Source organism: Nonomuraea sp. NPDC026600 (assembly GCF_040638335.1).
GTDB lineage: Bacteria > Actinomycetota > Actinomycetes > Streptosporangiales > Streptosporangiaceae > Nonomuraea.
In genome coordinates, this window is the sequence record NZ_JBEZYD010000036.1 from 1 (window position 1) to 56,138 (window position 56,138).

Genomic DNA, 56,138 nt, shown 5'->3' on the forward strand with positions numbered 1-56,138 from the left:
CGGACGAGCCAACCCCGACCTTCTCCGCATCCGCGTGCTGCACGGTTACTGATCACGGAAAGTGGGCCAGACCCACACGCACTTGGCCGTTGACAACCGATGACCGGCTTGTCGACGTACGAAGCAGGGCCTTGCCTCATGATCAGTGAGACGGTGCCGTTCCGACTTGTCTCATCTAACCTGAGGCACCGCAGGTCAGGGTGCGTGCCCGCCTCATGTGAACGAGACAGGACACCTGTCTTGTGGAAGTTCGGCCGGAGTACGTGCGCCGGTACTACCAGGTCTGCCTGCCTACCGGGGCGACCGGGTGATCGATTACGGTAGGCAAGCGAGCCGTCACTTGTTCCAGGCCACCAGGAACTCCGCCAACGAGATGCGCCCGTCCACGTCCCCATCGTGCTGGTCCGAGACCGTGAAGATCGAGTCGAGCTCGGCGGCGGTGACCTCCTCGCCGTGCGCGTTCATAGCGAGTACGAACTCCTCGCGCGTGATGTATCCGTCCCCGTCGCGGTCGAACTCCTGGAACGTGGCGGTCGGGTCGTCAAGATCCGGCATAGGTGACCTCTCATCGTGCGATTCATGCGATGTACGGGCAAGCAACATCGAAGCACAAGCTTCTACCCACGGGAGGGACGACGGGTCGGAAAGCGCCGGTCGCGGCGCCGATCCCCACACCAGCAGGAAGGGAGCGCCCATGGGGTGACTGAATAGTCGCCGTCTTCGACGGTTCTAGGACGAGGATGGTTTCGTGTCGGGGGTTGCTGTCGCTGGGTCGAGCGTCCAGTAGACCTGGACAGGCCCGGCAGAACACAGGTCGCCGTGGATCGCCCTACGCCTTGTAGGCCCGAATGCCACCCTGCTAATCGGGGCTGAACGGCATGTCAGTTACTTCGCTACTGAGGGCGTAACGCATGCAGTTGGTGTGGCGATGGTTACTTCCGGTTGATGTTGTAGGTGTAGTCGAGAAGAGCACGTCATAGCAGCTGGTTTGTCCACACCTTCGCCATCGAGTTGACCTATTTGGAGTGGCCACCATACTTCTCGGCTGGTCGCATATACCCGGGAGTCAGGGGAGATAGCGTGAAGGCCAACGAGACCACGCTTCGCAAGCTCATTCAGGGAGACCAACAACTCCTGGTCCCGCTGTACCAGCGCCAATACACATGGGAACGCCAACAACTCGTCCAGCTGTGGGCCGACCTCAAGACCCAGGTCGACGTCCTGGCCGAGGGACGGCAGGACGCCCCCAGCCACTTCCTGGGGTCCGTGGTGCTGGCCCCGGGGCCAGAGCTGGCGCCGAGCCGGTCTCAATGGATCGTGGTGGACGGCCAGCAGCGGCTGACCACACTGATGCTGGCGCTCTGCGCGATTCGCGACCACCTGGTGGCCGAGGACCCGGGACACCGGGAACGGATCGACGAGTTGCATCTGATCAACAAGTTCCAGCGTGGCGAGATGCGTTACCGGCTGCTGCCCACGCAGGGGGACCGGGCGGCGTTCAAGGCCTGTGTCGACGGGGTGCCGGAAGGTAAGACCGACAGTCTGGTCGGCAACGCGTACCAGTTCTTCAAGACCATGCTGGTGGAGTTCGACGACCCGGCCGATCCGCATGACATCGACCGGGTGGAGACCGTGCTCCTGGACCGGCTCAACCTGGTGCAGATCCTGGTGGAGAAGGACGACAACGCCTTTCGCATCTTCGAGTCGATCAACAACACGGGGATGCGGCTCAGCCAGGTCGACCTGATCCGCAACTACGTGTTCATGTGCCTTCCCACGCTCGGCCAGCACGTCTACGACGACTACTGGAAGCCGACCCAGGACCTGCTCGATCCCAAGGCGCTGGAACAGCTGATGTATCTGGTGCTGGTCCTCAAGGAGGGCGATGAGGCCCAGTACAACGCCGTCTACCGGGGCCACCAGCAGCTCCTGCTGGAGCTGGCGGGCGACGAGGCGAAGGTCGAGCAGTACGTCAAGGATCTGCACCGCCGTGCCCGGCACCTGAAGCAGATCCTCAACCCGGATGGCGATTCGCTGGTCGCGGCGCGGTTGCGCTTCCTCAAGGAATGGCAGGCCTCCACCGCCTACCCGCTGGCGATGCGGCTGCTGGAGTTCCGCGAGGACGATCTCATCACCGACGAGGAGGCGGCCCAGGCGCTGTCGTACGTCGAGAGCTTTCTGGTTCGCCGCCTGATCGCCGGGGTGACGACCAGCAACCTGAACCGCATCTTCCAGCGGCTGGCCGTACAGCTGACCGCTGAGGATGAGGTGCCGCAGGCGGTGCGGGCCGCGTTGTCACCGGCCCGCCTGTACTGGCCGTCCGACGCACAACTGCGCGAGGAGATCCGCAGCCGTGCCTTCTACTGGCAGGGCCGTACGGCCCAGCAGAAGCTGGTCCTGCGCCGCCTCGAGGAATCGCTGGGGAGCAAGGAACGGGTGGACCTGGCAGACAAGCGGATCACCATCGAGCATGTCCTGCCGCAGTCCATGACCGCCGACTGGCTGAACGAGCTGTCCGGTGAGGGCGATGCCGCCGACCTGCTGCACCGGCAGCTGGTACACACCCTTGGCAACCTCACCCTCAGCGGCTACAACTCCGAGCTGAGCAACAATTCGTTCACCACCAAGCGTACGCAGCTCGGACAGAGCGGTCTGGTGATGAACCAGGAGATCGCCGCCTGTGAGCGCTGGGGCAAAGCCGAAATCCTGGCTCGCGCTGACCGGCTGGCCGAGCGGGCGATCGCCCTCTGGCCCGGCCCCGAGGAGACCAACCGGGGCAGCGCCGCTTCCCGCGACTGGACCCTGTTGCACAACGCGCTGGCAGCCCTGCCGCCCGCCACCTGGACCTCCTACTCGGATCTGGCCGAGTTGATCGGCTCGCACGCGGTGCCCGTGGGCGTGCACCTGGCCACAGTCCAGGCCCTCAACGCCCACCGGGTGCTCACCAAATCCGGGCAGGTGTCCGAAGGCTTCCGATGGATCGACGCGGACGACGAACGCGATATCCGTGATGTCCTGCGCGCCGAGGGCATCACGCTCGACGAGTCCGGCCGCGCGGTCGCCGACCAGCACGTCAGCGTGCGCGAGCTCGCCGAACTGCTCGGCCTGCCCGCCGCCCAGGATCTGGCCGAGTCAGAACTGGCGGGGGAACATGACACGGACCTTGAGATCGTCGGTGAGCATGAACAGCGCTTTGTGCGCCAGCTCAACGAGGAGAGCGGCCCGCAGGCCGCCGGTGCGGTCCATAGGGTGTTGGGGCACTGGCGAGCACGCGGCGGCGAGGTGCAGTACGGCACTGCCGCCGGCGCCTCCTGCGCTCCGGTGATTAAGATCGATGGAAAGTCGATCAACGTCATTCGCTTCTATGCCAGGACCGTCGAGATCCCCTTCGGGACGCTCAAGAAGCGGCCGCCCTTCGACGACCCGGCGTTGCGTGAGGAGCTACGGCAGCGGCTCAACGACGCGCCAGGTGTAGACATCCCTGTGGCCAAGCTGGAGCTCTACCCCTCGATCAAGAACACCCAGCTGGCCAACGTGGCGGTCTTCGATGTCATCGTCGCTGTTCTCGACTGGTTCGCAGCGAGGGTTGCTGACTGAGTTCGGCCGGCTATGTCGGGGCCGGGCGCGGCGTGGGGCTGGCCGACTTCGTGTCGACCCCCGGCGGACGAAGAGCCCCGTACGGGTGGATCGCTGGCCTACCACGTGCTCGACATCATGGAGTCGTTGCTGACCTCGGCACGCTCCGGCGCGGCGGTGAACATCGCGAGCACTTGCGAACGGCCTGCGCCGGTGGACCTGATCCGGCTCGACCACACGCTGTGATCGTTTCTCGCGGGTCGCGTTCAGGGGACGTTTCCAGCGTCGACGGTGCCTATGACGTTCTCTACGGCGATCGCCGCTCGCGCTGCTGGGCCTGGGCCTGGGCCTGGGGCTGCTTGGCCGCCGCGCCGATACGGCCGCCGTACCGCGTCGTGCCCGCCAGGTATCGCCACGCTGCGTCACTCTGGGATGAAGGAGGAGGACCATGCGCGATGATCACGACAGCATCGATCCGTCTCCCGGAGAGTCGCGCGCGATGAGGCGGCCACCGTACGGCCTGCCGCCTTGGGAGCGGCCTCGGCTCTTCGCCGCATCGGACTCCCCCAGCTCCCTCAGCTGGCGAAGGTACTCCACCCCGGTCCCACCAGGGCGATCGTCGTGGGGTACTGACAGCGCCGCGCCTTCAATGAGGGCCGCCTCGATACCGACGGCTCGCCCGAGGGTTGCTGAACGCACGGTGGTCACCTCGCCGCTCTCACCCACGCCCAGACCCAGCCCCACGTCCCGGACGCCGCCCTCGGCGACGTTCAGCTCAAGTCCCAAGGTGTCGGAGAACAAGGCGATGTCGTCGGGGAGCCTTCGTCGATCAGCGGTCCCGGCTGTGCCGCGGCAGCGGCGTGAGAGCGTCCCGGCGGCCCCGCGCAGAAAGACAACGATCCACGTTGACCGTGTTAGAGAGCCCGAGCACATCGGTCCGAGTGGCAGCAGCGAGGAGGGAGCGGCATCGCTGATCACCGGGAAGTGCGACGAGCTGTTCCCGCCTTCTCTCCCCGAGTTCCGCGTACGCAACCAGGCGTGTCATCAGATCTTTGGCTAGCCAAGCTGAGCCGACCGCGGCGAACGTGAAGCGGGCTGGGCCGGCCATGACCCAGCCGTGCTTCTCGGTTTCAGTACGTAGCCGCGAAAAGTTAGATGCGGTGTGTGGTCCAGAACGACGTCAGGTCAACCGTCGTCGCGGCCTGGGCGGCGGCCTTGAAGTCGGTCACTGTGGAGATGCCGTACCAGTGGGCGGTGGCGTAGTCGTGCAGGAGCGTCTGCATGGTCGACGTACCGATCAGGCGGCGCAGGTCGTGCAGGGCGCACTTGCCGCCCAAGACCAGCATGAGTCCCCGATCTGTATCGGGGACTCACCATGGACACTTTTGAGAAAACCCTAGAAGGCACTGAGGATCTTGTCTCGGCGACCGCGTCGGGGTGGTGGACCTCGCGGGTTCCAGGCCCTGGTTGGGGCGAGAGTCCTTGGTGGATTTCGAAACCATGAATCGTTAACTCTCAAAAGGTATTCCGACGTGGCCGATTTCAGGCCGGGAACATCCTGGACCCATCTGTCGGAGGGTGACGTTTCCTATGCGGTGAGTATGGGGGCGCGGCTCAAGGCCAGTCGAACTCTCCCCTTCGCACGCCAATCACAAAGGCGACCCAGTCCGAACGACTGAACTCAAGGACGGTTCCGTCAGGCGAGTTGGAGTCCCGGACGTAAGCAGATACTGGGCCGAACGCAACCTCCACACACTCGCCCGTCGAACTCGCGGAACTCTTACACCAGGTCAGCTCGGGCGGATCGCCAGGACCTTGAGTCATCAAGCTATCCTCCAATGTCGTACTGAGAATAGCCCGGCCAGTCAAGATCGTACAGAGCTGCTCAAATTGGTGGCAAGGTCAGCCGATGGTACTCGAGTGCGAGAGCGGGTCAGCTTCATCGCATGCCGTCAGCGACGTCGGTGATGAACGAAAGCGATTCGTCCGGGCTCAGCGCCTCCTCGAGGATGGCCTCGAAATCGGCGCGGACGTCGGAGATGCGCGAATCCTCGCCGGTGACCGTCTCATGATGATCACCGCATTCGATGTGCAGCAACTCGCCCAGCCCGCTATCGAGCTCGAGCAAGGTGAAAGCGCCGCGAAGCATACCGACGTGGGACCCCGCACTGAAAGGCACGATCCTGATATCGATGTGTTCGCTGCCCTCCGCAACACTCACCATATGACGAAGCTGTGTCGGCATAATAGTGCGATTGCGACGTACCCCGACGTGTCTGTGAACTACCGCTTCGTCGAGCACGAAAATCTCGCGCGGGGGAGTCGAGCGCTGCCTCAGCTTAACCTGGCGCATGAGGCGGAGCCTGACCAATCTATCAAGGGCGTCCGTATCATGTTCAGCGTGTGCGAGAGACTCCGCATAGGCCTGTGTCTGCAGTAGCCCGGGGACGGCCAGGGGCTGGAACTGCCTAATTACGCATGCTCCCGCTTCGAATCCTACATAGGCCAGATAGGCATTGCTCGTGTCATTCTTGAAGTCGCTCCACCACGCTTTGGCGCGCGCTCCCTGATTCAGTCTGTGGAGTTCGTCCATAAAAGCAGGGTCGGTGACGCCATAGAGACGCCCCAGCGCGTCTAGATCAACCTTTGATATTCCGGTCCGTCCGCCCTCTATCCGGATCAATTTAGACGTGTGCCATTCCAGAGCTTTGGCGACGTCGTCCTGGGTCAGACCGCGTTGCTTGCGTAGCTCCGCCAGCCTCCTCCGGAGGAGTGCTCCCTGGATAACAGGGCCGCATTGATCCACCGCACTGCACCTCACCTTCCGTAGTCGCACATGGCTTGCCTGCTTGCAGCGCGCAACGTGACGAGCCCACGCTACCCCAACCTGCTTGGGGGTCTCCTGACTGCCTGATGGCCCCAACCATCAGCGCAGACATCCGCCCACGTTCCCGGCGTGGCGGGTTGTGCACCGGTTCTTGACCCTCTGGTATGTTATGCGATGCAACGTAGCGTTTTGCTACCTTGCATGGAAGCTGAACTGACGGAGTGTGATGCTGATCACGGGGCCTGATGCGGAGAGATGACCCGTGCGTGCGACAGGAGCGCTTCGCGGGTGAGTAGCCAGAGGTCTGAGGAGGTCGCTGCGACACAGGATGCGATAGGCCACACGCTCTGGGCAGCCACAAGAAAAGTCTTGGCAGTCGGGGAGGGAAAGTGTCCAGAGCCCTGTGGCACGGGATGGCGAGTGCCGATCTAATGGGAATTGGGGAAAAGGCTGTCCTGCGCGGGCTTCTGAAAACGGCGGAGGAAGACCTCCGCTTCCCGCCGCGCAAAAACTCTTCCGACGAGGGGTGGGTCCGTGGCCGCGAAGGGAGGATGGCGTGGCGGCGCGCGACTCCTGCCTCGGGGGCCCCAGGCGCTTGCGATGAATCGTCCGACTATTACTTGGTATACCGCGAGCCCACCGAACAGGAGTATCGCGATTCAGAGGGTGGGCATATAGCCTTCTACATCATGCGCGTGCTGCACAACTCGGACTTGGAATCACTCGGCGCATAGTCAAGGCCAGTCGATGCCAAGACGCCTTGCCAGGTCTTCCGTCAGCTGATCGCCGGCTTCGACATCCTTGTCGGCCCGAGTTGGCTCCTGCTCGCCCTCCTCGGCCACCCGTTCCAGGTAGCGGGCGATCAGCTCGCCTTCCAGGCCTTTGTTGAGCAAAGGAGAGATGAGGGCCACGAACTTGCCGTGACGGGTGATGATCGCAGGCTCGCCGGAGTCGTTAATCTCCTGTATCACTTCAGCCGTTCTCTGATTGAGGTCGCGCATCTTGTAAATACGCACGTCTCCTCGACTTGCCTGTGGCTTCTCAGCGGTCATAGGACATCCCAGCAAATCTGCGTAGTACCTTTGTACTACATTTCCCCTTCCGATGCGACCCGAGACCGCAATACAGACAAGGACTTGACCATGAGCATCCCTGCCGCTGAGCCGACCCAGTCGGCGGCGAGCGACGTGTCCTACGTCGCCGACCTGCGTGTGGCCGCGCGGTGGTTGGTGGGATGCAGCGCTTCGGTGGTCGCCATATTAGTTGTCCCGATTCCGTTACAAAGCGTTTCGGATCTCACCGAAGTCGGGCCATTGGCGGTTGTCTCGGCTCTGCTCGGGTTCCTCGCCGCCCTGGCCAGCGCCGTATGGGTGCTCTACAGTGCGGCGGCGGTTCTGGCCGTGCCTCGTCGAAGCATCGGTGAGCTTGCCGAACTCGACCGTGCGGACAACAGCAATTTTCCGGATCGGCGTGTTGAGCAACCCACGTCCGCGCTCATCTCTTATCTGGTTGCCGCGCGCCGTACGGACTTACTGGGGACTACTCAGGATGCTGTTTGGCAGCTCGCCAGCGACATGGCCAGGGCCCACGATGCATCAATGCGGCCCCAAACGGGAGAAAAGATACAAATAGGCACACAAAAGTACGATCTAGGAAACCCTGTAGACAAGGCAGCGTTGGCGACTCTTGCTCTCGACCTTGAAAGACGCGCTCAGCGCGTCGTGGACGCTGCGGCTGCCTTCGAAACTCGGCAGCGCTACGAACGATTGGCAAAGGGCATGAAGTGGGTGGGCGTACCGTTCGGGGCGAGCTTTCTGCTTCTCCTGGGGCTGCAGACGCTTCCGACTGCTTCTATGGCTGTGAAGACTCCGACCAGTGTTCAGATCGTCGTACCGGCGTCTGGGGAAGATCCCTGTAGGGGCAGGGTTCTTGAGGGCGTCGCCGTGGGCGGCACAATGGACGCCCCAGTCGTAGTGCTCCCCTCGCAGCCAGGCTGTCCCGCCAGGAAAATCACTGACACGGACGAGTTCATCGTCATACCACGCACCGCCAAGTAGCTTTCACAATGACGGGCTAGGCCACGCATGCGCGGTCGCGCGTACAGCCAACGGTGATTCGCCAGCTCGTTCTACGGCCCCCCGCACCCGTGGTCGCCCGCGTGCTCGGCTACGACGGAGACCACCGCCACCACTCGACTCGCCACTGCGGCCGAAAGCCCCTGGAGCCGCTACACCCCCGGCGACCACGAACAGTGATACCCCTCAGGTGATCAGAAAGCAACACATTGGGCCCCTGCCGGTGCCGCCCCCGCGAGGTGGGACCGGTAGTTCGGGCAGGTCGTGATGTCCTCGTGCGAGCAGTTCATCCCGGCTTCGAGGAGATCGAGTGCTGAGCGCTGCGCGATCCCGCCTGGCGAAGGGCCCGACGCAGTTGATCACGGCGGCCGCGCCGTTCAGCGCGGTCGAGCGAGGCCGGATCGTCGACAGACGCCTGCCGCGCCTCAAGCCCCGGCTGGTCCTGCGCTAGTGCCAGCTCCAGCAGCTTGCCCTGGTCACGGCCGAGGAGCAGAGGTACGTATCCGCGCTCGCGCAACTCCGCGACCACGAACCGCCCGGTGTGCCCATAGGCACCGAACACCGCCACGTTCCGACCCGTACGTTCCGTGCGTGAGGCGATAGGCGTCCGGCGGTCAGGCCGTGCGTCCGCGATAGGTCACCGTCGTCTTGCCGCCCAGGCGGACCGACAGCCCGGGATGCAGGCTCACGGCGGCGCCGGGCGGGAGATTCTGGAACTCTCCGCCTTCGGTGAACCTGATCGCCGTCCCGCTCACCGAGTCCAAGTCGTAGACGTAGGCATTCCAGCCGTCCACCTGAATCGCCAGGTGCTGCTCATCGATGCCGTCCACCAGCACTTCGACCGTGGGATGCTGCGGGTCGGCGTAGTTCCTCGCCCCGCTGCCGAAGACGTAACTCCGGTCGAGGGGGAACTCGCGGCCGTCGTCGAGCACGAGGTCGCCCAGCTTGGGACGGGCTGCGGTGTGGTGGGTCGGATACGGCCCCAGCTCCGCCTGGCACACCATACAGGTGCGGCGCTCACCATTGGTGAAGTGGCCGTTCGGGCAGGTCACGCCGTAGATGAGGTACTCGTCGCCACTCTGTCCGAGTAACGGTGGAAGGGGCACCTCCGGATAGGTGGCCTCCGGCCCCAGGACGCCGATGCCGTATCCGACGGGAGCTTCGCGAGGTTCGGGGGGCGGCGGAGTGGGTTGCCCCAGTAGCGCGGCCCGCAGATCGTCGGGATGCTGGAAGCGTTCGGCCGGGTTGAGGCTTGTGGCGCGGTTGACCACGTCGAGCAGCGGCGGCTCGATGCCGGTGAAGTCGAGCCTGCCGTGGAGGATGCGTACGAGCACGTCCTGCACGTTTCCGGTGCCGGCGGGGGGACGGCCGGTGGCGGCGAAGGCCAGCACCAGCCCGAGCGCGAAGATGTCCGATCTGATGTCCTGCGGGTTCCCGCCGACCCCCTCGGGCGACATGTACGACGGTGTGCCGACCATGACCCGGGGCAGGGTCGATTCGGACTCTTGAGCGCTCTTCGCGATGCCGACATCGACGATCATCGGCCCGGCGTCGGGATTCATGATGATGTTGGCGGGCTTGAGGTCGAGCCGGAAGACGCCCTGACCGGCGATGTAGGACAGCGTCTCGGCCAGCCGAGCCCCCAACCGGGTCACTTCGTCCGGCGCCAGCGGCCCGTCCTCGTCGACCTGCTGTTGCAGTGTGGGGCCCGCCACGAGCTCCATGACCAGGGCGAGGTCCCCCTGATCGGTCACGGCGTCCAGCGTGCGCGCGATCGCGGGATGATCGAGCCGCCGGGCCACCTCTATCTCGCGCTCGAAGCGCCACCGGGTCTCGGCGTCGTGGAGCTCGGACCTGACGAGCTTGACGGCGACGAACCGGTGATCGGTACGGGACCACGCCTTGTACACCGAGCTCATCCCGCCCCGCCCGATCAGCTCGACCAGGTCGTACCGGTCGCCGATCACCCGGATCACGCCTTGAAGGGGCTCTTCGGGCGCGGCCGGAGCGGGGGACACCAGCAGTGACACGTCGAGCGAGGCCCGCTCGGCCTCGCTGTGCAGGGCCAGGCCGAGCAGCTGACGGCGTACCGGATCGGCCAGCGCGTAGCTGATGAGCCGTGAGGACGGATCGTCGCCGATCAGGGTGGACTGCGCGTTCGCCTGCCGGACGATGTCGATGATCCTCCGCTCGACCAGATGGTCCAGCAGCCGCTCCACCTCCGTATGCGCCACCTGCAGCATGGGGTCGAGGTGCCCGGCGCGCAGGATGTCCTGAACGGTGAAGGCGTCGCCGTCGGTGCGCAGCACCCAGTCGACGCTGTAGTAGCTCGCCATGCGCCAGCGATCCTTGTCGATGGGTACGGCGAGCAGCCGCTCCTGTCCGCTGGCCTGGTGGTAGTCGTGCAGGATCTCCTCCATGGCCGCGTAGAACTCCACGCGCTCGCGGTCCACGCCCTCCACCCGCAGGTACGCCCGATCGCCATCCCAGATCACCAGCTCGCTGAACTCCTGCAACAGCCGCCGCGGCACGCCACGTGCCTTGAACCTGAGGTAGCCGGTCAACCGCCGCAGTTCGTCCTCTTCCAGCGTGTCGTCCAGCAGCGTGCCGAGGAGCCGTTCGGGGGCCTCCCACATGCACGGCACGTAGATCCGCCAGGCGAAGACGCTCTCGTACACGCTGTTGCCGCGGCTGACGTCCCGTACGGCAAGGTCGTGCAGATCGGGCCCGGCCACGATGAGGAAGTGCACGCCCCGCATGGTCAGGGCGTTCTTCAGCGTGTTGAGCATCTGCTCGAAGGCGTCGAGCCCTTTCGGGGTGCCGGTCAGCTTGTCGGCCTCGTCCAGCACGATCACCAAGTGGATCCGGCGGCCCGGCCGGCGCCGCCACCACCTGCGTGCCGTCGGCATCTCAAGCAGTGACACGATCCGGCCCAGATCGTGCTCGACGTCCGTGTCGGAGTAGGTGAGAAACGATGCCTCCATGGCCATGGATCGGGTGCGCTTGCGCGACATCCCGAACCCGGGCGCGATGAACCCCACCAGCCCCGTCAGCTTCTTGGCCGCCTCGCCGAGACTCAGCGACAGCGTCGTGGTGTTCTCGGTCGCGTCGGACGATGTCTGCTTGAGCCCGTACGAGGTGCGGATGTGGGCGAGCATGAGCGCCCGTTGCACATCGGGGGCGAGCTTGTCCAGGATGCGGCGATCCGCCAGAGCCTCATAGGCCCGCCGGACGACGGCGAACAGCAATCGCTCAGGCGTGGTCGGCCGGGCAACGCTCAACACGATCGGGACGACGATCTCCCCGGGACCGCCGTTCCGCTCGATCTCGTGCAGCGCCCGCGCCACGACCGTGCTCTTGCCGACTCCGCGGAACCCCGTGACGAGGAACGTTCCGCCCCTGGACTTGCGTAACCGCTGCTTGAGCTCGGCCACGAAGGCCTCGTTGCCGAGCATCGGAACGGCGTCCTCTTCCGCGTGCAGCGGTTCGTGGACGTAGCGGAAGGTCGTGCTCAGCCGTACATCGGGCACCACTCAGGATTACCATCCGCTTCCGCCCGCCGCCAGAAGAACTCGCAGGTCCCGGTGCGGGGGTAACCGAGTTCCCTAGTGTCTGGAGAGCGGCAGCCGGACGGCACCCCTCGTCTCGGGCGGTCTTAGATCGAGTAGGCGCCGGAGGCGAGGGCGATGACGCCGACCACGGTCATCAGCAGCGCCGAGCCGGGGTGCATGGCGATTGAGATGCGGATGTCCTTCTTCTTCCAGGCGAGCCAGACGCCCGGGTAGAGGAAGACGATCTTGGACAGGACCGTCCAAGGGGCCCAGAAGTGGTACACCGAGAAGAAGAAGGTGTTGAAGAACGGGGCCCACTTGCCGAGTTGCGGGAGGCGGGGCAGCAGGAAGCCGCGGAAGTAGTACTCCTCGATCAGGGGCAGGGTGAAGCCGGTGAACGGTGCGCAGATGAGCAGCGTGGTGATCACGAGCTCGTGTGAGTAGCCCTGGAGGTAGGCGGTGCCGTCGGGGCCGGCGCCCTGGTAGTTCACCCAGGTGAAGAACCAGTCGTAGACGATGTTGTCCAGCGGGGTCAGCGAGAGCGAGACCACGGTCATCCACACGAGGCACGCGGCCCCGAGCCAGAAGACCTTGCCGCGCGAGAGCGGCTTGTCGCGGTAGTGGACGACGCCCTTCATCGTGAAGCGGCCGGTCTGCTTCTTGCCCAGCCACAGCAGGAATAGCTGGAGCGGGAAGAGCACAACCGCGAGGGCGATGGCCCAGGCCAGGAAGATCGGGAAGTTCATCGCCCGGACCAGGGGGGCGGCGATGAACGCGTACACGGCGACGATGACCGCGCCGGGCACCAGGTGCAGTGCGATGGAGAACGGGACGGAGTGACGGTCGGCGAGGAGCTTCGCGACGAAGCCTTTCGGCTGGGCGCCTTGGGTGTCGGCCGGGGGCCTTGCTGTATCCATGCCGAGAATCGTGGCCCCGCGACCAAACATGGAGCTGACATGGCCCTGATACGGCTTCGAGTCGCCGTGAAAGGCGCAGGTTACGGTGGGTGCGGACCGCGCCGGCTTGTGGTCTCCACCATGCCCGATGGTCTGCCTGCCTACCGGGGCGACCGGGTGATCGTTTACGGTAGGCAAGCGAGCCGTCACTTGTTCCAGGCCACCAGGAACTCCGCCAACGAGATGCGCCCGTCCACGTCCCCATCGTGCTGGTCCGAGACCGTGAAGATCGAGTCGAGCTCGGCGGCGGTGACCTCCTCGCCGTGCGCGTTCATAGCGAGTGCAAACTCCTCGCGTGTGATGTATCCGTCCCCGTCGCGGTCGAACTCCTGGAACGTGGCGGTCGGGTCGTCAAGATCCGGCATGGGTGACCTCTCATCGTGCGATTCATGCGATGTACGGGCAAAGCAACATCGAAGCACAAGCTTGTCCCCACGAGAGGGACGACGGGTCGGAAAGCGCCGGTCGCGGCGCCGATCCTGGATCCGCAACGGCAAGAACTTCGAGCCAACCGCCACCGCCTCATTGCGGGACCCCGCTGACTTCATCGCCCGCGCGTGTCTGGCACGCACCGATATCGAGACCCACGCGGTGCACATGTGGCACGCCGCACGCTGGCTGGCCTGGCGACGCCGCCACCAGGCACGTTCCCGCTGGTTCCACCGCCGCCTCCGCCTCAGCCGACCAAATACCCCTGGACGTTTGACGCAGCGGATCACGATGCCGGCGACCGGGGCGACGCCCGTGGGCGTGACGCACTGCCGGGGTTGAGGGGGCGGGCGTTCGCACGCAGTTAGGCATCCAGAAACACGGCCGAAAGTTAGGCGTTCCCTGGAGTTGATTATGATCTTCCGCCTTGAACAGCTCGCATTCCACGCGATCCGGGACTGCGAATATGACGAATCGGGAGCATCTAACTTCATGCGCACGCGCAGCAGTGTCGTCACCTTGGCCAGTGTGGCGCTGGCCTCCACCTGCTTCCTGATCAGCCCGTCGCCGGCGAGCGCGGCCGGCCCATGTGGAGCCGGCTACAGCCGCATCGACGTCTACGCCATCCCACAGAGCGGTCCGAAGATAGGTTCCCTCGAGCTCTACTACAACTCGGGCAACGGGAAGAACTGCGCCCTCGCCTACGGGGTCGGCTCCGACTACTACGGAAAGTCCACCTACAAGGACGTGGCCATCCGCCGTGCGGGGGGCAGCGGCGGATGGGTCTCGAACAACGGGTATTTCAAGTACTACGCGGGTCCGGTTTACATCTCAGCCAAGGACACGTGCATCGACCTTGCCGGCTACATGGGGGGAACTGAGCGCTACGTGTGGAACGTGCACTGCGGCTGATCCGCGGTCTGCTCGTCGTGATCCGTACCTCGTTCTCGACGGACACCCGGTAGTACGCCCTACTTCGGTATCTGGAAGCCGCCGATCTTCTGCTCGAGCAGTTCGGCCAGCCGTAATGGGGTCCGGTCCTCGAACATCGGACCGATGAGCTGCACTCCCACCGGCAGACCCTCGGGGGACCGGCCCGCTGGGATGGCGGTGGCGGGCAGGCCGGGCATAGTGGCCAGACCGGCCCAGACGAGCTGGTCGAAGTACGGGTACTCGACGCCGTCGATGTCGATGCGCCGTTCCAACGGATTGGGGTTGTGGTCGTGCGGGAACGCGGGCGTCGGCGTGATCGGGCACACCACGGCGTCGAACTCGGCGAACAGCTGCCGCCAGCCGTGGCGGTGGAGTTCGCGACGGTTGTTCGCCTCCATCCAGTCGCGGTGGCTGAACACCATGGCGCGCAGCCGCACGGCGTCAAGACGCTGGTCGTCCGCGCTCAGTCCGGCGGCGCGGGTCCGCAGCTGCTCGTACGATTCGATGGGAAAACGCGCAACGGAGCCCGAAATCAGCAACTGCATGTAGAGCGTCGCGGCTTCGGTCAGATCGGGCAGCAGCGGACTGTGCCGTTCGACGCGGGCGCCGCCGTCGACAAGCGCGTCGGCCACCCGGTTCACGCCCGCCCGCACGGCGGACCCGATCGGAATGAGCGGATGCTCCTCGAGCACCAGGACTCGGAAGTCGCAGAGCCGCTCGTGGCGCGCGGGCGGCAGTGTCACGTCGTACGCCATACCGTGCGTCAGCGGGTCCGGTCCGGCCATGACGTCGAGCAGGAGCGTGAGGTCGCGGGCGGTGCGCGCCATCGGACCGACGACGGCCAGATCGAGGTCGACCGGCAACGGCGGCGCCGGCGGCGCGACCATGCCGCGGGTCGCCGCCAGCCCGAGCGTCGGCTTGTGCGCGTAGACACCGCAGAAATGCGCGGGGGTGCGCAACGAACCGGCGAGGTCGGAGCCGATGGACAGCGCGCCGAACCCGGACGCCAGTGCCGCCGCTGATCCGCCCGAGGACCCACCCGGCGTGCGATCGTGATCCCACGGGTTGTTGGTGGTGCCGTAGATCTCGTTGAAGCTCTGGATATCTTGCAGCCCCACCGGCACATTGGTCTTACCGAGCACCACCGCGCCCGCAGCCTTCAGCCGCGACACCTGGACCGCGTCCTCGGCCGGCATAAAGTTCGCCTGCGGCGGCATGCCCCAGGTCGTGGGCAGCCCGGCGATGTTGTAGGACTCTTTGACCGTCACCGGAATGCCGAGCAGTGGCCGGTCCTCGCCGCGGGCGCGCGCCTGGTCGGCACCGCGCGCGGCGGCCCGCGCACGGTCGAAGTCCGGCACACAGATCGCGTTGATCGCCTTGTCGTCCCGCTCGATACGGGCGATCGCCTCGTCGGTCAGTTCCGCCGAGGTCACTTCACCGGCACGCAAGGCAGCTACGAGTTTTTCGGCCGTCTGAAAATTCCACTCCATGAATCCGGACCGTACCGGCCGCTGAAAGAGGCCATAAAATGCCGCTTCGCACAACGGGTGCTGGGTCCGATCGTCTTCCGAGTTCGGCCGGCGAGGCGTTGTCTGCCGGCTTCTCGTAGAGCATCCGGGCAATTCCTTGCAGTCGGTCGTCCCGTGGCTCCGGCAGGTGCGGTGACTGTTCGTGTGCTTCGCGGAGTTCATCGACGAGGACTCGAAGGAGGCGCGTGCGCGCGGAGCGGCTGTAGTCAGGCGCGGCGTCGTCGTAGTTGCGGGACCGGTCAGGGTGAGCAGGACCTCGCGGGCGAGGCCGGAGGCCAGGAACACGGCGGGATGGTCTGGTATGAGCCGGGCGAGGGATGGCGCGAGAATGACGATCCGCATATCGGTGTCGCCGTGGGCGCGGTGGTAGTGCGTGAACTCGGCGGGGGCCCAGGCGACCCGGTTGGCGAGAACGATCGACGTGTTATTTGCGGCTGGAGGACGATCGTGACGTCCGTCCGCTTAGCCGGGGTCGGCGCAGAGTTGGGAGGTCAAGGTGGTGCGGGCCCACTCTTCCCACGTGTCCGGTGACCAGCCGCGGTCGCGGACGAAGATCAGGTAGAGCTGCGGACTGAGCAGGCCGAACAGCAGGTCCGCCGCCATCTCGATGGAGAGGCCGGGACGGGTGTCGGGCTTGCCGGCCAGGGCTTCGGCCGCTGCGTACTGCACGGTGTAACGCGGGTCGGGGCCGTCCGGCCACTGCGCGGCGATCTCGGGGTCGGTGGCCGCGGCAGCCGCGATCAGCGGCATGATCGGGGCGACCCGGCCCAGGATCTCGCGAGTGCCGTGGACGTGCGCGCGCAATTGCCCGGCTGCGGTGGGCTCGGCGCACGCGGCGCGAAACCACTCACGATCCATGGTGGCGACCGGCTCGGTGTCCCCGGCGATGGACGTGTCGACGACATCCTTGAACAGCGTGCGCTTGTTGCGGAAGACGAAGTAGACCGTCTGGACGGCCACGCCCGCCCGGTCCGCGACCTCCTGCAGGCTCGTCGCCCCGTAACCCTGTGCGACGAACAGCTCGCGAGCCGCCTCGACGACCTTTTCACGGGTGCGGCGTGAGCGCTCGGCTCGCTTGTCTGGCCGTTTGACTTTGTCCATATTGCGAGTATATCTCTAGAGTCTGTCACTAGAGTTCAACTCTAGATTCTTGGAGGAGACGATGGACCAGCCCAACGCCACCCAGAAGCCGAAACCGGACCTGGCCTCAACGCAGCGAGACCCGGAGGAAGAGTCCGTACACCGCGCACTGGAGGGCTACTACCGCACCGGCAAGCCACCGTGGGACACCGGCGTGACGCCGCCCGAGCTGGTCGCCCTGGTAGAGGGGCACGGCGCGCTGCCGCCCGGCCGCGCCCTCGAACTCGGCTGCGGCACGGGGACCAACGCCATCCACCTCGCACGGCACGGCTGGGAGGTGGCGGCCGTCGACCTGATCGACCGCGCTGTCGACCAGGCCAGGGAGAAGGCTGCGGCGGCGGGAGTGGCAGTACGGCTGCTGCACGGAGACGCCACCCGCCTCGACGAGCTGGACGTACCGGGCCCCTTCGACCTGTTCTTCGACCTGAGCTGCTACTGCGGGGTCCCGCTGCACCGCCGCGACGCCTACGCCGCCGGGCTCACCCACCGCGCTGCTCCCGGAGCACGGTTGCTGATGTTCGGGTACGGCCCCGAGCCGCTCGGCAATCCGATCCCAGAGGTCACGTCGTGGGCGGCGGGCGTCACAGCCGACGAGCTCCGCGCCAGGTTCCCAGGCTGGGAACTACTCGACGTCACACCGGGCACCAACTCGGTGCCGACCTTCTGGTTCACGCTGCGCCGCGACGCCTGGCTTCGTAGGTGACGGTTGACGCCACCTGTAGGTCAGTTCTGACTCCACCCAGTGCCTGGGGGACCCGATTTTGTAGGTGAGAAATGACTCCACCTGGCGGGCCCGCTGCGACGGATTGAGCCCGTGCCGGGGCAGAGCCTGTTTCTGAACTCTGGGACTCGCGAGCGCATCCCGTCCGCAGATGATGCTTTGGACAAGCCATGGGACGAAATCAGCGGGGTCGGCTGAGGTGCGGGGCGCATGTGCGGCTGTCGGCGAGGTTGATCACAGCGGGCGGTGGTCCGGAGCGGCGTGGTGTGGTGGGGCGGAGCCGGTCGCGGCGCGAACAATTCACCGAAGGCGACGGCCCGGCCGCTGGGCAGTGCAGCCGGATCGCCCCTCGGGTGTCCGGGCTGTGCAGCACAATTAGTCGCATGACAAGACTTCGCATCGCGCTCGCCAACCTCGAAATTCCCGAGAATCCAGAAGACTCCGTGGTGCGAGCCGAGCGCGCGGTCAGAGCCGCTGCTGCTGCCGACGCGCATATCGTGTGCTTCCCGGAAGCGTACGTGCCGGGCTACCCATGGCCGCCGCAATCGCGTAAGGCCGTGAGCGCCAACTTCTTGGAAGCTGCGCACGAGCGCATCGCCCAGGCCGCGCGGGAGAGCCACATCTACGTGGTGCTCGGTACGGAGCGGTACGTTTCCGACAAGCCACGTCTGACCACGCTCGTACTTCGACCCGACGGCGATCGAGCGGGTTATCAGGACAAGGTGCAGCTCGACCCAGCAGAAGATTCCACATACGAGGCGGGCAGCGATCGCCGGATATTCGAAGTCGACGGCTTCCGCTTCGGCATCGTGATTTGCCACGAGGGCTTTCGCTATCCGGAGACGGTACGCTGGGCCGTTTGCAACGGCGCCCAGTTAGTGTTCCACCCGCACTATAACGAAGCAGAGCCCGGCGCGTTTCAGCCAACTGAATTCGCCGACCCGAGAAACTCCTTCCACGAGAAGGCATTTCTATGTCGCGCCGCCGAGAACAATTGCTACGTCGCCGCCGTCAACTGCGCGAGCCCGGGATCGCCCACGACATCCGCCGTAGTGCGGCCGGACGGCATGCTGCTTAGCCATCAGCCTTACGGAAGGCCCGGGCTGTTGGTCTGCGACATCGATCCCGCCGAAGCCACGCCACTGCTCGCGCAACGCCTGAAAACTTGTTCTTGAGTTGTCGAGCAGGGTTCGGTTGAGTCGTTCGACCTTGCCGTTTGACTGGGGTCAGTGCCGCACGGCCCACAGATACGGACACCTCGATGAAGGGGGCCTCCGAGGCAGCTGACCCAGCCTGACGGGGAACGATCACACACCTCATGGGAAACGACCTACAAAGCGCCGAGACGTCCCTGATCAGAGGCACTCGTGAGCACCCGGGCGTGCGCGTCAACGCCTCGCCGGCCGGGCAAAAGGACGCCGACGTGCCCGGCCCGTAGGACGGCGCCGTCTTCGTCAGCCCGCGCCGTCTTCGTCAGCCCGCGGCGACCGCGGCGGCCCGGGCGGCCTGCTGTTCGGCGCGGGCGCGGGTGGCGGCCAGCCGGTAGGAGTCGGTGCCGGTTTCGATGATGTTGCCGCCGAACGTCAATCGGTCCACTATGGCCGCGCAGAGCCTTGGATCCGTGAAGGTTTTGGTCCAGCCTCCGAAGGATTCATTGGAGGCGATCGCCACAGAATTCTTTTCCTCACGCTCCGTCAATACCTGGAACAGCAGCTCCGCCCCGCGACGATCAAGCTCCATATAGCCGAGTTCATCAATGCACAAAAGATCGACGCGGCCGTAGCGGGCGATGGTCTTGGCCAGCAGTTTCTCGTCGGCCGCCTCCACCAGCTCGTTGACGAGCTTGGTGGCCAGCACGTACTTCACCCGGTACTCGTGCATCGCCGCCTCGGTGCCCAGCGCGATAAGCAGGTGCGACTTGCCGGTTCCGCTGTCGCCGATCAGACACAGCGGCAAGCCCTTCTTGACCCAGTCGCACTTGGCGAGGGTGTGGATGGCAGCCGCGTCGATAACCGGGTTGGCGTCGAAGTCGAACTGCCGGATCGACTTCTCGCGTGGAAAACCGGCCGCCTTGATCCGGCGCTCCGAGCGGCGCCGTGCCCGGTCGTCGCATTCGGACAGCAGCAGTTCGGCCAGGAACCCGCGATACGTCATCTGGTCGCGGCCGGCGGCTTCGGCCAGCTCGGGGTACTGGGAGCGGATGGTGGGCAGCCGGAGCATCCGGCACGCCTGGTCCACGGCGGTGTCGGCGGCCTGTTCGGTCAGTCCGCGGTTGCGCTTGGAGGTCACGGTGCCTCTTCCTGGTATGCCTGGCCGTCGGCGGGACGCCGGCGGAATCGCAGCAGCTGGTCGTAGACGGCCACCGACGGCAGCGGCCTGGGATCGGGCGGCAGCGCGGCCAGGCGCCGCTCGGTCAGCGAGGTCACCGTCGCCCTGCCGTCCACCCGGCGGCGCGGGGTGTCCTGGTCGGCCTCGCCCCACTTGCGGGCCTCCAGGGCGACCGCGTCGGCGGTCAGCGCGCCGGCCCGCAGCGCGGTCGCGATCCCGGCCACCACGTGCTCGTGGACCATGTGCCGGTGCAGCAGCAGGACGGAGATGAGCGCCCGGGTGCCCTCCGCGTCGCCGTGGGCGGTGCAGGCCGCCTGCCACCAGGCGTCGTGGACCGGGGTGAACTTGCCCGCCGACCGCGCCTGGTCCAGCGCGGTCGCCCCCGGCAGCGCGCCGGGCTTGCGGACCAGCGCCTCCAGGTAGTGGTCCAGCTCCAGCCGGGAGCCGCCCTTGGCGATCAGCCGCTCGTGCCGGGCGACTTCCTTGTGCGCGTCGTAGACAACGAGCTCGGAGGCGTGCAGCACGACCCGCACCATCCGGCCGATCAACCGCACCGGCACCGAGTAGTGGTTGGTGCGCACGCTGACCTGGCTGTAGCGGTCCACCCGCAGCGAGGACACCAGCCCGGTCTCGAACTCCTCCTCCGGCAGCGCCACCAGCAGCGGGCGCTCGACGGCGAACATCTCACCGACGGTCAGCGCCCGCTGCATGATCCGGCGGGCGTCGTCCTCCGCATCCCAGCGCTCCACCATCGCGTTCAGCTCCGCCAGCGAGGCGACCTTCGGCACCGGGACCAGGTGGTTCCTGCGGAACCAGCCGATCTGCCCCTCGACGCCACCCTTCTCATGGGCGCCCTCGATGCCGGGATTGCAGTAGAAACTGTTGATCGAGAAATGCGACCGGAACGCCGTCCAGCGGTCACTTTCCACCCGTCCCCGGGTGCGGCCCAAAACCTGGCTGACCGCGGCGCGCAAGTTGTCGTAGCGGACCTTGCCGCGCGGCACGCCGCCCAGCACCTCCAGCGCGTGGACATGGCCTTCCAGGAACGCTTCCTGCCCGCACGAAGCGAAGATCTTGTGCACGGCCTTCCCGCTGAACGACAGCCGCAGCGAGAACAGGAACACCTTGGTGGACACGCCGTCCAGGTGGATCCACACGTCCCCGAAGTCGACCTCCGCCTCGTCACCGGGGCGGTGGGTCTGCGGCACGAACGCCTGCGGCGGCCCCCGGCCCTCCTCCACCCGGATCTCCGGACGCCGCACGGCGATGTAGGCGCGGACCATCGAGTAGGTCACGCCCCAGGCGTCGTGCTCGTCGATCAGCCGGTCGAAGACCCGCTTGACGGTGTGCCGCTGCTTGCGCGGCGCGTCCAGGTCCTCCCGCAGGATCTCGTCGATCGTCGCCTTGAACGGATCCAGGCGCGAGATCCGCGGCGGAAGCTGCTTGCGCGGCACCGGCCACACCGACTCCAGCGCTAGCGCCAGCGTCCTGCGGCCCACCCCGTACTTGGCGGCCAAAGCTGCTGGACAGCCCTTCGACCCGAGCGTCATGGCGTATCGCCGCGTACAACGCGACCTTCGAAAGGGGCACTTGAGCCACCCAGGGCTAGCTGATGCACCCCGATACTCCCACCGAAAGGCCCCCAGTGGAGTCAAAACTCACCGACATCAACTGTCGCCGACAGCACTGGAGTCAGAACCCACCAACATCTGGCCTCAACTCTCACCTACAAAGCCAGACGCCTATGCATCGTCGCCACCGCGAATCACGGTTCGGTGGTGAGTACGGGCATCCAGTTCGGACGGCTGAGGGTGCCGGTCCAGCCGGTGAGTGGCGTGACCTTCTGCTTGCCCGTCACGTCGACCAGCACCAGGCGGTAGCGGGACTTGCTGCTGTCCACGGTCGCGCGGTCCTGGGCCCAGGCGATCAAGTGCGTGTCGTCGGCCCAGGCCAGCGACTGCAAGATGACGTGATCACCCGATGGCTTCAGGAGAGTGGTGCCGCCGGAATCGACGTCCACGACGAAGGGGGCCGAGCCGCTCCTGCCGCCCATGGCCAGGCGTCGGCCGTCGGGGGAAAGCCCGGCGGGCTGGTCGCTCGCGGACTCGTGGGCGGGGCCGGGGCGAGGGCGCCCGGTGAGGTCGTAATACTTGCGGGGTTTCTGCCGGGCGCCGGTGTTCTCCCAGATCAGCGAGCCGTCGCGACTCCACAAGAGATCATCGCGCAGGCCGGCGGAGGCCGGGTCGCCGGGCAGATTGTGGAAGGTGGCCTTGCCGCTCTTCACGTCCACGATGGCGAAACCGGTCCTGACCTGTCGTGCGTCCGGTTTTCCTGCGGGATCGGCGAGCAGGCCGGGGATGTGGTCGTACGTGGTCACCAGGAGCCGCTTTCCGTCCGGCGACCAGACGACGCTTCCCGCCACCGCACGGCCGAGGTCGATCCAGCGTCGCAGGCTGGCGACGGTGGTGTCCACCAGGCCGATCCGGCGGGCGGGCAGCGTCTCGTCCAGCACTGCGGCCGTCCGGCCCGAGGGCGCCACGTCGACCCATCCCCATCGCGCATGTGTGTAGCCGCCCGTGCCTGCGTGCGTGAGGAGGTACCAGGAGCAACTCGGCTCGCAGACGGCGTACGCGGTGAGCGTGACGTGGCCGGCGGCGACGCGTTGCACCGGTGTGGGGTCGCGGAGATCGGCTGCGATGCCACCCTCGATCCGGCTGGTGGCGACTTGGGGGTCGTCGCGAGGGACGAGGGAGGGCACCGTGATCACGCCAACGATGACGGCGGCGGCCAGCGTGGCCGCGGTGGCGGTCGCCCGCCTGATCCGCATGCGCGTGCGCTGCCGCCACGCGGCCTGCGCCACGCCGGCCGGCAGCCTGGCATCGTCGGCCACCGCGGCGAGGACATCTTTCACCAGCTCGTCAGTGCTCATATCAAGGTTCCTTCCGGGCGGTGAACGTGGAATGGACGTACAGGTCGTGGAGCTCGGGGCACAGCTGCAGGAGCCGGGCCAGGGCCCGGTGAGCGGTGCTGCGTACCGTGCCGATGCTGCAGCCGAGTGTGGCGGCCACGGTCGACTCCGACAGGTCTTCGAAGTAGCGGAGCACGAGCACGGCTCGCTGCTTGGAGGTCAACTTTCCGAGCGCGTCCTGGATCAGGATCTTGAGCTCGACATCGTGCGTCGTGTCCGCGCCCGGCCGCTCGGGGAGATCCGCGACGGCGTACTCCCGTCTGCGCCGCCACCACGAGATCTGCTGGCGATACATCACCTGCCGGAGGTATGCCTCCGGATCGTCGATCTTGTGCCATTTGAGCGCTGTCTTGGCCAGGCTGGTCTGCAGCAGGTCCTCGGCCGCGTGCTGGTCCCCGGCCGTCAGCAGATAGGCAAGGCGGATGAACGCGGGCGAGCGTGCCGCCACGAACTCGTCGAACGCGCGCCGGCCCGCAGGATCCCCGATCACCGGGAAACCTCGCCGCGCAACTGGGTGACCGCCGTCACCAGCCCGGTGACGACGAGCGGCATGGTGATCATGTTTGGTGGTTTCACGGCCGCCAGAACTCCGCTCTTCTTGGCAAACAATGACAAAGCGTGCACTTGGCCAGCAATCAGACAGATGCACGTCTCTCGTGTTTTGTTGGCATAAGGACGCGTCAGGGTGGGGCAATCTTTGCGACCTGGCGCAGAATTTTTCGCGCGATCATCGCGATCATCGCGATCGGCCTCAACGAGGTGAGCCAGCCGGACAGGGCGGCAGGCCCATGCAACGTTCAGGCGGGGACCCTCATGTTCCACAGCTCGCCGTACGAACGGCATCGTGGGGGCGCGGCAGGCGGCGGCGCGGTCAGAGCCCTACTGCTCCGTCGATCTGTTCCCGAAGCAAGTCCGCGTGGCCGTTGTGCCGCGCGTACTCCTCCACCGTGTGCATCAGTACCCAGCGCAGTGACACGGGTCCTTCTCCGGGTTCATTCCCGGTGAGTTCGAGGTCCTGGGCCGCGTCGACGAAACGATTATCCGGCGGACGCGGTGCTGTCGTTGGCGACGGGGCGGCACTCGGCCGGGCTGGCCAAGCTGGCGGTCCGAGACACGTCGTCCACGGTGCTGGCACTCAGCGTGGACGGCAAGGGCATCGCGATGCGCCCCGAAGCGCTGCGGCCCGCGACCGCCAAGGCCGCCGCCCGAGCCAGGGCGACCTTCCGGACACGGCTGGCGTCGGGGGAGAAACCGGTCCGCAAACGGATGGCCACCGTTGGACCTCGCAGGCGTCAGGTGGGGCCTCGCTGGCGCCGAGGCGGTGTTGAAACTCCGCGCGCTGACCGCCAACGATCACCTCGACCCCTACTGGCGCTACCACCTCACACGACAACACGATCGTGTCCACCAGACCCGCTACCAGGACGGATATGCCCTTACCGCTTGATCACCCCGGTGTCCTACGCCCTTGATGGCGCTGGAACGGTGCGCGCCGTTGCCGTGGCTGTCAGGGTCTTCCCTTCGCCTCCAGATGCGTGGCGAAGTGGGCGCTGACGTACCTGCCGCACGCGGGTATCACTCAAAGATCAGGAGAGGTCGAGAAATCTGTCGTGTTCGTCTGCTGAAATGCGGCCCATGGACCAACAGAGCGCCTTGGCCGAAGTTCGCGAACTGCGTATCGAGCTGTTGGGTGAGCGGCTCGGCCAACAGATGGCCGCTCTTGCCCAGCCGGGGTTCGTGCTCAAGCCCGCCGGCCCAGACACGCCACCGACCGGCCGGTCCCGCGCAGGGGGCCCAGCGCTTGTGGAGCCGGGAACGCCGTGGCCGCAGACGGACGGAGCCCCGCTCAGCCTGTTCGCCGTGCTGGACACCGACGAACTGGCCCCATGGCTCGGCAGCCGACTGTCCGCCCGGCTTGGCCTGGTCAACGTCTTCAGAGCCCTCCGACGTGACATCGACGAATGCACGATCATCTGCGCAGACCCGGCGCATGCAGTGGAGACGCCGGCACCACCGCAAGGGGAGGTCCTCACCATGGTCGGGCTGCATGCGGCACCGATCATTACTCTGCCCTCAGTTTCGGGCGAATACGGCACATGCGACCCGGTCCTGGAAACATTCGACTACCGCGCCGAACCCGGCTACGACGAAGACCACTGGGAGCCCTCAACCGAACGGTTCGTGCAGGGACCGCTCCGTGAGGAGTGGCACTACTACTGCCGGGACCGACAGGGATTCGTACCCGGAGACAGCCAGGCGTTCGGTTGGCCGCACATCGACAGCTGGCTCGGAATGAGGGCAGAGGGATACGAACACCTCCTCACACTCTCGGGCAACCTGTGGAACGACAACGGGTTCGAGCGTGTGATGGTCCCCCCGAGCGCGCTCCAAACCGGCAAGTTCACCAACGCGGTATGTGAACAAGACGGCCTGCACTGATTCACCACCGTCGGTCCTTGAAGAGGAGCTACACCCATCGAGGATCCCGACGAGCAGGGTTGGACTCTGCGGGGGGAGCCGTCCACATGTTCCGTTCAGTCACGAGAACCGCGACGCCGTACGATCGCGTCGCTGATCTGCTGTGCCGCTTCGAGCTCGGGCGCCACCCAGCGCAGGCCGGTGTCCCCCACCTCCGCTGGCTCGGCAATTACCTGCGGCAACGGCCCCTCATCCACACCGGACCGCCACGTTGCCGGGTCTGGCCGCTCCGGCAGATGCCGGAACCGATCGTTCTGCGCCTCATCCCTCATGTTGGACATGACGACCGCAACCCCGCCGAAGTTCCTCGCCAAATCATGACTTCTCCCACACATGCCCCCCAGTCCCAGGCTGGAGGGACCGCTCCCTCCAGCAGAGCCGCATCCACCCGAGATCGCGGTTCTACCAGCCGTCGGGGTTGGCTCGTACCTGGCTCATGTCGCCTGCTCGGAGTGCTTTCGCCGGGGCGACAAACCGCAGAATGCCTCCGTCGCCCCACTCCCACATGTCGGTGCCGGCGAGAGTGAGCAGGTGAGCATAAGGCTCCTCCTGCGACAGCTCCTGCAACAGGTCAACGCCGTAGCTGCGGATCGGCGGCCAGCCGAACGCCTGATTGCTGATGCCACCCCACTCGATGCCTTGCTCGTCCACGCAGTACCGCGGCCAGGCATCCTCGCCGAACTTGTCGACCACCAGCCAGCCGGGATCCACGCGGTAGAGCGATGACGGCTCGATCTCATCTCCGTAGTCGAGGGTGCTGAGCACCGGATCGCAGTCGTAGGACGACATCGAGGGCAAAGTGACGGCAGGGTTGGCGTGCATCCGAACCGGGTCGAACCTCGGGGCCGGATCCGGTGCCGGGACCTCGACCGCGCGTTGCGGGTCAGCAGGCACGACCCGGCATACCCGCGGATCGTCATAGCTGAAGCTGCCGGCATCTTTCGGAACCTCCCTGGATCCGGTCCATGGATCCAAGAAGAAGAAATTGAGCAGCGCGGACCCGGTCGACGGGACCTGATCACCGAGCCATGGGCCGAGCGCGCCGACATCGAGCACGGCATACAGGCTGAGCGGCACACCCGCGTACACAGGCCACTGTGTGCCCGGCTCCAGCAGCGCCGGGCCGCCCCACCGGCACAACCCAGTCGCCACGGCATCCTCATCCGCAGGCTTCAGATCGAACCCGGGCCGCGCCAACGCCGCCAGCTGGCCCCCCACGTGTTCCCCCAGATGTTCAACGCACAGCTCACGCACGCCGGACAGCACCTCTTCATACCTCACCCGACCATGAAAGCAGCACAATGCCCCTGAAGATCACCAGTTCCGAACGTTTCAGATCAGGGGACGGCCAAGCCCCCGGCCCCCGCTGGCCCGAGTCCCGCCTCGCGACCACCTGCACGCGTCTGTCCACAGCGCTGGCGAGCCGCCGTTGGGACTGTCGGGGTCCTTTCCGCGGAATTCCGGGCTCATCGGAGTCTTGCCGTACGGGCTGAGGGAGGGGAGTGGCGGACGTGGCCGCTTGCCACGATCTACGTGCCACCTGCGTGCTACTTCGTGCCGTCCAGCGTTAGGTGGTTGGTGCAGGTCAGGTCGGGACGCCTCGAGTCCAGGGCACAGCAGATCCTGTTCCGCTCTCCGATATCGGGCGCGCCTGGGTGCCGCCTCCTGGGCGTTTCGCGAAGGTTCACGCCCCTATCACGCCATGGTCGTTACGGGGGTTGGTCAACGATCTAGCGTCGTGAGGCCAGATAGACCTAACGCAGCGGAGCCCTCTCATGCACCTTCGTCATGTCCTGGTGAGCCTGGCCTTTGTGCCCGCGCTCGCCGCGCCGGTAGCTGCCCACGCGTCAACGGCCGACGGTCCCGGCGTGCTGCCCCAGAAGACTCACTTCGACCTTCAGGCCCACCGTGGTGGCATCGGCATGACGACGGAGGAGTCGCTGGAGGGGTTCGGTAAGGCGATGCGCCTCGGGGTCAGCACCCTGGAGCTGGACACCCACGTCACCAAGGATGAGAAGGTCGTCGTCAACCACGACCGGCAGATCAGCGCCCAGAAGTGCCGCGACACCGCACCGGTCACGCCCGGAGATCCGCTGTACCCGTACGTCGGAAAGTACATCAAGGATCTGACCCTGGCTCAGATCAAGACCATGGACTGCGGGTATCAGCAGTTGCCCGGTTTCCCCGAGCAGGAGCAGATCAAGGGCTTCCGGATGGTCGAGCTCAAGGACGTCTTGAACCTCGTCAAGAGCTACCGCGCCAAGCAGGTCACGCTCAACATCGAGACCAAGGTCGAGGCGGGCGCGCCCGAGCAGACCGCGCCTCGCGAGCTGTTCGTCCGCCGGGTCTTCGAAGAGATCCACACCTCGGGGATCGAGCGCCAGGTCACCATCCAGTCCTTCGACTGGGGCGCGTTGCTGGAAATGCACCGGCTTGCGCCGACGTGGCCGCTGGTGGCGCTGACGAACTACGACTTCCTTCAGATCGGCAAGCCCGGCGCCTCCCCGTGGCTCGGTGGCATTGACGTCGACGACTACGAAGGCGATTTCGTGAAGGCGGCCGCCGCCATTCCTGGCGTCACGGCCCTCTCTCCTAACTACGGCTTCCCGCAGAGTGGGAAGGTCGGTGACCCAGGCTTCCGCTTCTACCCCGATCAGGCGATGGTGTCGGAGGCGCATGCCCGGGGCCTGAAGGTCATCCCGTGGACCTGTGACGACCCCGCCACCCTGGAGGCCCTCATGGACATGGGCGTTGACGGCATCATCACGAACTACCCGAACCACGTCCGGCAGATCATGGCCGACCGCGGCATGCGACTGCCGAAGGCCTACGCGCCGCGCTGACTCCCGAGTGTCGCGGCGATAGCCGCCCGCTCCCTTGATAGCGGGGAGTGGGCGGCCGTTCGTCTTGTCTGTTCATGCGATGCGGACGGCGGCGAGATTCTTCGGGAACCGACGCACGTGATGGGCGCCTGGCCAAGGTCGGTCACTCTGTCCAGCGCATCGGCTTGGATACGCTGGCAATGGGGTCAGGGGGTCACGCTGAGGGGCGTCAGCCAGTGGATCTCCAGGTCTTCTCGTAGGTAGTCCATGCGGTGCTGCTGGAAGTGTGCGAGTTCGGGACGCGCGAGATGCGCGCGCAGGTCGTCGGCCGACCGCCACAGTTCGTAGAACACGAACGTGCTGGGATCTGCCACGTCGCGGTGGACCTGGTACTGCATCGAGCCAGGCTCGGCCCTGGTCGGCTCCACGAATGACAGCAGCAGCCGCTCCAGCTCATCGGCTCGCTCGGGCTTCGGCCGGGCGAAGCCGTAGATACCGACCGCCCCGCCTCCTTCAGGTACGACAATTTTCATACCTGACAACGCTAGCCATCGGTCAGGTATGATGCAAATCGTACCTAGGAGTGAGTCATGGATCTGGGCAAGGTGTTCCGCGCGCTGGCGGACGACTCCCGCCGCCGGGTCGTGGCCGAACTCGCGGCCGATCCCGAAGACCGGGAGCGTGCCTGCGGATCGTTTGACCTGCCGGTGAAGAAGGCCGCGCGCACGCATCACTTCCGGGTGCTGCGCGAGGCCGGGCTGATCATGCAGCGTGACCACGGCAACGGCAGCGCCGTCTCGCTGCCCAGGCAGGACATCGAGCGTCATCTGCCCGGTCTGTTGGAGCTCCTGTCCGAGGAGTTGGAGTCCGGCAGCAGGACGGGCAGAACCGGGGACACTGCGGCTGATTAGCCCACCAGGACCACCGGCCGTCCTGTTGCTCTGATCCATGGTCCGCCGTGGCCGAGCAGGCTGGCGCGCGGCCCCAGAACGATGCGGCATTCGTGGCGTGTCACCCAGCCGTCGCGCTGGCAGGTGGTGACCATTCTGGACACGATGGCCTTGTCGATGTTCAAGTGACGTGCCAGTTCGGTGACCGTGATCGACCCCCATCGGTCGATGGCCTCCAGTAAGGCCAAGCCCCGCATGAACGCCGCAGCGCCGACCACCAGGACGAGCGCGTCCCGTTCACCATGGGGCTGTCGCCGTACTGGCTGCAGACCGAGATCGAGCTCGCCCCCGATCACGACGCGCCCGCGCTGGAGAACGTCTTCCGCGCCGCCGCCACGATCACCTCCGACGACGAACGACACGACCACTTCAGTGGCGTCCTCGTCGCCTACCTGCAGCCGGATTTCACGAAGGTCTTCTCCTACAGCCCCGCCACCGGTCGCCTGTCGCCCGAGCCCGTGGACTCCCACACGAGTAAGGACCCCATAGTCCGTTGCACGGACGACGGCGCATACTGCCTCGGCATGTACGTCAAGCCCGAAGTCCTCGGCGACAAGGCCTACTACTACACGATGACCCGCCCGCCCATGGACTACAACGGCCACTTCGGCGAGAACACCATCCAGGTCACCAGCCCCAGCGGAGCCATGGACAAGGGAGACAAGGTCAACTACGAGACCTACGTGGTCGTCGGCGACAAGAGCCGCGTCGAGCAGACCATGACCCAGCTCCACCGCGCCTTCCGGTAGCCGGCCCTCGGCCAGGGGATCAGACCGGCGCCGATGACGCCGCAGCCTTCACGTCCGCGTCCGATGATTCGCCCGGTCGCGGACAGGCTCGTCGATCCCTACCGGCTGCGCGAACGCGACACCCAGCTGGTGCATGACCTCACGGCCGCCTGCCCCGAACTGGCCGAACTCGCCCGCCAACGCTCATGACGGTCAGAGTCCTACTGCTCCATCGATCTGTTCCCGGAGCAAGTCCGCGTGGCCGTTGTGCCGCGCGTACTCCTCCACCATGTGCATCAGTACCCAGCGCAGTGACACGGGTCCTTCTCCGGGTTCATTCCCGGTGAGTTCGAGGTCCTGGGCCGCGTCGACGAAACGGTCCGCGAACGCGATCTCCGTTTGCCACGCTTGCCAGGCCTGGGCAACCATCTGCGCGTTCGCGCTCGCCACGTCGAATGCGCTGTCAGGAGAGGAGAACAGGGGTGGGAGCTCCTGTCCAGCCATCACCCGGCGGAACCAGAAACGTTCGGACTCGGCCGCGTGCCGCACGAGGCCCAGGAGCGACAACGCCGATCGACCTACCGCCCGCTCCGCGAGCTGCGCCGACTCCAGGCCGGCGCACTTGTGTTCCAGGGTTTCTCGATGCCAGCGCAGGAATGCCACCAACGTCGTGCGCTCATCCGCTTGCGAGGGCCGCTTGGCGCGGGAATTGCCGTCACTCTGGACGAACGGAGGGCTCGGCATCCCATCATCATTCACCATCACGCCGCTCGCCGCAGGTCAAGGTCAGGACAGCGCAGGCCAGACGGCGATGGCCGCGCTGTACGGGAAGATGCCCGGCCATGCCGCTGAGGAGCCGTTGTACGACCCGCAGGTGAAGAAGCTCTGCGTCAGCCCTTGCCGAGGACGCAGAACTCGTTGCCCTCAGGGTCGGCGAGGACTGTCCACGGCACCTCGCCCTGGCCGACGTCGGCGTTGGTGGCGCCCAAAGTCCGCAGCCGGGCCACCTCCGCGTCCTTGGCGTCAATGGGGTACGGCAGCAGGTCGAGATGGACGCGATTCCGCACGGTCGTCACGTTGGACGTGCGGCGAAGCTCCAGATACGGGCCGACGCCCTCGGCGGAGCGCAGCAGCGCATGATCGTCGGTCACCTCGTGCAGGGTCCAGTGCACCGCCTCGCCCCAGAACCGGGCCAAGGCCCGCGGGTCCGCGCAGTCGACCACCACCGCGGCGATCGGCCCGGTATCCCGGTAGATCTCCCGAGGCTCCAGCACGCGGAACACGTTGCCCTCCGGGTCGGCCAGAACCGTCCACGGAACGTCGCCCTGGCCCACATCGGCGGGCGTAGCTCCGAGATCCTGGAGGCGCGCGACCAACTCGGCCTGATGGGCCGCAGAGGTGGTGGCGAGTTCGAGGTGCGCGCGGTAGTTCACCGTTTCGAGGTCCGGGACGGTCACGACATCGATGTAGAAGCCGGCGGGGTCCGGCCAGACGAAGCCCACGGGCTCGAGGTTGGTCACGCCGGGTCCCTCGCTGGAAACACCCCAACCGAGCGCCTCCGCCCAGAAACGGCCGAGCGCCGCGTCATCCCGAGCCTTGAAGTTCACCTGAACAAGTCTCAATGCCATGCCGCTGATCATATGCCCAGGTAGATGAGGCCTTGTCTGCATTCTCGCTCTCGCAACGTAAGCGGGAGGAACGGCCAAAAGGCGCATCCTCCGAAAGCTACGCTGCAGCCCTTCCAAGGCTGGCCACCTCTGCAAGGTCATCGCAGTCCTTCAAAACCACCGCGTTGCCCAGGCCGCCTGAGGGCGGAACGGCTCACTGGTGCGCGTCGTCCTGGAACTTATACCAAGGCCCCCTCACGTGCCGGACATCGCTCGGCCGGCTCGCGGGGCTCCAGACATAGCCGTAGCCGTCCCCTCCCCAGCCCTTGCCTCGGTAGAAGTAGACCTGTTCGTTCTCCCGACGGACGAACTCGAACGAGAGGCTTCCGATGCTTTGATCCCTGAGTTCGACACCTTGCCCCATTGTGCGGGCGACCGCCTCCATTTTCCCTGACGAGTGGATGAAGCGCAGGTCCTCAGCCCAGATCAGGGCCACGATAAGGATGGCAGTCAGGAGAACCGCACCCAAGTACGCAGCTCTGCGTAACGCAGGCCTTTCCACGCGGCTCGTCTCGATCATGTGGTCATCTTCACATGTGCTGGGGCAGAACCCGAAGGAGCCATCGGCATGCTGGATCTCGCACCGGGCCTTTCGGTCCAAGGATCGACCTGGAATGATCAGGCTCGGATGAACCTACCCAAGGACTACTTTTGGCTACCAAACTCCTCGCGTTCGTCGCCTTCTTGCTGATCGGCTCAGGCGTACTTGCTGGTCTGATGCCTGTTACTTCAGAAGGTGAGGCGTGTGGTTCTGCATTCATTACCGCCTCTCTCCCTGATTACTTAATGGATGAGACTCGTAACTTGGCGGCAGAAGAAATGGACTACAGGAACAGATGCAAGGATGTCCGAAACCTTGTTCAGATTCCCGCCACCGTCTTGGTCGCCGCAGGGGCGACCACGTTGATCGCTGCGTTCTTCTCGCGGAGAACAGTCTCTATGGCGAGAAATTGACCGACACGCTGTCGCACTACTGTCATCGCGAGCGGCAGCAATGTGCGGCAACCGCGCCACGCGACAACGGCTGTGAGCGGCCGCCTCCGACTGGCTTAACCGGCCAAAACTCTCTTAACGATCTTCACGTCAGAAGTCCGGGACGAAGAGGTCGTGGGTTCAAATCCCGCCACCCCCAGACTGTCGCCGAGCCTCTTCAGGCGCCCTCTCAGAAGCCAGAGAAACTAGAGAAAGCAGAGAAAGCAGAGAAGAAGGCCAGGCCGATGGCGACAGCGATGAGCCCGATGACGATTCCGCTGTAGCCGCCGCCGGCGTGATCTGCGGGCATGGCGCTGGTCGGGTTCTGCGGGTCGTAGAGCACTTCGGTCTCGTTGCCGATGCCAAGGTCGGAGGTGGTCGCTGCCTCGGTGGTGATTTCCTGCCCCTCCACGGTCGTGAAGGTGAGAACCGGCCGCTGCCTCGCCCTTAAGTGCTCCCCCTGTCCCACGAACGTGGTCCGGACGTCGCTGACCACGCCTGGCACCCGCTGCGCCCGCCGGACGAACTGCTTGCCGTCGATGATTCCCTTGATCGAACGTAGAATGATCAGTCCTCCGAACGCCACGAACAGCAGCGGGAAGTACTGGAACAGATCTTCCAACGCGGATCTCCTTGGGTCGTCTGTACTTTAGAACGTCCTAGGGCCGGTACGGAGTTCGGATCTTTGGATGGGTTGAAGGCTTCGGATCCACAAGATGGCTTCGCGCAGATGAAGGCCGGTCGGCGGACAGATGGACCTTGCTGGTCAGGCCGCCCCGCGAGCGGCCCAGCCTGTCACAGCGGGCATCAGCACACCTTGAAGATGCTCTTCCAACCGACGGCCGTCTTCTGCTGCGCGTTGCTCTTGGTGGGCAGCGTGAAGTGCACCGACCCTCTGGCGTTGATCTGGTTGTGCATCCGGCCGGACTGGCCGGAGCCGTACCACTTGTACGACCCGCGGTAGCGGAGGTTGGTCACGCCGCACTCGGTGATGACCTGTGTCCTGCCTGTGAAGCCCGGTCCTTCATAGGCCACGTACATCGAATCGGGGGCCGCGGACGTCGAGGCGTTGGCGGCACCGCCCATGATCGTGATCAGGGAGGCAGAGATGGCGGAGATGAGGGCGATTTTCTTGATGCTCTTCACGGCGATCCTCCGGATGCGTCTCATCTGATTACCAAAAGTATTTTCAACGTCACTTCGAGTAGAGAAGTCCCAGAGGGGCTCACCAGCGACGAGCTTGGACTCGCCGCAGGAGCGGGCAAGGGACCGTCCCTTTCGTGCGTTTCCTGACGAGAGGAACATATGGACCAACACTTGATCGTCACTTACGCCTCACTTACACCACACGTGACAACTGGGCGTAAACCACCGTGTGGGGACGCTTCGGGAGATGCGCCACAGCTTCGCGTCTCTGCTCTCCGACCAGAGTTGAGGAAGGACTTCCTCAAGAGATCCCGCCCGTGGAGCGAACTCAGCCCGCCGTCAGGGTCTGGGCGGGTCCGCCGATGTGCTGCCAGGTGCCGGAGTCAGCGGACCAGCGCAGGATCCGCGAGCGGTCCTCGGTCAGCACGAACACTGCCTCTCGGCCGACCACCACCTCCGCGCCGGCCGGGCCGATGTCCTGCCAGCTCTGGCCCGCGAGGCCGGTCGTCAAGTCAGTGAGGACGCGCAGCCGTGCGCGCGAGGGGTCGGTGGAGAAGAGGCCGGCGGGGCCTCCGTACAGCTCTGCCGCCGGACCTGCCGCGTACGTCCAGGGCGGCCAGGGTGCCGACGGATCGTCCGAGAGCCAACGGTTGACCAGAGCGCGTTCCGGGGTCAGGCCGTACAGGTGACGGTTGGTGAGAGCGAACGAGGCCCCCGCCGTGCCGACGCGGTCCCAGGCGAAGGGGCGGCCCGAATACCGGAAGATCCACCCCGCCTCCGGATCCGTCGCGAACAGCCCCGGCTCGCCGCCGTACAACCGCACTGCTGGGCCGCCGATCGTGGTCCATGACGTGCCGTGCCCGTTCCACACGGCGACGGACTGGCGGTCGGCGGCCAGCCGGAAGACGTGTGCGCCGCTGACCGCGAAGTCGCCGCCGAGCTCACTGATCAGCGACCAGCGGCCGGGCCGGCCCTCATACCGGTAGAGGCGGTCGTCCGTGCCGGTCGCGAACAGACCGGCGGGCCCGGAGTGCAGGCGCTTGGCTCCGTCGCCGATTCTGGTCCACCCCGCCGCGTTCGTGCCATCCCAGCGGAAGACGCCATCACCGCCCTGCCCCACGGCGAACACGGCGTCCCCACCCGGAGAACCCCATCCGAGCAGCAGGGCGAGCACCGTGAGCACCGCGATTGCGGTGCCGCCACCGACGAGGAACAGGGGGCGGGGGCGGCGTCGCCTCGTAGTCGCCGCACCGGGTGCCGCAGGCGGCTCGAGGCTCGCGGCCGGTTCCATGACCGCCGCCTCTGTGACCGCCGCCTCTGCGATCTCAGCCTCTGTGACCGTCGCCGCCGTCGGCGAAGGCAGCGGCGGCGGAGCCGCCGGGACGGGTTCCCGCTGCCCTGCTTCGAGGGCCGCCGCGTACAGCCGGGTGGCGGTCTCCAGGTGACCGTGGCGGGTGCGTTCGTCCGGTGCGTGGTCCTGGACCAGTTTCGTCAGCAGCTCCAACGGGATGAGCTTCAGGCCTGAGCGGTACTCGCTCCAGAGCGTCTTGCCCACGTGATACCGCGCGGCGAGCTCGCGGACGGTCATCCCGGCGGTGAGCGTCAGCAGGAACTCCGCCAACGCGTTCGCCTGCTGCGTGCTGCCACGCGGGCCGCCCTGGGGCCTGCCCACCTTGCGGTTCATCGCGGCCATCTTCTCCTCCGCAACCTCCGCCGGTGATCAAGTCAACAGACCCGATTGTCCGCGGACAACTCATTGTCCGGATTTGATCAGGGATTCGCGTCGGCGCTTCCGGACAATCAGCGGACCCGCCAGCCTCGAAAGCGCCGGATGGTAACCATCCGCGCAGCCCTACCGCCCCCAAGTCCGCCAGATCATGGGTATCTGGCGCGGGAGGAGATTTCGTGACCAGAAACGCCTTCACGCGACTCGCCGCAGTGACCCTGCTCGCCACCGCCACCGCCACCGCCGGGTTGGCGGCACCCGCCGACGCCGCAAGCGGGTCCACCCCCGAGCAAGTATGTGGCAGCGGTTTCAACACGGTGGCGCTAGGCCGCATGCCGGTCGCCGACCAGACGAACACCGTTCGTGGCCATGTTTACCTGCTCTACAGCCCGTACACGGGAGAGCACTGCGTCGTCACCATCAAGTCGGATTTCGTGGGCACATCCAGCAGGGTCACGGCGACCCTCCTCGTGCAGAGCGTCGCCTTCATCGCCCCGCGCAAAGTAGAGGACCTGGGAAACTTCAAGTACTACGCGGGTCCGGTGAAGGTGAACGCCAAGGGCAGATGCGTCTCCTTCAAGGGAACGATCAGCCTTCCCGGATCCGCCGTCCAGGCCTCGGGCGGTTGGAGCGGCTACGGCGACTGCGGAAGGCAACCTTCCCGCCAACGAGGCCTCCGCTGATAAGGACCTCAGGCCGCGGGATCGAGGGCGGGATCGGTGGTGAGGATCCGCTGGTGGAGTTCCCGTACGGTCGTCCCCGGCTCCAGGCCCTGCTCGGAGATCAGCGCCGCGCGCAACCCGGTGTACACGGACAGGGCTTCGGCCTGCCGTCCCGACTATCCGTCTCGGCCCCGGCGATGGTTGGGGCCATCCTTGCAATTACAACGTAATGGTGGGGTGGACGATATCGTCATATAAGAAGACTTCGTGAGAGAACTACCCGTCGGCCTCTTCTACAGCCGGAGACCACCGCCCGGCCAGGTGATCTCCAGAAGCGTCCAGTCCGGGAAAAAACCTCTGATGACGAGCACAACAAGTGCCCAGAACAGAAACCCGATGACCGGAGCAATGTAGTCCTCGTCAGCAGTCCTGTCGAGACGAATGACCAAGGGGACGGCGACGGCAAGGCCGGCTCCAGCGGCCGAGAGGCCGAGCCAGCCGAGCTCGTGACCCGGATTTACGAGGCCCACCAACTCTCCAAGTATGATCACCCCGGCCATGATCCAGGCGCTGACAAACACCCACCGTGGCTGTTGCTTAATGGAGCTGAACGATTGGGGCCTGGGTGACGACTGCGGCGGATGTGCAAGTTCGGGCCAAGAGATGCTTTGCGTTGGCGGCTGTGCATGATCGGGCGCCGTGGTCGTCGGGCCTTTTCGATCTTTGCGGTGGTAGCTCAGCGCATCGTACACAAAGCTGCCTGCGGCAAACATAAGACCCGCAATGGCAATGAAGGTGAGCACCTACCCAGGTTCCAGCATGCCGCACACGCTTGTCACGATTTCATGTAACTGATTTCTACAGGCTATTGTGAGTAGCTGATCTTCGTGTTCGTAAGCTTGCCGGCGCCGACCTGGCCCAGGGCATCGCGTAAACGTTTCTCAGGCCGCGGGGTCGAGGGCGGGATCGGTGGTGAGGATCCGCTGGTGGAGTTCCCGTACGGTCGTCCCCGGCTCCAGGCCCTGTTCGGAGATCAGCGCCGCGCGCAACCCGGTGTACACGGACAGGGCTTCGGCCTGCCGTCCCGACCGGTACAGGGCGAGCATGAGCAGCGCGTGCAGCGGTTCGTGTAGCGGGTGGGTGGCGGTGAGTTCGCGTAGTTCGGGGATCACCGTCGCCTGATGGCCGAGTTCGACGTCGGCCTTCACCCTGGCCTCTACGGCCAGTAGCCGCGCCTCCTCCAGTCGGTCGGCGTGCGCCTGGATCATCGGGCTGGCGGGTACGTCGGCCAGCGCGGGCCCGCGCCAGAGATCCAGCGCCGCTCCCAGCAGCCCGCGGGCCGGCTCCAGCTGACGTGCTCGAATGGCCTGCTGTGCTTCGGCGAGCAGCCCCTGGAAGCGGGCCGCGTCGGTCTCCAGCGCGGCGCCGCCCAGCTCGTAGAACCCCCCTCGGGTGCGTAGGTCCTCGCCCAGCACCCGGCGCAACCGCCAGACGTATCCCTGCAGCGTCTTACGGGCGAACTTGGGCTCGGAGCCCTGCCAGAGCTCCTCGATGATCCGGTCCGCCGAGACCGAACGGCCCGCGTTGATCGCCAGGATGGCGAGGACGGCGCGATGCTTGGGTGCGGTGATGGGGACCACCCCGTCGCCGCGTACGACCTGGAGTGGGCCGAGCAGATCGAGCCGGGCTCCGCGGAATGTCAAGGGCACGTCCACCTCCTGAACCGGGCAGGCCGGATCCGTACTACCGGACGGGATGAATCTCGATCTAGACTGCCAGCCCAGGCTTGCGCGGGACTTGCGCGGTGAAAGGGGCGGCGTGGATTTCCGGATCCTCGGGCCCCTGGAGCTCTGGAACGGCGGCCTGCCGGTGCCGCTGACCGCGCCGAAGCAGCGGGCGCTGCTCGCGATCCTGCTGATCAAGGCGGGCCGGCCCGTCCCCGTCGAGCGCCTGGTCGACGAGCTGTGGGGCGCGACACCACCGCGGAGCGTGGAGAGCACGCTGCACTCCCTGCTCTCCCGGCTGCGCGGAATAGGCGTCGTCACGCTCGTCAGGGAGCCGGGCGGCTACCGGCTGGGATTGGCGGGCGCGACCCTGGACGCCCGTGTCTTCGAGCGGCTTGCCCTAGAGGCGAGGGAGCTGGCGGAGGCGGGGCAGTTGGAGCAGGCCGCGCGGTGTTTCCGGGAGGCTCTGGATCTGTGGCGGGCGCCGGCGCTGGCGGACGCGCCCGAGTCGCCGATGATCGAGGCGGAGCGGGCCCGGCTCGACGGGCTGCGGCTGGCGGTCTTCGAGGAGTACGCCGACACGCTGGCCGGGCTCGGCCGGCACGCCCAGGTCGCAGGTGAGCTGCGTGCACTGCTGGCGGAACACCCGCTGCGCGAATCCCTGTGGGCCAGAATGATCGACGCCCTCGACCGCTCAGGGCAGGCCAGAGAGGCGCTCGCCGCCTACGACGAAGCGCGCCGGGTGCTCGCCGAGGAACTCGGCCTGGACCCCGGATCGGAGCTGCGCCGTCTGCAGGCCAGGATCCTGCGGCGGGAGAACGGGCGGGAGAACGAAAGGGAGGCTCGCGGGCCGATCTCTCCGCAACTGCCGCCCGACCTGGCCCAGTTCACCGGGCGCGGCACCGCGCTCCGTGAGCTGACCGCGCTGATGCGGACCGCACCGGGGACGGTGGCCGTCATCAGTGGCATGCCCGGCGTCGGGAAGTCGGCCTTCGCGGTCCACTGGGCCCACCGGATGGCCGAGCGCTTTCCCGACGGGCAGATCTTCATCGACCTGCGCGGGCACCGGCCGCAGGAGGCGATCACACCACGGAAGGCGCTGGACCGGTTCGTCCGCGCCCTGGGCATGCCTCCGGAGCAGGTCCCGGCGGAGGAAGACGAGCTCGCCACCGCTTACCGAACGCTGCTCGCCGGACGGCGGGTGCTGGTGGTGCTCGACAACGCGGCCGACCCCGCCCAGGTCCAACCGCTGCTGCCCGGCACCGACGGCTGCCTGGCACTGGTCACCAGCAGGAACCGGCTTTCCGGTCTGGCCCTGCACCACGTGACGCGCACCATCGACCTCGACATCCTGGCCGAGCCCGAGGCCGTCGACCTGCTGGCCGCCGTCATCGGCCCACGCGCCGGCGCCGAGCCGGACGCGGTCGCCGAACTCGCGGACCAGTGCGGGCAACTGCCCCTGGCCCTACGGATCGCCGCCGCCCACCTGGCCGGCCACCCCCACCGCCGGGTCGCCACCTACCTGGCGGACCTCACCGAGCGCGGACGGCTCAGCGCACTGTGCCTCGGCGACGTCCCGGCCACCGCCGTCCGCGCCACCTTCGACCTGTCCTACCAGGCGCTGGCCGAGGCCGACCGGATCGCCTTCCGCCGCCTGGGCCTGATGCCCGGTTCCGGCTTCACCGCCCAGTCGCTGGCCGCGATGCTCGACGTCTCCGCCGCCCAGGCCCGTACGCACCTGGACGCGCTACGGGCGGCCAGCCTGATCCACCCCCACCGCGGCCGGCCGCTCCAAGAGCGCTACCAGTTGCACGATCTCCTTCTCGACTACGCCCGCGACCGAGCCCAAGCCGAGGACGCCCCGCCGATCCGCGAGGAGTCCGTACGCCGGTTATTGGAGTGGTATCTCACCATCGACGACCCTCTCGTACTGCAGGACGAGCACGAGAACATGATGGCGGGCACCCGCCACGCCGCGGAGCATGGCATGGACGCCGCCTGGCGGCTGCCCGCGGCGCTCGCCCAGCCGCTGCGACTGCGCCACTGCCTGACCGACACCGCTGAGCTGCACACCCTGGCCGCCACCGCCGCCGAGCAGGCCAGTCGGCATGTGGAGGCCGCCGTCGCCCACCACAACCTCGGCGCCGTCCTGGAGCACCTGGGCCGCTACCCCGAAGCCCTGGCCGAGCACCGCAGGACACTGGAGATCTACCGGCAACTGAAGGACCGGCACGGGATGGGCACCGCGCTGCGTAGCATCGGCACCGTCTCCTGGCTGCTGGGCCGGTACGGCGAAGCCCTCACCGATCTCCAGGAGGCACGGCGCCTCCTGGAGGGCACAGGCGCCGACGACGCCGTGGGCCAGACGCTCAACATGCTCGGCATCGTGCTGCGGAATCTGGGCCGCCTGGAGGAGGCCGTCACCCACTATGAGCGCGCACTGGCCATCCACCAGCGCACGGACGACCGCCAAGGCGAGGCGAACACCCTCAACAACCTCGGCGTGGCCCGCGAGGCCCAAGACCGCCACGCCGAGGCACTGGACCTGTACCAAAAGGCGCTCGCGCTGCGCCGGGCGGCGGGCAGTCGCAAGGGAGAGGCCCGCGCGCTGAACAACATCGGCCTGGTGGAGGCCAAGCTCGGCCGGCTCGAACCCGCGCGCGAGCATCTCCTGGCCGCGCTGGCCAGCCATCGCGAGAGCGGCGACCTCAAGGGCGAGGGGCAGGTGACCAACGACCTGGCCGGCCTCTACCACCGTCTCGGGCGGGAGGAGGAGGCGCTCACGCATTTCGCCGCGGCGCTGCGCATCCGCTCCGGCATCGGCGACCGCAGGGGCCTTGCCGAAACCCACAGGGATCTCGGTGAGGCCCTTGCCGATCAGGGCGATGCCACCGCCCACCGCCATCTGGCCGCCGCGGACCAGATCTTCAAGGAGCTGGGCGTGATCACCTGAGCTCAGGAGCCCACGGGGACGATGAGCCCGACCGTGAGGAGCTCGGCCACACCGAGCCCCAACCGGTCGTCCGTGCCGGGTCCGGCTGCCTGGCGGTACCGGTCGCGCAGCGACGACAGGTCCCTGCCGTCGCACAGGGCGTAGATCAGCCAGGCCTGTTCGTTCAGCCATTGGAAGCTCGGCGCGCCGGGTGTGACGGCCACCAGCTCACGCTGCTCGGGGATCGGGCACACCTGAACCGGCTGTGCCTGGCGGTAGCCCCGTACCTCCAACTCCACCTCCGTGCGTGGGCGGGCCTCGACGGGTAGCGGTTCGGGCAGGATTCCCGGCGCGAGAGGGGCCACGGCGCCGATCAGCCAGTCGACGAACCGCCTCCCGCTGTCCGTCAGCATCCCGCCGTACGTCTGCGAGGCCTGCCGGGCGAGATAGGTCACCCGTTCGGGAGCGGTGGTGTACTCACCGCTCCCGGCCGCCTGACTACCGGGCGTGGCCTGATCGACGAAGTCGGTCGCGGGCGGCTCTCCGTACCTGGCGCGCAGGTCCGGTCCGGCGCCGGCCGCGGCCGCGCGGAACAGCAGCAGGTGAGCGTAGACGTGCATGGCGAACAGCACCCGCGACAGCGTCCACGACCGCAGGCGCCAGGGGATCGGGATCAGCTGGTCCGGATCGGCGGCCATGGACCCGGTGCGCAGCACGTCGAACAACTTCAGGTGCAGGCCCTCGTGGAACAGCGTCTCCGCCGCCACCCAGGGGTCGGTCAGCCGCTCGGGGGCCAGGAGCACCGCCGAAGGAAGCGGATCGCCGCCGGAGACCGAGTTGAGGACTCCGTCGGCCAGCTCGTCACGGACCAACCCGGTCAGGGAGATGTGCGGAAGCACGCCGGCGCCCGTGTGGGGCAGCAGCTCGGCGAGCAGTCCGGCGCCCTGGCTGAGCCCGGCCAGCATGCCGGCGTCGGGACGCACCCGGCTGCCGGAGCCGTTTTTCGAGAGCGTCCCGGCCAGCAGTTCTTCCAGGCGAGCGGCCAGCACCTTCTCCGGCTCGGAGGCCGGTTCGAGGTCGGTCCACACCCACGAGACGGCATGGCCGGGCCATGGACGCACCCTGGGGTGAGACAGGCGCTCGCATGGCCCGAGGCCGTCGAGCACGTCCGCCGCACCGCCTTCCAGGTAGCCGACCAGAGTGCCGTTCTCACCGGCCTGCCGTTCCAGGGCGGTCAGGTCGTTCTCGAACGCGTTGCGCAGCACCGGGTCGTACATCACCGGGCGGAGCTCAGCGTCATCAGCCTGGCACAAGCGCTCCAGCCGGTCGGCGGCGTGTGGGTGGTGCCGGGCCAGCACGCCGAGACCCAGGCGGTAGCGAGCCAGGTTCCTGACCTCGATCGCCTCGGCGCTGCCGAACCGGGGATCCGAGCCGAGTGTCAGGTCGATGCGGGCCGTCAGATCGGCAGGTGATTCGGTGTCCAAGACGTCGCCTCGCTTCACTGGTGGGGGACCGGCGGCGGGATGTCTCGCCGCCGGTCGGCTCGTTCTCCGTTACTGGGCTCGGGGTGACGAGAACTCCGGGACCCACGCGCGCTCGTGCGCGGCATCGGTCGTCACGGTGGGAGCGGTGTTCCCTGCCAGCGGGAACTGCGGCAATTCCACGGTCTGAGTCGGCATGCTGTTGCCTTTCGTGCGTTGGATCACCTGGTGCTCTTGAACCTACGAAGCGAGGGTGTGGGCCCGGTGTGGCGAGACGGCTCGGTCCCGCTGCTACGCCGCATTCGGCGGAGGTCGGTCATCCGCCGTCGCAACGCGTAGGCGGGGGCGTCCGTCGGCAGGGGCTGGCGGCGGTGATAGCGCAAATCCCCGGGCCAGAAGCGGGCGGTGTCGAATTCGTCCCCGGGAATGGAATGTCCCTTGGGGGTTAATCACCCCTAGGGGTGACTCGTCAATGGATCTCCATTGACGAGTCACGAGCGGAAGAACAACATTGCCGCAGCCTTCCCGTCATTCCTCTCAATGGTTCAACGCGCCGAAAAGGAAGACGGTTCACCTTGCGAAGAAACCCTTCGCGAAAAGACCGCGTGGAGACCAGATGCATCATCATGCCCATTCTGTCACTCGACGAGCGTTGTTATCCGTCGCCTGCGCCACGCTGCTCGTCCTCAGCGGGTTGATCACCGCTACGGAAGCCGACGCGGCCGTCCCCTTCGAGATCCAGAGGCTCGACGGCACCGGCAACAACGTCGCGAATCCCGCATGGGGAAAGTCGGGCACCGCCTATTCGCGGGTGGGTCCGGCCCGCTACGCCGATGGGGTGAGCACCCCTCGTACGGGGCCCAACAGCCGCTTCATCAGCAACCGCATCTTCAACGACGTCAACCAGAACATCTTCTCCGAGCGGCGGATCACCCAGTGGGCCTTCACCTGGGGCCAGTTCGTCGATCACACGATCGGCCTGCGCGACTCCGCCGGCCCGACCGCGACCGCGGCGAACATCTCGTTCAACGGCAACGATCCGCTTGAGGCCTTCACCAACACCCTCGGCAACATCGCGTTCACCCGCTCCGCGGCCACCACGGGCACGGGCACCGGCACCGGCAACCCGCGCCAGCAGACCAACACGGTGAGCTCCTACCTCGACGCGTGGGCCGTCTACGGAGGCACCGACCAGCGGCTCGAATGGCTGCGCGAGGGTCCGGTGGACGGCAATCCGGCCAACAACAGCGCCCGCCTGCTGATGCCCGGCGCGTACCTGCCCCGGCGCACCAGCCGGGGGAACGCGGCCACCGCGCCCGCCATGGACGCGGACGGCAGGCTGCTGGCCACCCCGAACAACGCGATGGTGGCGGGGGACGTCCGGGCCAACGAGAACATCGCGCTGACCGCGACCCAGACGCTGTTCGCCCGCGAGCACAACCGGATCGTGTCGCTGCTGCCCGCCTCCCTGTCGGAGGAGGACAAGTTCCAGATCGCCCGGCGTGTGGTGATCGCCGAGCAGCAGTACGTGACCTACAACGAGTTCCTGCCGGCTGTGGGCGTCACCCTGCCCGCCTACACCGGCTACAAGTCCGGCGTGAACGCCAACCTCAGCAACGAGTTCGCCACCGTCGGCTACCGCGCGCACAGCCAGATCCATGGCGAGGTCGAGTTGGAGACCGACGCCGACCGCTACACGGCCGCCCAGCTGCAGGCCTTCGAGAATCAGGGCATCGAGGTCGCGATCGAGGATGGAGAGGCGGAGATCACGATCCCGCTGAACGTGGCGTTCTTCAACCCCGACCTGGTGCCCTCCCTCCAGCTCGGCCCGCTGCTTCAGGCCATCGGCCTGGAATCCGAGTACCGGAACGACGAGCAGATCGACAACCAGCTCCGTAGCGTGCTGTTCCAGGTCCCCGTCGCGGGCAACCCGGGATGCCTGGACGGGCCGACCCTGCCCCAGTGCTTCCGCGGCGTCGTCGACCTCGGCGCGATCGACACCGAGCGGGCTCGCGACCACGGTTTGCCCAGCTACAACGAGCTCCGGCAGGCGTACGGGCTCGCGCCGCGCACCAGCTTCACCGCGATCACCGGTGAGGCCACTGACGCCTTCCCCGCCGACCCCGTGCTGACTCCCGGCAACGAGATCAACGATCCGGACAGTCTCACCCACACCCAGCTCTTCAACATCGACGGGGCGCCGCTCACGGTCGGCGACGAAGCCGCCGGGACGCGTTCGGTCCGCCGGACCACAACGGCGTCGCGACTGCGCGCGATCTACGGGAACGTGAACAACGTGGACGCGTTCGTCGGCATGGTCGCCGAGCGGCACGTGCCCGGCACCGAGTTCGGCGAGCTCCAGCTCGCCATCTGGACGAAGCAGTTCCAGGCGCTGCGTGATGGAGACCGGTTCTTCTACCGCAACATCGCCGGCCTGGACACCATCAGGCAGCAGTACGGGATCGACTTCCGGCGGACGCTGGCGCAGATCATCGCCGCCAACACCGACATCCCGGCCGCGGAGCTGAACGACAACGTCTTCCTCGTCTCCGACGCCGATCTGCCCCCCACGACCTGCAAGATCGGCTACACGGTGACCGAGAGCTGGCCTGGGCTCTTCCAGACCGCCCTGAACATCACCAACCTGGGCACGGCCCCGACGCAGGGCTGGACCCTGCGCTGGCGGTTCCCGAACGGGCAGAAGGTCGCCCTACTGTGGAACGGCGTCGTCTCTCAGGCGGGCGTGAACACGACGGTGACCAACCAGAGCTGGAACGCCGCCATCCCGCCGGGCGGCACGCTCACCGGGGTCGGTTTCATCGCCGGCTGGGATGACGCCACCAACGCGGAGCCGCCTGACTTCACGCTCAACAACGCTCGCTGCGCCCGCGGCTAGCGCGCCACGGCCCTACTCCTGAACACCCAAGCTCACCCCGAGCTGGTACGCGATGACGAGCGTCTCAGGTCTGTTCCGCGCACCCAGCTTCCTGAACAATCGGGCTTGGGTGTTCTCGACCGTCTTGCTGGTGATGCCGAGCGTGCGGGCGGTCTGCCGGATGGTGTGCCCGCTGGCGATGGAGCGGAGGATGTCCCGCTCTCTGGACGTGAGCTCCGGGACGCGCGGGAGACACTCCGCCTGCCCGGAGAGGTACGGGGAGGTTATGACGAAGCAGTAGCCCCGAGCCACCAGTCTCAGGACCATTTCCAGCTCCCGGCGGACATCGGTCGCGCAGATGAGGGCACGGGCGCCGCGGCGGAGCGCGTCCGTGACCGCGTCCAGGTCCGGCACCGCGGACCGGACGATGACGACCGGAGCGCACAGACGCGCCGGCAACCTCCAGTCCTGTGGAAGAGGATCCACGAGCAGGACGGTCAACGGGCCCCGGTGCCGGCGGATCCCGGGGTCGCCGATCACGTCGTTCGTCCGGGTGAAGACGAAGGCCGTGCCACGCTCCAGGAGCGCGATCCACAACTCGGAGCAGACACCCTCCGGCCGGGCGTGCACGACCACCAGCTCTGAACATCCGGGTTCCGGACGGTGCCGGTGCACGTCCTCGGCATTCTTGGGCACGTCGAACAGGCCGAGGGAGATCCCGCGAGACACCGCATGGATCTGCGAGCTCACGCCGAGTTTCCGGTAGATGTGCCGTTTATGGCTCTCGACGCATCGCGGGCCGATCCTGAGCAGCTCGGCGATCTCCGAGACGCGGTGCCCACTGCCGATCAGCGAGAGGACGGTGATTTCGGTGCTGGTGAGCGCATCGATGGGAGCAGCTTTCACTCGGACTTTCCCCGACGGAAGTTCCGTATATAGAGTGAATTCATGTGACATGAATAGTCAATAAAGTGGGCAGGGCTGTTTGATCGGTGTGCGTGCGGTCGCGAAGCTTTCACCGCGGAGGTGCGAGCGGCGCGTCGCGCCGCTCGCAGTGGAAACCACCTCGCCAGGACATCTTGCGTCGCCAGGACTATTTGGTGATCATGCCGTGCGGGTCAGGCACGTACTTGCGCGCGGCCCCCTCTTCCCCGTCCAAGTGTTCGATCTGGACGAGCTCAGGCGCGTTCATCGCCCGGCGGCCACGGACGCCACGTCGCTGCGCAGGGCCCGCTCCTCTGCGTCGGCCAGCCAGAAGAAGACCGGCGGCAGGCTGAGCTCTATCACCGCCAGCGCGATCTGGAACCACTGCGGCCAGCCGTGCACGGCGAGCGAGAGCAGCCGGCCCACACCGCCCAGCAGGAAAACGCCGGCCAGCCACCGCACCGCCCGAGCCGGGATCGGACGCTGCCGCGCGGCCCATAGCCAGGCCAGCCCGTAGCCGACGAAGCTGGCCCCCATGAACCGGCCCCAGCTGTCGATCGTCGTGCCGGCGGAACCGGCGCCGGGGATCGCCGCGTTGCCGAGCGCCACGTGGAACAGGCCGATCGCGACGCAGGCCCAGCCCATCAACTGTGTGAGTACGCGCAGAACCCTGGCCATAGTCCCTCCAAGTCGTCGTGGCGGAGCTTAGTTGACATGCGTCTACTACATTGGGCGTGCTAGTAGACCCGTGTCAACTAAACTTCTTGTGTGCCTCCCCGCCAGCGACTCACCCCTGCGGACCGTCGTGCCCAACTCCTCGCCGTCGGCGCACGGCTCTTCGCCGCGCACCCGTACGCCGACGTGCTGATGGAGGAGGTCGCCGAAGAGGCCGGTGTTTCCCGGGCCCTGCTCTACCGTCACTTCCCCAGCAAGCAGGCTCTGTTCGCAGCCGTCTACCAGCAGGCGGCGGACCAGCTGCTTGCCGAGACGCGACTCGACTCCGCCGACTCCCTGGTGGAGCAGCTCATCCAGGGGATGGACGTCCATCTCGACTACTTCGTGGCGAACCGCAACGCCGTCCTCGCCGCGAACCGGGTCCTCGCGGGCGACCCGGTGATCCAGACGATCATGACGAACGAGCTGGACGCGCTCCGTACGCGGCTGCTGACCGTACTCCCACTCGCGGACGAGAGCGCCCGCGAGGCTGTGTCCGGTGTCCTGAAGAGCTGGCTGGTTTTCGTTCAGGTCCTCTGCGTCGACTGGCTCACCCACGCGACCTGCACCCGCACCCAGCTACGCGATGTCTGCATCGGCGCGGTCCTCGGCGCCCTCCGGCCGCTGCTCGCCGAGGACCCCGCCCCCGACTGGCCGCGACAAGGGCCCGCCGCGGGTGCCTAGTCGAAGCATGGCCATGCCTCCATGTCCGGTCCCTGGCGCAGTTGTACGCCGATGAGCCGGGCTTCGCTTACGGCTGGGGGCCGGAGTATGCGGCCTTGGTTTCCGGGATGCTCGTTCACCGAACCACCGACCGTTGATGGCCCGATCAACCGTTCCCGTCAGTGCCTTCCCGCTCGGGCTAGTGCGTCCTCAGCCTGCGCGGCGAGGGCCACGACAAGATCGGCTGCGGAGGGCAGGTCGTTGATGAGATCAATGGCCTCACCGGCCCACACCGGCAGTGCGGGTATCTCGCCTCGTGCCACGCCATCCTGGTACGCCTGCTTGGCCTGAACATCGGTGGCGAGTTCGGCTTCTCGGCCCCGCCATTGATCGATGAAGGGGTTGCCGAGGGTGCGGGCGGTGTATTTCGACGGCCACCGGGAGCCTCGGGCGATATCAAGCACGCTGTTGCGCTCGGTGTCCTCCCCGCGTCCCTCGACGATCGCCTTGGCGGTCGAGGGGGGCACCAGGGCTTCGGTCGTGGCCTGGAAGCGGGTGCCGATGAGTGCTCCGGCGGCTCCCAGAGCCAGGACGGCGGCCAGGCCGCGGCCGTCGGCGATCCCGCCGGCCGCCAGCACCGGCACCGGTGCCGCCAGGTCCACCACGACCGGTACGAACGGCAATGTGGAGCGCCCCTGCCGGGCGCCATGCCCACCGCTTTCGACCCCCTGCGCCACGATGACATCGGCGCCCAGGTCCACCGCCCGCCTGGCCTCCTCCAGATCGGTGACCTGAATGATCAGACTCGTACCCGCCTGGCGGACGCGTTCAGTGAACGGGCTCGGGTCTCCGAAGGACAACATCACCGCCCGGGGGGCGTACTCCAGCGCACGCTCAACCGCTTCAACATCGATCTGCCAGGTCAGGAAACCGATCCCCCACGGCCTTCCGCCGGCGCCCTCGGCGACGATCGGCACCTCGCGGGCCAACCACTCCGGATCCCCGTTGGCGCTGCCCAGCAGCCCGAGCCCGCCACCGCGAGAGACGGCCGCCGTCAGCGCGCCACCGGCCGACCCGCCCATCGGCGCCAGGGCAATGGGGTGCTGCACGCCGAACAACTTCGTGAATGCTGTCGAAAACGCCATGACCACAATGATCACCCCTTACCGGCTTGTACGCGGCAGCCGTCCTGTGCAGGACGACGAGATAATTCCCGGGCCCGGGTGGAGTCAGAGCGGTGGGTTGCCTTCAGAAGCTGGGCCAGCATCGACGCCTTCTACTGCTGTTTTGATCTTTGACGGTAGCCTGGCGTGATTCCCCGAGGAGGCATCGATGGCGTCTGAAGCCGAAGAGCGCATAAACCACGCACTGCGCACCAGCGCTCCCGTCCTGGACCTCTCCGCCCTGGAGCTCTGCAGCCTGCCGGCAACACTGGCCGCGTTCACCTCACTCACTCACCTCAATCTGAACTTCAACAAGCTCAGTGAGCTACCGGAATGGCTGGGCGGGCTCACCTCGCTCACCCAGCTCGACCTGGCAGGCAACAGACTCCGCGAACTTCCCGAATCTCTGGTCCACCTTCACGCTCTCCAGGAACTCGGCTTGGCCGGTCACTACCTCGAAGAGTTACCCGTGTGGTTAGGCGACCTCAAGTCGCTGACCATCCTGGACCTGTCCGACGGCCCCCTGGAGAAGTTGCCTGAGTGGATGGGGAAGTTCACCTCCCTCAGAATGCTCGACGTCCACGGCAACAACCTCAGTGAGCTGCCCGATTCACTCGGAAACCTCGCCTCGCTCACCCGGCTCGACGTGGCAGACAACCCACTCAGCGAGCTGCCGGACTCACTGGCCATGCTCCACGCCCTCGTCGAGCTCGACGTCACGGACACATATCTGAGTGAGCTGCCGAAATGGTTGAAGAAGCTTCCCTCGCTCGAACGGATCGACCTGAACGAGGCCGACTTCGACAAGATTCCCAAGTGGGCCTCTCACCTGGTTGTGGATTGTGAAGATTTCTCCTAGCGCGACGCTCCCTGAGACGCCAAGTCTCCCCCCGAAGCGATCATAAGATCACCTGCGAGGGAATCGAACACGCCCCATCGGTAATCACACGAACACGCTAGGTGGGCGGGCGAGCCTCCGGGTGCTGCTACTTCTCACCGACATTCCAGACCCGATCAGCCCTCGAGTGCTGTCCAAACTGACCGACAAACGCTGCTGCTACTCGCCAGCAAAATCACGTCGGTACGACGGGGGCTGCGGATATCCTCCGGCGTCTCGCCTGAACCGAATTGCTCGCACCAGCCAGTGCCGCAGGACTCGCAGGCGACCTCGGCATCCCAACGCAACTGCCCGCTGTCGATGAACTGGTTCACCTGACGGACAAGGATGTCCTCGCATCTGCCACAACGCGATTCGATCTTTGCTGTCTGCCCCGTCATCCCCGACACCAACGCTCCCATCGCCGCCACGACCCGGACATCCCACTTCGCAGCGCTACGCCTTGCAACATGACCTGTTGATCAATATGCCAACAGTGTCCCAACCCGATGGGCGGGGCTGCTCCTATGTGACACGCTCACACAGGCTGCATCCCACAGCCCTCGTCGCGGACCTGTAGTTTCTGAATAGCCACAGGTCAGAGCATGGATCCGAGCTCCCGCGGTCGGTGATCTGGACGAAGCGCATCTGCTGGCGCACGACCAGCTTGAATCGGTGCGCATGCTGACCAACCACGACATGGATTCGTCGAGTCCGTTCGCCACGGTGCTGATCGGGCAGCCGACCCTGCGCCGGAAGATCAAGCTCGGTGTCCTGGCCGCGCTCGATCAACGCATCGCCGTCCGCTACCACATGAACGGCATGACGCTGCAGGAGACCAGCAGCTACCTCGCCCATCACGTCGTGCTGACCGGCCGCTCCGCCCCGCTGTTCACCGAGGATGCCGCCCCGCTGATCCACACCACCAGCCGCGGTTGTCCCCGTGCCGTCAACAACCTTGCCCTCCAGGCCCTCCTGGCCACCTTCGCCGCTGACAAGACCATCGTTGACGAGGCCGCCACCCGCACCGCCGTTCAACGAGGTCATCGCAACGGAGTGACAGGCTCTCCCCTGGTGGCAGCAGCGGCTTTCCCCAATTCTTCTAGGCAGCCATCTCCATGAGCCGTAAATCACGCAGTCCGCAGGAGTTTCCGTATGGTGAAAATATGTTCTTCGAACCCCGCCAGCTCAGGAAGAATCGACTCGCCCACCCAAGCCTGGACTGCCGGCCTGGTCCGCTCCGCCGGCGGAAGAGATGGGCGCGGTGATGGTCAGCGGATTGGCGCTGGCCCGCACCCCGAATGTCGCCATTACCTTGCCAACGATCCAGGCATTCAGCACCGGCTGCCTGATCAACGTGGACATCGTCACGAGGCGACAGACTCTGTCCCCCGACGACTTCCAGGCCCTCCAGCTATCCGTGTTCCCTCATATGATCACCGGGGTGAGGGCCGATCAGCCGTTACCGGACCAGCTGCTACGGTTCGGCGTGCGCTTCGCCGACGGCGCCAAGGCCACCACCGTCGGACAACGTTTGGACAGAACACAGCTCCCACAGGATCCGCCACCAGGCCCGCAGCTTTCCTTGCTGCTCCCGGGCATGTCCATGCGCAGCGGTGACGAGGATGCAGGTGTCATGACCATGGGACTGTGGCTTTGGCCCTCGCCACCCCGGGAGAGCTTCGAACTCGCTGTGGAGTGGCCCGTCGGCGGTATCGAGCTGAGCATCGTCGAACTCGATGGCGTGGCCATCGCGGCGGCCGCCCAGCAGGCGGTCCCGTACTGGCCGGAATCCCCGCAGGGCGAGTAAAGCCCTACCAGCCGCGATTACGGAGGAGCCCCTGCCTGCAAGTCCGCGATTGTAATTCGGTCCATGGATTTGAAGAAACCCTCTGAACAGGGAGCCCCAGTGACAATACGCACATCAAGCTGCCAACCCGCACACCAAGACCCCGCCAGCCTCACGCTGCCGGGGTCTTCTCACATCGCCACATCCTCGCCTTGGATGTCGCGTTCATCCTCATCTTGAGTGTCCGGGAACACTCAGTCAGCAGAAACGCCGCTCATTGTGGGGTTTTGTCCTTGGTGGGCTGGACCCCTCACAGTCGTGTCGGCTCCGGGAGTCGATCGAGGATCCAGGTGCAGAGTTCTTCGGTGATCTGGGTGTGCGCCTCGTTCTTGGACGCGCACAGGAACTCGTCCAGCTCGCTTTCCGACGGGGACAGGCTGCCGATGTCGGCGTACACATCGTCCTGGTCGTCGAGGTCGCGGATCGCCACGGCGCTGACCGCGGGGACGAAGCAGATGGAGCGGTAGTACGCCTCGGCCGGGTCGTGCTGGTTCAGGGCGTCGGCCAGAATGCCGAAGGACTCCAGCGTCCCGCCCGGTGCGCCGTCCAGCTCGGGCAGCCCGCTGGTACGGATGTCCTCGGCGGCGCCGAAGATGCTTCTGAGCACGGCCACCTGCTGGTCGTCCCCGGCGGACTGGGTGTAGAGCACGGTGCCGTTGAACACCAGGCCGGTGCACTTGAGCGCTTCGACGCCGGCCGGAACCCCGTTGCCGGTGCCGTTCCCCGAACCGTTGGCGACCCCTATCTTTCTCGGGATGCTGGGCCACGAGCCGACCTCGCTCAACCGGTCGAGGAATTCGTTACGTAGCCTGTCCTGCTGGGGTTCGCTGTCGACCTCGGAGATGTGACGGAACAGCAGCTGGCGCGCGGCCGGGCTGTTGATCTGGCGGGAGAAGACGGGGTTGCCCAGCCGGAGGAAGTGCGCGAACGCCTGTAGGGAGATCGGGATCCACGCGCCCCGATGCGGACTGTCGTAGGAGAGGTAGAGATCCGTCTGGTGGTCGATGCCGTCGTGCTCCATCTTGGCCAGGGCGTAGCGGGTGACCAGGCCACCCATGCTGAAGCCACCGACGGTGAGCGGCGCGTTCCCGTACCGTTCGGCGATCGTCTGGGTGATGGCGGCGATCGCGGTCTGCGCGTTGTCCAGGATCGACGCGCTGCGCTCGGCGAAGCCGAGGATGATGAGGTCGTGGCCACGGCGGCGCAGCTCGCTGATGAGGGGGTAGTCACCCCGCTCCAGGAAATGCCAGGACTCGTGCAGGTTGGATGGACCTGTGTTGAAGCCGTCGGCCAGGATGACCGGACGGACCAGGTTCTTGTGGCCTTCTCCGTAGTACACCCAAGCGGTGCCACCGGGAAGCTCCCACATCCTGTCCGGCGTGGGTGCCGGTGCGGAGACCTCCAGCGGCGCGATCAGCCTGATCGGCCCGATGGCCCGCGCCGCCCGTAGTGCCTGCTCTTCGCTCATCCCATTTCCCTCTCCGGTGTGCACAGATGATCCGGCAGCCTTGCCGGATCACTGCGATGATTACGCACCGCAATAGGGCGAACGCTGACCGACATGACGGAGAAGGGGCAAGGATTGACCATCCGTCACAGATCAATTACATGAATCGCGTTCCCGCAGGTCGGCCCGCATGTAGGCGATGGCCGGAGTTGCTCAAGAGTCTCTCTGGCCGGGCAGTAGGCCGATGCAGAAGCCCAGGCCGGAGAAGAACGCGGACCGGACCGGGCGGGGCAGGATGGGTGCTGTGGAAGTCGAGCGAGCCAGCGGGGGCCGGTTTCGGGATCCCGGTGTGCGTCTGTGGCATTTCGCCAAGGAGATCCTGGTCCGGTGTCCGCGGTGCGACGGACGTGCGTTGGTGGCCGTACATCCTGATCATCGCGACGGGCATACGTACGCCATGGGCTGGCTGACGGCGCCGCATCGGCTGACCTGTCTTGGGTGCGCCCACATCGCCGAATGGGTGCCGCGGAGGTGGAGCAGCGGTGCCGGGGATGCGTACTTCACCGGTGGCGGCGCGCGTGTGGTGCCGGCGTTCGGTGGGCCGGACGACCCCTACTTCGGGCTGCCGTTGTGGTTGCGGCGGCCGTGTTGTGGGCGGGTGTTGTGGGCGTACAACGTGCCGCATCTGGAGCTGCTGGAGGCTTACGTGGCCGCGTCGCAGCGGGAGCGGCCCACGCCCGCAGGGTCGCAGACGCTGCTGGAGCGGCTGCCCGGGTGGATGAAGGCGGCCGGGAACCGGGCCGAGGTGCTTGCCGCGATCCGAGCGCTGCGTGACGGGGCGTAGACGAGGTCAGGGGCACTCGGTGCGGACCGGCCCGTCCCCCGTCGGTGGAGGACAGGCCGGTATACGTCTGTCCGATGTCAGCTCAGGAAGCTGCCGTACGGACCGGTCAAGATCCCATTCTTCTGACTCTGGCTGAAATGCGTGTTCGGGTAGTCGTAGAACGACGCGGACATCGGCGTCCCGTCGGTGGAAGTCGAGTCGGGCAGGCCGAAGGCGTGGCCCAACTCGTGGACCATGCCGCCGTACCAGCGGTTCATGGGGCCGTTCACGCCCGCGGCGCCGTCGGCGTCGTGCTGGTTCAGGATCACCCAGCCACCTCCGCCACCGCCGCCCGCGCCGGAGCCTTCCGCGCTGATCTCACCCACGTTGATCCAGCGTGAGTCGGGTGCTCTCAGGCTCAGCTTCCTGATCAGTTCTTGCTGCATGTTGAACACGGTCCACCAGTACGGGTCGCTCCCGTTGGGCGTGGTCTCGTACCAGCTCTTCACGTGGTCGCCGTTGACGACCTCGACCACGGTGGTGTTGAGGGTGAAGGTCTTGCCCAGCTCCTGCTTGTAGTAGCGCTGCGCCTCTCGCATGACGTTGGCGATGCCGTCCGGCCACCGCTGGTCGTACGCCACGTCGGACGGTTTGAGCCAGTACACCCGGACTGTCTTTTCCGGGGGTGTGGTGGTGCCGCCACCGCTGCTGTAGTTCGGCAACCGCCAGGTCCGTGAGGACACCGCGTCGCAGGGCAACTGCACGAGGGCGGCGTTGCCGGCCGAGGAGCCGCCTGTGGGCACGACGCACTTGCTGGAGTGCACCGCCTGGAGCCTGAAGGTCTTGTCGGTCCCGCTGACCGTCACCGGGACCAGGCGGAACTTCTGATTGTTGGCGTTGGAGCAGGTCCACTGGATGACCGTGGCGTTGTCGGCGGTGGACGCGCCGTAGACGTCCACGCACTTGCCGCTGGTCGACGTGGCGACGGTGTACTGGTCGGTGGTGCCGCTCACCGGGGTGAAGGTGAGGTTCTGGTTGGCGCCGCCGTTACAGCTCGCCTGCGTGAGCTGGACGCCGTTGGTGGTGGAGCTGTTGGGCAGGGTCAGACAGTTGCCGCCGTTCTGGTTGACGGCTGTCGAGGTGAATGTCGTCGCGGCGTTGGCTGGTAGGGCGGCCACCGTCATGATCAAAAAGACTACGACGGCGGTGAGCGGCGCAATGGCAGCGGGTAATCGTCTCATCGATACGCGTCTTCCGTGTCGTGGGGAACGAGTGGCAGGCCGACCTAACGGACACCATGACTGACGAAAAGGTTTTCGGCAAGATCTCATGAACGTTACAGAGCGGCACCGACGTACTGAGAACGGATTTCCCGAAATGCTTTTCGGTCCTCCGGCGTCAGGCCCCCACTCCCTTCCACGCCGCCGCCAGCCGCTCCGCCATCGCGGTCTGGTCCCACAACTCGGCCGGGTCCTCGGGCATGGCGGTGTCGTAAAGCTCCAGACGGGCGATCTCCGGTATGCGACGGAGCCTGTCGCGGGCGGTTTGGGCATCCGTCACCTTCAGGCCCAGGGCCTTGCGGATCTCCGGCGGCAGGAAGTTGTGCCCGTCGTCCGTGATGTGCGGCAGACCCGCCATGAGCAGGGCCGCCGCGGCGCGGTCGAGGTCGGTGGCTTCGGCTAGCTGAGCGGCCGCGGCCGGGTCGAAGGGGACCGGTCCGCCGCGTTCCAGTTCGTCCACCAGCCGGTGCAGCCGCTCGGGCGTGGCCCAGCCCTCGGGGACCGCTTGGATGTCGAGGAGACCTGCGGGGCGGGACACGGTCCCCCGTTGCAGAAACGCCGCGATGTTCCAGGTGGCCTCCACATGGGACCGGCCCCAGTCGCCATGAACCATGGTGATGTCCAACGGCATCAGTGTGCCGTTCTCGTCGGACAGCGCGGCCCGCTGCTCGCTGTCCAACAGGCCTCGCCGCAGGCCTGGTTCGGCCAGCGGCGAAAGGGCCCAGAACCTCAGTAGCCGAGCCAGCGCCCGGCGGTGCGCGGTGCTGGTGACGGCGCTGACCGCACGGACCGCGAGGCCTCCGATCCGTCCGGGAAGCTCGGTCCAGTCGAAGGTGCTGCCATTGTCCCGCCAGCCTTCCATCGCGCTCTCCACGTCGATGGTGCCGGCGAAGAATGCCGAGGTGAGCTCGATCTGCGTCGCAGTGCCGCCGTAGCCGCTGTTGTATTGGCTGACCAGCCCCTGAAGCGCCCCGCCCAGGTCCTCCTCCGACACCTTGATCCGATCCCGGCGGGGCCGCTGGAGCCGAGCCAGGATCCGATCCCGGCGGGAAATCATCTCGGTGGCTTCCTGGACGCACCCGACGATGCCCCGTACGAGCAGCGGATGGCCGACCTCGGGCAGCAGCTTTCCGACGGCGGTCCGCAGCGCCTCCTTGGAGGTGGCCGCGGCCTTCAGCAGACGCCGCACGGTGTCCTCGGTG

55 protein-coding genes and 4 pseudogenes (1 of these 59 running past the window's edge) are annotated in these 56,138 nt (G+C 66.4%); 20 read left to right on the top strand and 39 right to left on the bottom strand.

What is annotated here, in order from left to right; translation table 11 throughout:
* Positions 1–336: 336 nt before the first annotated feature.
* Entirely contained in the window at positions 337–555 is a 219-nt protein-coding gene (locus AB0F17_RS50350) for an EF-hand domain-containing protein (protein WP_358039133.1), read from the bottom strand.
* 525 nt (positions 556–1,080) lie between these two features.
* On the opposite strand from AB0F17_RS50350, the gene AB0F17_RS50355 reads away from it, so the two are divergent.
* Positions 1,081–3,597, top strand: a complete 2,517-nt coding sequence (locus AB0F17_RS50355) for a DUF262 domain-containing protein (protein ID WP_358039136.1) — start codon at positions 1,081–1,083, stop codon at positions 3,595–3,597.
* Between the two features lie 438 nt (positions 3,598–4,035).
* On the opposite strand, the gene AB0F17_RS50360 is transcribed toward AB0F17_RS50355, so the two are convergent.
* From AB0F17_RS50360 to AB0F17_RS50380, 5 genes are all read right to left on the bottom strand, one after another.
* The gene (locus AB0F17_RS50360; RefSeq protein ID WP_358039138.1) at positions 4,036–4,362 is read right to left on the bottom strand and encodes a hypothetical protein; all 327 of its coding nucleotides are present in this window, start codon (positions 4,360–4,362) and stop codon (positions 4,036–4,038) included.
* A 365-nt stretch (positions 4,363–4,727) separates the two neighbouring features.
* The gene (locus AB0F17_RS50365; protein ID WP_358039141.1) at positions 4,728–4,922 is read right to left on the bottom strand and encodes a hypothetical protein; all 195 of its coding nucleotides are present in this window, start codon (positions 4,920–4,922) and stop codon (positions 4,728–4,730) included.
* 268 nt (positions 4,923–5,190) lie between these two features.
* Entirely contained in the window at positions 5,191–5,400 is a 210-nt protein-coding gene (locus tag AB0F17_RS50370) for a DUF397 domain-containing protein (protein ID WP_358039144.1), read from the bottom strand.
* Positions 5,401–5,515: 115 nt separating this feature from the next.
* Positions 5,516–6,382 carry a helix-turn-helix transcriptional regulator gene (locus AB0F17_RS50375; protein WP_358039147.1) on the bottom strand — a complete coding sequence of 289 codons (867 nt, stop codon included), beginning with the start codon at positions 6,380–6,382 and terminating at the stop codon, positions 5,516–5,518.
* A 755-nt stretch (positions 6,383–7,137) separates the two neighbouring features.
* Entirely contained in the window at positions 7,138–7,419 is a 282-nt protein-coding gene (locus AB0F17_RS50380) for a type II toxin-antitoxin system Phd/YefM family antitoxin (protein ID WP_358039149.1), read from the bottom strand.
* Between the two features lie 126 nt (positions 7,420–7,545).
* Here AB0F17_RS50380 and AB0F17_RS50385 point away from each other — a divergent pair, with 126 nt between their 5' ends.
* Positions 7,546–8,460 (top strand): hypothetical protein, encoded by a 915-nt coding sequence (locus AB0F17_RS50385; RefSeq protein ID WP_358039151.1) that lies wholly within the window; start codon positions 7,546–7,548, stop codon positions 8,458–8,460.
* Between the two features lie 304 nt (positions 8,461–8,764).
* Here AB0F17_RS50385 and AB0F17_RS50390 read toward each other — a convergent pair whose 3' ends face one another.
* The 4 genes from AB0F17_RS50390 to AB0F17_RS50405 all read right to left on the bottom strand — a co-directional run bounded on the left by AB0F17_RS50390 (position 8,765) and on the right by AB0F17_RS50405 (position 13,350).
* Positions 8,765–9,046, bottom strand: a complete 282-nt coding sequence (locus AB0F17_RS50390) for a hypothetical protein (RefSeq protein ID WP_358039154.1) — start codon at positions 9,044–9,046, stop codon at positions 8,765–8,767.
* 46 nt (positions 9,047–9,092) lie between these two features.
* A complete protein-coding gene (locus AB0F17_RS50395; protein ID WP_358039157.1) occupies positions 9,093–12,011 on the bottom strand; it encodes a protein kinase in 2,919 nt (972 codons plus the stop codon).
* Between the two features lie 122 nt (positions 12,012–12,133).
* On the bottom strand, positions 12,134–12,946 hold the full coding sequence (locus AB0F17_RS50400; protein WP_358039160.1) for a CPBP family intramembrane glutamic endopeptidase: 813 nt from the start codon (positions 12,944–12,946) through the stop codon (positions 12,134–12,136).
* Positions 12,947–13,131: 185 nt separating this feature from the next.
* Entirely contained in the window at positions 13,132–13,350 is a 219-nt protein-coding gene (locus tag AB0F17_RS50405) for an EF-hand domain-containing protein (protein WP_358039163.1), read from the bottom strand.
* A gap of 478 nt (positions 13,351–13,828) precedes the next feature.
* Here AB0F17_RS50405 and AB0F17_RS50410 point away from each other — a divergent pair, with 478 nt between their 5' ends.
* Positions 13,829–14,326 (top strand): spore-associated protein A, encoded by a 498-nt coding sequence (locus AB0F17_RS50410; protein WP_358039166.1) that lies wholly within the window; start codon positions 13,829–13,831, stop codon positions 14,324–14,326.
* A 59-nt stretch (positions 14,327–14,385) separates the two neighbouring features.
* Here AB0F17_RS50410 and AB0F17_RS50415 read toward each other — a convergent pair whose 3' ends face one another.
* Together AB0F17_RS50415 and AB0F17_RS50420 are read right to left on the bottom strand one after the other, a co-directional pair.
* A complete protein-coding gene (locus tag AB0F17_RS50415; RefSeq protein WP_358039169.1) occupies positions 14,386–16,218 on the bottom strand; it encodes an amidase in 1,833 nt (610 codons plus the stop codon).
* 120 nt (positions 16,219–16,338) lie between these two features.
* Positions 16,339–16,977: a helix-turn-helix domain-containing protein gene (locus AB0F17_RS50420; RefSeq protein ID WP_358039172.1), complete on the bottom strand. Its 639-nt coding sequence runs from the start codon at positions 16,975–16,977 to the stop codon at positions 16,339–16,341.
* 61 nt (positions 16,978–17,038) lie between these two features.
* Between AB0F17_RS50420 and AB0F17_RS50425 the strand changes: the two genes are divergently transcribed.
* Positions 17,039–17,719 carry a class I SAM-dependent methyltransferase gene (locus AB0F17_RS50425; protein WP_358039174.1) on the top strand — a complete coding sequence of 227 codons (681 nt, stop codon included), beginning with the start codon at positions 17,039–17,041 and terminating at the stop codon, positions 17,717–17,719.
* Positions 17,720–18,120: 401 nt separating this feature from the next.
* Entirely contained in the window at positions 18,121–18,912 is a 792-nt protein-coding gene (locus tag AB0F17_RS50430; protein ID WP_358039177.1) for a carbon-nitrogen hydrolase family protein, read from the top strand.
* A 298-nt stretch (positions 18,913–19,210) separates the two neighbouring features.
* Here AB0F17_RS50430 and istB read toward each other — a convergent pair whose 3' ends face one another.
* From istB to AB0F17_RS50455, 5 genes and pseudogenes are all read right to left on the bottom strand, one after another.
* Complete coding sequence (istB, locus tag AB0F17_RS50435) at positions 19,211–20,026, bottom strand: IS21-like element helper ATPase IstB (protein ID WP_358039180.1); 816 nt, start codon at positions 20,024–20,026, stop codon at positions 19,211–19,213.
* Positions 20,023–21,655: pseudogene (gene istA, locus AB0F17_RS50440) on the bottom strand (IS21 family transposase). Before istA ends, istB begins: the two are co-directional and overlap by 4 nt.
* Positions 21,656–21,830: 175 nt before the next feature.
* On the bottom strand, positions 21,831–22,994 hold the full coding sequence (locus AB0F17_RS50445; RefSeq protein ID WP_358039182.1) for a hypothetical protein: 1,164 nt from the start codon (positions 22,992–22,994) through the stop codon (positions 21,831–21,833).
* A 1-nt stretch (position 22,995) separates the two neighbouring features.
* Positions 22,996–23,523 (bottom strand): SigE family RNA polymerase sigma factor, encoded by a 528-nt coding sequence (locus tag AB0F17_RS50450; protein WP_358039185.1) that lies wholly within the window; start codon positions 23,521–23,523, stop codon positions 22,996–22,998.
* 381 nt (positions 23,524–23,904) lie between these two features.
* A pseudogene (locus AB0F17_RS50455) lies at positions 23,905–24,069 on the bottom strand (DUF664 domain-containing protein); the annotation flags it as partial.
* Between AB0F17_RS50455 and AB0F17_RS50460 the strand changes: the two are divergent.
* A pseudogene (locus AB0F17_RS50460) lies at positions 24,066–24,311 on the top strand (ISKra4 family transposase); the annotation flags it as partial. The pseudogenes AB0F17_RS50455 and AB0F17_RS50460 sit on opposite strands and share 4 nt — an antisense overlap.
* Before the next feature lie 357 nt (positions 24,312–24,668).
* Entirely contained in the window at positions 24,669–25,472 is an 804-nt protein-coding gene (locus AB0F17_RS50465; protein ID WP_358039187.1) for a DUF1963 domain-containing protein, read from the top strand.
* 95 nt (positions 25,473–25,567) lie between these two features.
* Here the strand turns inward: AB0F17_RS50465 and AB0F17_RS50470 are convergent, their stop codons facing one another.
* Together AB0F17_RS50470 and AB0F17_RS50475 are read right to left on the bottom strand one after the other, a co-directional pair.
* Positions 25,568–25,825 (bottom strand): hypothetical protein, encoded by a 258-nt coding sequence (locus tag AB0F17_RS50470; protein ID WP_358039190.1) that lies wholly within the window; start codon positions 25,823–25,825, stop codon positions 25,568–25,570.
* A gap of 88 nt (positions 25,826–25,913) precedes the next feature.
* The gene (locus AB0F17_RS50475) at positions 25,914–26,792 is read right to left on the bottom strand and encodes a DUF1963 domain-containing protein (protein ID WP_358039193.1); all 879 of its coding nucleotides are present in this window, start codon (positions 26,790–26,792) and stop codon (positions 25,914–25,916) included.
* A gap of 494 nt (positions 26,793–27,286) precedes the next feature.
* On the opposite strand from AB0F17_RS50475, the gene AB0F17_RS50480 reads away from it, so the two are divergent.
* Entirely contained in the window at positions 27,287–28,354 is a 1,068-nt protein-coding gene (locus AB0F17_RS50480; RefSeq protein ID WP_358039196.1) for a glycerophosphodiester phosphodiesterase family protein, read from the top strand.
* A 185-nt stretch (positions 28,355–28,539) separates the two neighbouring features.
* On the opposite strand, the gene AB0F17_RS50485 is transcribed toward AB0F17_RS50480, so the two are convergent.
* Positions 28,540–28,866, bottom strand: coding sequence for a putative quinol monooxygenase (locus tag AB0F17_RS50485; RefSeq protein WP_125644822.1), 327 nt, complete (start codon positions 28,864–28,866; stop codon positions 28,540–28,542).
* 57 nt (positions 28,867–28,923) lie between these two features.
* Here AB0F17_RS50485 and AB0F17_RS50490 point away from each other — a divergent pair, with 57 nt between their 5' ends.
* Entirely contained in the window at positions 28,924–29,244 is a 321-nt protein-coding gene (locus AB0F17_RS50490) for a helix-turn-helix domain-containing protein (RefSeq protein WP_358039199.1), read from the top strand.
* On the opposite strand, the gene AB0F17_RS50495 is transcribed toward AB0F17_RS50490, so the two are convergent.
* The gene (locus AB0F17_RS50495) at positions 29,241–29,471 is read right to left on the bottom strand and encodes a MarR family transcriptional regulator (protein ID WP_358039202.1); all 231 of its coding nucleotides are present in this window, start codon (positions 29,469–29,471) and stop codon (positions 29,241–29,243) included. The genes AB0F17_RS50490 and AB0F17_RS50495 overlap by 4 nt on opposite strands.
* A 54-nt stretch (positions 29,472–29,525) precedes the next feature.
* Between AB0F17_RS50495 and AB0F17_RS50500 the strand changes: the two genes are divergently transcribed.
* Together AB0F17_RS50500 and AB0F17_RS50505 are read left to right on the top strand one after the other, a co-directional pair.
* Positions 29,526–30,032 carry a hypothetical protein gene (locus AB0F17_RS50500; protein WP_358039204.1) on the top strand — a complete coding sequence of 169 codons (507 nt, stop codon included), beginning with the start codon at positions 29,526–29,528 and terminating at the stop codon, positions 30,030–30,032.
* Between the two features lie 63 nt (positions 30,033–30,095).
* Entirely contained in the window at positions 30,096–30,221 is a 126-nt protein-coding gene (locus tag AB0F17_RS50505) for a hypothetical protein (RefSeq protein ID WP_358039207.1), read from the top strand.
* Between the two features lie 3 nt (positions 30,222–30,224).
* On the opposite strand, the gene AB0F17_RS50510 is transcribed toward AB0F17_RS50505, so the two are convergent.
* The 3 genes from AB0F17_RS50510 to AB0F17_RS50520 form a co-directional block, all read right to left on the bottom strand.
* The gene (locus AB0F17_RS50510; RefSeq protein ID WP_358039209.1) at positions 30,225–30,773 is read right to left on the bottom strand and encodes a DinB family protein; all 549 of its coding nucleotides are present in this window, start codon (positions 30,771–30,773) and stop codon (positions 30,225–30,227) included.
* Positions 30,774–30,901: 128 nt separating this feature from the next.
* Positions 30,902–31,639 carry a VOC family protein gene (locus AB0F17_RS50515; RefSeq protein WP_358039211.1) on the bottom strand — a complete coding sequence of 246 codons (738 nt, stop codon included), beginning with the start codon at positions 31,637–31,639 and terminating at the stop codon, positions 30,902–30,904.
* A gap of 193 nt (positions 31,640–31,832) precedes the next feature.
* Positions 31,833–32,198, bottom strand: coding sequence for a hypothetical protein (locus tag AB0F17_RS50520; protein ID WP_358039214.1), 366 nt, complete (start codon positions 32,196–32,198; stop codon positions 31,833–31,835).
* A gap of 131 nt (positions 32,199–32,329) precedes the next feature.
* Between AB0F17_RS50520 and AB0F17_RS50525 the strand changes: the two genes are divergently transcribed.
* Positions 32,330–32,632, top strand: a complete 303-nt coding sequence (locus tag AB0F17_RS50525; protein WP_358039217.1) for a hypothetical protein — start codon at positions 32,330–32,332, stop codon at positions 32,630–32,632.
* A gap of 208 nt (positions 32,633–32,840) precedes the next feature.
* Here the strand turns inward: AB0F17_RS50525 and AB0F17_RS50530 are convergent, their stop codons facing one another.
* The 3 genes from AB0F17_RS50530 to AB0F17_RS50540 all read right to left on the bottom strand — a co-directional run bounded on the left by AB0F17_RS50530 (position 32,841) and on the right by AB0F17_RS50540 (position 35,480).
* Positions 32,841–33,272: a DUF3592 domain-containing protein gene (locus AB0F17_RS50530; protein WP_358039220.1), complete on the bottom strand. Its 432-nt coding sequence runs from the start codon at positions 33,270–33,272 to the stop codon at positions 32,841–32,843.
* A 185-nt stretch (positions 33,273–33,457) separates the two neighbouring features.
* Positions 33,458–33,820: a MiAMP1 family antimicrobial peptide gene (locus AB0F17_RS50535; protein WP_358039223.1), complete on the bottom strand. Its 363-nt coding sequence runs from the start codon at positions 33,818–33,820 to the stop codon at positions 33,458–33,460.
* A 304-nt stretch (positions 33,821–34,124) separates the two neighbouring features.
* Complete coding sequence (locus tag AB0F17_RS50540) at positions 34,125–35,480, bottom strand: hypothetical protein (protein WP_358039225.1); 1,356 nt, start codon at positions 35,478–35,480, stop codon at positions 34,125–34,127.
* A 221-nt stretch (positions 35,481–35,701) separates the two neighbouring features.
* Here AB0F17_RS50540 and AB0F17_RS50545 point away from each other — a divergent pair, with 221 nt between their 5' ends.
* On the top strand, positions 35,702–36,205 hold the full coding sequence (locus AB0F17_RS50545) for a hypothetical protein (protein WP_358039228.1): 504 nt from the start codon (positions 35,702–35,704) through the stop codon (positions 36,203–36,205).
* 8 nt (positions 36,206–36,213) lie between these two features.
* On the opposite strand, the pseudogene AB0F17_RS50550 reads toward AB0F17_RS50545, so the two are convergent.
* From AB0F17_RS50550 to AB0F17_RS50560, 3 genes and pseudogenes are all read right to left on the bottom strand, one after another.
* A pseudogene (locus tag AB0F17_RS50550) lies at positions 36,214–36,348 on the bottom strand (BTAD domain-containing putative transcriptional regulator); the annotation flags it as partial.
* A gap of 129 nt (positions 36,349–36,477) precedes the next feature.
* Entirely contained in the window at positions 36,478–36,987 is a 510-nt protein-coding gene (locus tag AB0F17_RS50555) for a hypothetical protein (protein WP_358039231.1), read from the bottom strand.
* A gap of 138 nt (positions 36,988–37,125) precedes the next feature.
* The gene (locus AB0F17_RS50560) at positions 37,126–37,893 is read right to left on the bottom strand and encodes an AfsR/SARP family transcriptional regulator (protein WP_358039234.1); all 768 of its coding nucleotides are present in this window, start codon (positions 37,891–37,893) and stop codon (positions 37,126–37,128) included.
* 109 nt (positions 37,894–38,002) lie between these two features.
* Between AB0F17_RS50560 and AB0F17_RS50565 the strand changes: the two genes are divergently transcribed.
* On the top strand, positions 38,003–40,861 hold the full coding sequence (locus AB0F17_RS50565; protein ID WP_358039237.1) for a tetratricopeptide repeat protein: 2,859 nt from the start codon (positions 38,003–38,005) through the stop codon (positions 40,859–40,861).
* 2 nt (positions 40,862–40,863) lie between these two features.
* Here the strand turns inward: AB0F17_RS50565 and AB0F17_RS50570 are convergent, their stop codons facing one another.
* Together AB0F17_RS50570 and AB0F17_RS50575 are read right to left on the bottom strand one after the other, a co-directional pair.
* A complete protein-coding gene (locus AB0F17_RS50570) occupies positions 40,864–42,324 on the bottom strand; it encodes an HEXXH motif-containing putative peptide modification protein (RefSeq protein ID WP_358039240.1) in 1,461 nt (486 codons plus the stop codon).
* A gap of 69 nt (positions 42,325–42,393) precedes the next feature.
* The gene (locus AB0F17_RS50575) at positions 42,394–42,519 is read right to left on the bottom strand and encodes a hypothetical protein (protein ID WP_358039242.1); all 126 of its coding nucleotides are present in this window, start codon (positions 42,517–42,519) and stop codon (positions 42,394–42,396) included.
* A gap of 454 nt (positions 42,520–42,973) precedes the next feature.
* Here AB0F17_RS50575 and AB0F17_RS50580 point away from each other — a divergent pair, with 454 nt between their 5' ends.
* Entirely contained in the window at positions 42,974–45,217 is a 2,244-nt protein-coding gene (locus AB0F17_RS50580; RefSeq protein ID WP_358039244.1) for a peroxidase family protein, read from the top strand.
* Between the two features lie 12 nt (positions 45,218–45,229).
* On the opposite strand, the gene AB0F17_RS50585 is transcribed toward AB0F17_RS50580, so the two are convergent.
* Together AB0F17_RS50585 and AB0F17_RS50590 are read right to left on the bottom strand one after the other, a co-directional pair.
* A complete protein-coding gene (locus AB0F17_RS50585; RefSeq protein ID WP_358039246.1) occupies positions 45,230–46,102 on the bottom strand; it encodes a LuxR C-terminal-related transcriptional regulator in 873 nt (290 codons plus the stop codon).
* A 282-nt stretch (positions 46,103–46,384) separates the two neighbouring features.
* Positions 46,385–46,798, bottom strand: coding sequence for a DUF4345 domain-containing protein (locus tag AB0F17_RS50590; protein WP_358039249.1), 414 nt, complete (start codon positions 46,796–46,798; stop codon positions 46,385–46,387).
* A gap of 90 nt (positions 46,799–46,888) precedes the next feature.
* Here AB0F17_RS50590 and AB0F17_RS50595 point away from each other — a divergent pair, with 90 nt between their 5' ends.
* A complete protein-coding gene (locus AB0F17_RS50595) occupies positions 46,889–47,518 on the top strand; it encodes a helix-turn-helix domain-containing protein (RefSeq protein ID WP_358039252.1) in 630 nt (209 codons plus the stop codon).
* A gap of 158 nt (positions 47,519–47,676) precedes the next feature.
* On the opposite strand, the gene AB0F17_RS50600 is transcribed toward AB0F17_RS50595, so the two are convergent.
* Positions 47,677–48,642: a nitronate monooxygenase gene (locus AB0F17_RS50600; protein ID WP_358039255.1), complete on the bottom strand. Its 966-nt coding sequence runs from the start codon at positions 48,640–48,642 to the stop codon at positions 47,677–47,679.
* A gap of 187 nt (positions 48,643–48,829) precedes the next feature.
* Between AB0F17_RS50600 and AB0F17_RS50605 the strand changes: the two genes are divergently transcribed.
* Positions 48,830–49,519, top strand: a complete 690-nt coding sequence (locus AB0F17_RS50605; protein ID WP_358039258.1) for a leucine-rich repeat domain-containing protein — start codon at positions 48,830–48,832, stop codon at positions 49,517–49,519.
* A gap of 155 nt (positions 49,520–49,674) precedes the next feature.
* Here AB0F17_RS50605 and AB0F17_RS50610 read toward each other — a convergent pair whose 3' ends face one another.
* Positions 49,675–49,872 (bottom strand): hypothetical protein, encoded by a 198-nt coding sequence (locus AB0F17_RS50610; protein ID WP_358039261.1) that lies wholly within the window; start codon positions 49,870–49,872, stop codon positions 49,675–49,677.
* 340 nt (positions 49,873–50,212) lie between these two features.
* On the opposite strand from AB0F17_RS50610, the gene AB0F17_RS50615 reads away from it, so the two are divergent.
* Together AB0F17_RS50615 and AB0F17_RS50620 are read left to right on the top strand one after the other, a co-directional pair.
* Positions 50,213–50,659 carry a hypothetical protein gene (locus AB0F17_RS50615; RefSeq protein WP_358039263.1) on the top strand — a complete coding sequence of 149 codons (447 nt, stop codon included), beginning with the start codon at positions 50,213–50,215 and terminating at the stop codon, positions 50,657–50,659.
* A 133-nt stretch (positions 50,660–50,792) separates the two neighbouring features.
* Positions 50,793–51,347: a hypothetical protein gene (locus AB0F17_RS50620; RefSeq protein WP_358039266.1), complete on the top strand. Its 555-nt coding sequence runs from the start codon at positions 50,793–50,795 to the stop codon at positions 51,345–51,347.
* Between the two features lie 289 nt (positions 51,348–51,636).
* Here AB0F17_RS50620 and AB0F17_RS50625 read toward each other — a convergent pair whose 3' ends face one another.
* Positions 51,637–52,854: a hypothetical protein gene (locus tag AB0F17_RS50625; protein WP_358039269.1), complete on the bottom strand. Its 1,218-nt coding sequence runs from the start codon at positions 52,852–52,854 to the stop codon at positions 51,637–51,639.
* A 328-nt stretch (positions 52,855–53,182) separates the two neighbouring features.
* On the opposite strand from AB0F17_RS50625, the gene AB0F17_RS50630 reads away from it, so the two are divergent.
* On the top strand, positions 53,183–53,677 hold the full coding sequence (locus AB0F17_RS50630; protein WP_358039272.1) for a hypothetical protein: 495 nt from the start codon (positions 53,183–53,185) through the stop codon (positions 53,675–53,677).
* A 77-nt stretch (positions 53,678–53,754) separates the two neighbouring features.
* Here AB0F17_RS50630 and AB0F17_RS50635 read toward each other — a convergent pair whose 3' ends face one another.
* Together AB0F17_RS50635 and AB0F17_RS50640 are read right to left on the bottom strand one after the other, a co-directional pair.
* Positions 53,755–54,840 (bottom strand): RICIN domain-containing protein, encoded by a 1,086-nt coding sequence (locus AB0F17_RS50635; RefSeq protein ID WP_358039275.1) that lies wholly within the window; start codon positions 54,838–54,840, stop codon positions 53,755–53,757.
* A 214-nt stretch (positions 54,841–55,054) separates the two neighbouring features.
* Positions 55,055–56,138 carry the end of a DUF4132 domain-containing protein gene (locus AB0F17_RS50640; protein WP_358039278.1) on the bottom strand. 3,191 nt of this gene lie beyond the right edge of the window, so the window shows 1,084 of its 4,275 coding nt (coding positions 3,192–4,275); the start codon falls outside the window, past its right edge — the gene reads right to left on this strand; the stop codon is at positions 55,055–55,057.

Coding starts and splice junctions, on each gene's coding strand:
- AB0F17_RS50465 (WP_358039187.1), top strand. CDS start 24,669: ATGGACCAACAGAGCGCCTTGGCCGAAGTTCGCGAACTGCGTATCGAG.
- AB0F17_RS50405 (WP_358039163.1), bottom strand. CDS start 13,350: ATGCCGGATCTTGACGACCCGACCGCCACGTTCCAGGAGTTCGACCGC.
- AB0F17_RS50490 (WP_358039199.1), top strand. CDS start 28,924: ATGGATCTGGGCAAGGTGTTCCGCGCGCTGGCGGACGACTCCCGCCGC.
- AB0F17_RS50505 (WP_358039207.1), top strand. CDS start 30,096: ATGATTCGCCCGGTCGCGGACAGGCTCGTCGATCCCTACCGGCTGCGC.
- AB0F17_RS50365 (WP_358039141.1), bottom strand. CDS start 4,922: ATGCTGGTCTTGGGCGGCAAGTGCGCCCTGCACGACCTGCGCCGCCTG.
- AB0F17_RS50515 (WP_358039211.1), bottom strand. CDS start 31,639: ATGGCATTGAGACTTGTTCAGGTGAACTTCAAGGCTCGGGATGACGCG.
- AB0F17_RS50420 (WP_358039172.1), bottom strand. CDS start 16,977: ATGGACAAAGTCAAACGGCCAGACAAGCGAGCCGAGCGCTCACGCCGC.
- AB0F17_RS50415 (WP_358039169.1), bottom strand. CDS start 16,218: ATGCGGATCGTCATTCTCGCGCCATCCCTCGCCCGGCTCATACCAGAC.
- AB0F17_RS50400 (WP_358039160.1), bottom strand. CDS start 12,946: ATGGATACAGCAAGGCCCCCGGCCGACACCCAAGGCGCCCAGCCGAAA.
- AB0F17_RS50445 (WP_358039182.1), bottom strand. CDS start 22,994: ATGAGCACTGACGAGCTGGTGAAAGATGTCCTCGCCGCGGTGGCCGAC.
- AB0F17_RS50540 (WP_358039225.1), bottom strand. CDS start 35,480: ATGAACCGCAAGGTGGGCAGGCCCCAGGGCGGCCCGCGTGGCAGCACG.
- AB0F17_RS50625 (WP_358039269.1), bottom strand. CDS start 52,854: ATGAGCGAAGAGCAGGCACTACGGGCGGCGCGGGCCATCGGGCCGATC.
- AB0F17_RS50575 (WP_358039242.1), bottom strand. CDS start 42,519: ATGCCGACTCAGACCGTGGAATTGCCGCAGTTCCCGCTGGCAGGGAAC.
- AB0F17_RS50605 (WP_358039258.1), top strand. CDS start 48,830: ATGGCGTCTGAAGCCGAAGAGCGCATAAACCACGCACTGCGCACCAGC.
- AB0F17_RS50370 (WP_358039144.1), bottom strand. CDS start 5,400: ATGACTCAAGGTCCTGGCGATCCGCCCGAGCTGACCTGGTGTAAGAGT.
- AB0F17_RS50635 (WP_358039275.1), bottom strand. CDS start 54,840: ATGACGGTGGCCGCCCTACCAGCCAACGCCGCGACGACATTCACCTCG.
- AB0F17_RS50520 (WP_358039214.1), bottom strand. CDS start 32,198: ATGATCGAGACGAGCCGCGTGGAAAGGCCTGCGTTACGCAGAGCTGCG.
- AB0F17_RS50590 (WP_358039249.1), bottom strand. CDS start 46,798: ATGGCCAGGGTTCTGCGCGTACTCACACAGTTGATGGGCTGGGCCTGC.
- AB0F17_RS50480 (WP_358039196.1), top strand. CDS start 27,287: ATGCACCTTCGTCATGTCCTGGTGAGCCTGGCCTTTGTGCCCGCGCTC.
- AB0F17_RS50425 (WP_358039174.1), top strand. CDS start 17,039: ATGGACCAGCCCAACGCCACCCAGAAGCCGAAACCGGACCTGGCCTCA.
- AB0F17_RS50535 (WP_358039223.1), bottom strand. CDS start 33,820: ATGAGACGCATCCGGAGGATCGCCGTGAAGAGCATCAAGAAAATCGCC.
- AB0F17_RS50620 (WP_358039266.1), top strand. CDS start 50,793: ATGGGCGCGGTGATGGTCAGCGGATTGGCGCTGGCCCGCACCCCGAAT.
- AB0F17_RS50485 (WP_125644822.1), bottom strand. CDS start 28,866: ATGAAAATTGTCGTACCTGAAGGAGGCGGGGCGGTCGGTATCTACGGC.
- AB0F17_RS50385 (WP_358039151.1), top strand. CDS start 7,546: ATGAGCATCCCTGCCGCTGAGCCGACCCAGTCGGCGGCGAGCGACGTG.
- AB0F17_RS50410 (WP_358039166.1), top strand. CDS start 13,829: ATGATCTTCCGCCTTGAACAGCTCGCATTCCACGCGATCCGGGACTGC.
- AB0F17_RS50500 (WP_358039204.1), top strand. CDS start 29,526: ATGGGGCTGTCGCCGTACTGGCTGCAGACCGAGATCGAGCTCGCCCCC.
- AB0F17_RS50430 (WP_358039177.1), top strand. CDS start 18,121: ATGACAAGACTTCGCATCGCGCTCGCCAACCTCGAAATTCCCGAGAAT.
- AB0F17_RS50350 (WP_358039133.1), bottom strand. CDS start 555: ATGCCGGATCTTGACGACCCGACCGCCACGTTCCAGGAGTTCGACCGC.
- AB0F17_RS50600 (WP_358039255.1), bottom strand. CDS start 48,642: ATGGCGTTTTCGACAGCATTCACGAAGTTGTTCGGCGTGCAGCACCCC.
- AB0F17_RS50510 (WP_358039209.1), bottom strand. CDS start 30,773: ATGGTGAATGATGATGGGATGCCGAGCCCTCCGTTCGTCCAGAGTGAC.